The 56,526-nt window shown below is 63.7% G+C and carries 51 protein-coding genes and 1 pseudogene (1 of these 52 only partly in view); 30 read left to right on the top strand and 22 right to left on the bottom strand.

Annotated features, from left to right (window positions below):
• Positions 1–1,072, bottom strand: partial view of an NADP-dependent isocitrate dehydrogenase gene (locus ACFOKJ_RS08775; RefSeq protein WP_390278691.1) — the beginning only. The gene continues 1,166 nt to the left of window position 1, outside the view; 1,072 of the gene's 2,238 nt are visible here — the first part of the coding sequence; it begins with the start codon at positions 1,070–1,072; its stop codon lies beyond the left edge, outside the window.
• A 455-nt stretch (positions 1,073–1,527) separates the two neighbouring features.
• Between ACFOKJ_RS08775 and ACFOKJ_RS08770 the strand changes: the two are divergent.
• A pseudogene (locus tag ACFOKJ_RS08770) lies at positions 1,528–2,046 on the top strand (pseudouridine synthase); the annotation flags it as partial.
• Between the two features lie 213 nt (positions 2,047–2,259).
• The gene (aceK, locus tag ACFOKJ_RS08765; protein WP_390278690.1) at positions 2,260–4,029 is read left to right on the top strand and encodes a bifunctional isocitrate dehydrogenase kinase/phosphatase; all 1,770 of its coding nucleotides are present in this window, start codon (positions 2,260–2,262) and stop codon (positions 4,027–4,029) included.
• 43 nt (positions 4,030–4,072) lie between these two features.
• Here the strand turns inward: aceK and ACFOKJ_RS08760 are convergent, their stop codons facing one another.
• The 3 genes from ACFOKJ_RS08760 to ACFOKJ_RS08750 all read right to left on the bottom strand — a co-directional run bounded on the left by ACFOKJ_RS08760 (position 4,073) and on the right by ACFOKJ_RS08750 (position 9,067).
• Entirely contained in the window at positions 4,073–4,510 is a 438-nt protein-coding gene (locus ACFOKJ_RS08760) for a hypothetical protein (protein ID WP_390278689.1), read from the bottom strand.
• A 74-nt stretch (positions 4,511–4,584) separates the two neighbouring features.
• The gene (mutS, locus tag ACFOKJ_RS08755) at positions 4,585–7,128 is read right to left on the bottom strand and encodes a DNA mismatch repair protein MutS (protein WP_390278687.1); all 2,544 of its coding nucleotides are present in this window, start codon (positions 7,126–7,128) and stop codon (positions 4,585–4,587) included.
• Between the two features lie 94 nt (positions 7,129–7,222).
• Positions 7,223–9,067 (bottom strand): sensor domain-containing diguanylate cyclase, encoded by a 1,845-nt coding sequence (locus ACFOKJ_RS08750; protein WP_390278685.1) that lies wholly within the window; start codon positions 9,065–9,067, stop codon positions 7,223–7,225.
• A gap of 167 nt (positions 9,068–9,234) precedes the next feature.
• Between ACFOKJ_RS08750 and ACFOKJ_RS08745 the strand changes: the two genes are divergently transcribed.
• The 4 genes from ACFOKJ_RS08745 to ACFOKJ_RS08730 all read left to right on the top strand — a co-directional run bounded on the left by ACFOKJ_RS08745 (position 9,235) and on the right by ACFOKJ_RS08730 (position 12,501).
• On the top strand, positions 9,235–9,804 hold the full coding sequence (locus ACFOKJ_RS08745; RefSeq protein WP_390278684.1) for a GbsR/MarR family transcriptional regulator: 570 nt from the start codon (positions 9,235–9,237) through the stop codon (positions 9,802–9,804).
• Positions 9,805–9,807: 3 nt separating this feature from the next.
• Entirely contained in the window at positions 9,808–11,145 is a 1,338-nt protein-coding gene (locus ACFOKJ_RS08740) for a cytochrome ubiquinol oxidase subunit I (protein ID WP_390278683.1), read from the top strand.
• Positions 11,142–12,152: a cytochrome d ubiquinol oxidase subunit II gene (locus ACFOKJ_RS08735; protein ID WP_390278681.1), complete on the top strand. Its 1,011-nt coding sequence runs from the start codon at positions 11,142–11,144 to the stop codon at positions 12,150–12,152. Before ACFOKJ_RS08740 ends, ACFOKJ_RS08735 begins: the two co-directional genes overlap by 4 nt.
• Positions 12,153–12,363: 211 nt before the next feature.
• On the top strand, positions 12,364–12,501 hold the full coding sequence (locus ACFOKJ_RS08730) for a DUF3149 domain-containing protein (RefSeq protein ID WP_390278679.1): 138 nt from the start codon (positions 12,364–12,366) through the stop codon (positions 12,499–12,501).
• Positions 12,502–12,680: 179 nt separating this feature from the next.
• Here the strand turns inward: ACFOKJ_RS08730 and ACFOKJ_RS08725 are convergent, their stop codons facing one another.
• Positions 12,681–13,469, bottom strand: coding sequence for an inositol monophosphatase family protein (locus tag ACFOKJ_RS08725; protein ID WP_390278677.1), 789 nt, complete (start codon positions 13,467–13,469; stop codon positions 12,681–12,683).
• A 145-nt stretch (positions 13,470–13,614) separates the two neighbouring features.
• Here ACFOKJ_RS08725 and ACFOKJ_RS08720 point away from each other — a divergent pair, with 145 nt between their 5' ends.
• The 3 genes from ACFOKJ_RS08720 to ACFOKJ_RS08710 are packed head-to-tail and all read left to right on the top strand — an operon-like array spanning position 13,615 to position 15,771.
• Positions 13,615–14,400, top strand: a complete 786-nt coding sequence (locus ACFOKJ_RS08720) for an RNA methyltransferase (RefSeq protein WP_390278676.1) — start codon at positions 13,615–13,617, stop codon at positions 14,398–14,400.
• Positions 14,397–15,308: a DUF1853 family protein gene (locus tag ACFOKJ_RS08715; protein ID WP_390278674.1), complete on the top strand. Its 912-nt coding sequence runs from the start codon at positions 14,397–14,399 to the stop codon at positions 15,306–15,308. The genes ACFOKJ_RS08720 and ACFOKJ_RS08715 overlap by 4 nt, the downstream gene beginning before the upstream one ends.
• 7 nt (positions 15,309–15,315) lie before the next feature.
• Complete coding sequence (locus tag ACFOKJ_RS08710; RefSeq protein WP_390278672.1) at positions 15,316–15,771, top strand: NAD(P)H-dependent oxidoreductase; 456 nt, start codon at positions 15,316–15,318, stop codon at positions 15,769–15,771.
• 337 nt (positions 15,772–16,108) lie between these two features.
• Here the strand turns inward: ACFOKJ_RS08710 and fnr are convergent, their stop codons facing one another.
• Positions 16,109–16,855, bottom strand: a complete 747-nt coding sequence (fnr, locus tag ACFOKJ_RS08705) for a fumarate/nitrate reduction transcriptional regulator Fnr (protein ID WP_390278670.1) — start codon at positions 16,853–16,855, stop codon at positions 16,109–16,111.
• A 110-nt stretch (positions 16,856–16,965) separates the two neighbouring features.
• Between fnr and hemN the strand changes: the two genes are divergently transcribed.
• A complete protein-coding gene (gene hemN, locus ACFOKJ_RS08700; RefSeq protein WP_390278669.1) occupies positions 16,966–18,372 on the top strand; it encodes an oxygen-independent coproporphyrinogen III oxidase in 1,407 nt (468 codons plus the stop codon).
• A gap of 128 nt (positions 18,373–18,500) precedes the next feature.
• Here the strand turns inward: hemN and ACFOKJ_RS08695 are convergent, their stop codons facing one another.
• The 14 genes from ACFOKJ_RS08695 to iscR all read right to left on the bottom strand — a co-directional run bounded on the left by ACFOKJ_RS08695 (position 18,501) and on the right by iscR (position 30,585).
• Entirely contained in the window at positions 18,501–19,925 is a 1,425-nt protein-coding gene (locus ACFOKJ_RS08695; RefSeq protein ID WP_390278667.1) for an alanine/glycine:cation symporter family protein, read from the bottom strand.
• A gap of 345 nt (positions 19,926–20,270) precedes the next feature.
• A complete protein-coding gene (locus tag ACFOKJ_RS08690; RefSeq protein ID WP_390278665.1) occupies positions 20,271–20,717 on the bottom strand; it encodes an Rrf2 family transcriptional regulator in 447 nt (148 codons plus the stop codon).
• A gap of 57 nt (positions 20,718–20,774) precedes the next feature.
• A complete protein-coding gene (hmpA, locus tag ACFOKJ_RS08685; protein WP_390278662.1) occupies positions 20,775–22,022 on the bottom strand; it encodes an NO-inducible flavohemoprotein in 1,248 nt (415 codons plus the stop codon).
• A 142-nt stretch (positions 22,023–22,164) separates the two neighbouring features.
• Positions 22,165–22,452, bottom strand: coding sequence for a hypothetical protein (locus ACFOKJ_RS08680; RefSeq protein ID WP_390278660.1), 288 nt, complete (start codon positions 22,450–22,452; stop codon positions 22,165–22,167).
• A gap of 109 nt (positions 22,453–22,561) precedes the next feature.
• A complete protein-coding gene (udk, locus tag ACFOKJ_RS08675) occupies positions 22,562–23,176 on the bottom strand; it encodes a uridine kinase (RefSeq protein WP_390278658.1) in 615 nt (204 codons plus the stop codon).
• Between the two features lie 78 nt (positions 23,177–23,254).
• Positions 23,255–23,890, bottom strand: coding sequence for a glutathione S-transferase family protein (locus tag ACFOKJ_RS08670; RefSeq protein WP_390278657.1), 636 nt, complete (start codon positions 23,888–23,890; stop codon positions 23,255–23,257).
• A 685-nt stretch (positions 23,891–24,575) separates the two neighbouring features.
• Complete coding sequence (iscX, locus tag ACFOKJ_RS08665; protein ID WP_390278655.1) at positions 24,576–24,770, bottom strand: Fe-S cluster assembly protein IscX; 195 nt, start codon at positions 24,768–24,770, stop codon at positions 24,576–24,578.
• 10 nt (positions 24,771–24,780) lie between these two features.
• Positions 24,781–25,122, bottom strand: coding sequence for an ISC system 2Fe-2S type ferredoxin (gene fdx / locus ACFOKJ_RS08660; protein ID WP_390278654.1), 342 nt, complete (start codon positions 25,120–25,122; stop codon positions 24,781–24,783).
• A gap of 196 nt (positions 25,123–25,318) precedes the next feature.
• Complete coding sequence (gene hscA / locus ACFOKJ_RS08655) at positions 25,319–27,178, bottom strand: Fe-S protein assembly chaperone HscA (protein ID WP_390278652.1); 1,860 nt, start codon at positions 27,176–27,178, stop codon at positions 25,319–25,321.
• A 60-nt stretch (positions 27,179–27,238) separates the two neighbouring features.
• Positions 27,239–27,772, bottom strand: coding sequence for a Fe-S protein assembly co-chaperone HscB (gene hscB, locus ACFOKJ_RS08650; protein WP_390278650.1), 534 nt, complete (start codon positions 27,770–27,772; stop codon positions 27,239–27,241).
• A 122-nt stretch (positions 27,773–27,894) separates the two neighbouring features.
• Positions 27,895–28,218 carry an iron-sulfur cluster assembly protein IscA gene (iscA, locus tag ACFOKJ_RS08645; RefSeq protein WP_390278648.1) on the bottom strand — a complete coding sequence of 108 codons (324 nt, stop codon included), beginning with the start codon at positions 28,216–28,218 and terminating at the stop codon, positions 27,895–27,897.
• 196 nt (positions 28,219–28,414) lie between these two features.
• Positions 28,415–28,798 carry a Fe-S cluster assembly scaffold IscU gene (iscU, locus tag ACFOKJ_RS08640; protein WP_390278646.1) on the bottom strand — a complete coding sequence of 128 codons (384 nt, stop codon included), beginning with the start codon at positions 28,796–28,798 and terminating at the stop codon, positions 28,415–28,417.
• Between the two features lie 55 nt (positions 28,799–28,853).
• Positions 28,854–30,071, bottom strand: coding sequence for an IscS subfamily cysteine desulfurase (locus ACFOKJ_RS08635; RefSeq protein ID WP_390278644.1), 1,218 nt, complete (start codon positions 30,069–30,071; stop codon positions 28,854–28,856).
• 22 nt (positions 30,072–30,093) lie between these two features.
• Entirely contained in the window at positions 30,094–30,585 is a 492-nt protein-coding gene (gene iscR, locus ACFOKJ_RS08630) for a Fe-S cluster assembly transcriptional regulator IscR (RefSeq protein WP_390278642.1), read from the bottom strand.
• A gap of 335 nt (positions 30,586–30,920) precedes the next feature.
• Here iscR and ACFOKJ_RS08625 point away from each other — a divergent pair, with 335 nt between their 5' ends.
• The gene (locus ACFOKJ_RS08625; protein WP_390278640.1) at positions 30,921–32,042 is read left to right on the top strand and encodes a beta-ketoacyl-ACP synthase III; all 1,122 of its coding nucleotides are present in this window, start codon (positions 30,921–30,923) and stop codon (positions 32,040–32,042) included.
• Between the two features lie 58 nt (positions 32,043–32,100).
• On the opposite strand, the gene ACFOKJ_RS08620 is transcribed toward ACFOKJ_RS08625, so the two are convergent.
• Positions 32,101–33,027 (bottom strand): LysR substrate-binding domain-containing protein, encoded by a 927-nt coding sequence (locus tag ACFOKJ_RS08620; RefSeq protein WP_390278638.1) that lies wholly within the window; start codon positions 33,025–33,027, stop codon positions 32,101–32,103.
• A 406-nt stretch (positions 33,028–33,433) separates the two neighbouring features.
• Between ACFOKJ_RS08620 and ACFOKJ_RS08615 the strand changes: the two genes are divergently transcribed.
• The 12 genes from ACFOKJ_RS08615 (at position 33,434) to ACFOKJ_RS08560 (ending at position 47,937) form a co-directional block, all read left to right on the top strand.
• Positions 33,434–35,026: an ABC transporter substrate-binding protein gene (locus ACFOKJ_RS08615; protein WP_390278636.1), complete on the top strand. Its 1,593-nt coding sequence runs from the start codon at positions 33,434–33,436 to the stop codon at positions 35,024–35,026.
• 333 nt (positions 35,027–35,359) lie between these two features.
• The gene (locus ACFOKJ_RS08610; RefSeq protein WP_390278634.1) at positions 35,360–36,388 is read left to right on the top strand and encodes an ABC transporter permease subunit; all 1,029 of its coding nucleotides are present in this window, start codon (positions 35,360–35,362) and stop codon (positions 36,386–36,388) included.
• A gap of 13 nt (positions 36,389–36,401) precedes the next feature.
• Positions 36,402–37,328: an ABC transporter permease subunit gene (locus ACFOKJ_RS08605; RefSeq protein ID WP_390278631.1), complete on the top strand. Its 927-nt coding sequence runs from the start codon at positions 36,402–36,404 to the stop codon at positions 37,326–37,328.
• 9 nt (positions 37,329–37,337) lie between these two features.
• Complete coding sequence (locus tag ACFOKJ_RS08600; RefSeq protein WP_390278629.1) at positions 37,338–38,312, top strand: ABC transporter ATP-binding protein; 975 nt, start codon at positions 37,338–37,340, stop codon at positions 38,310–38,312.
• Entirely contained in the window at positions 38,309–39,283 is a 975-nt protein-coding gene (locus tag ACFOKJ_RS08595) for a peptide ABC transporter ATP-binding protein (protein WP_390278627.1), read from the top strand. The genes ACFOKJ_RS08600 and ACFOKJ_RS08595 overlap by 4 nt, the downstream gene beginning before the upstream one ends.
• Positions 39,284–39,452: 169 nt before the next feature.
• Positions 39,453–39,992 carry a pantetheine-phosphate adenylyltransferase gene (gene coaD, locus ACFOKJ_RS08590; protein ID WP_390278625.1) on the top strand — a complete coding sequence of 180 codons (540 nt, stop codon included), beginning with the start codon at positions 39,453–39,455 and terminating at the stop codon, positions 39,990–39,992.
• A gap of 175 nt (positions 39,993–40,167) precedes the next feature.
• Complete coding sequence (locus tag ACFOKJ_RS08585; RefSeq protein ID WP_390278622.1) at positions 40,168–41,118, top strand: class I SAM-dependent methyltransferase; 951 nt, start codon at positions 40,168–40,170, stop codon at positions 41,116–41,118.
• Positions 41,119–41,277: 159 nt separating this feature from the next.
• Entirely contained in the window at positions 41,278–41,640 is a 363-nt protein-coding gene (gene trxA / locus ACFOKJ_RS08580) for a thioredoxin (protein WP_390278619.1), read from the top strand.
• Between the two features lie 117 nt (positions 41,641–41,757).
• A complete protein-coding gene (locus ACFOKJ_RS08575; RefSeq protein ID WP_390278617.1) occupies positions 41,758–42,288 on the top strand; it encodes a glutathione peroxidase in 531 nt (176 codons plus the stop codon).
• Between the two features lie 118 nt (positions 42,289–42,406).
• On the top strand, positions 42,407–43,663 hold the full coding sequence (gene mltA / locus ACFOKJ_RS08570) for a murein transglycosylase A (protein ID WP_390278614.1): 1,257 nt from the start codon (positions 42,407–42,409) through the stop codon (positions 43,661–43,663).
• Positions 43,664–43,688: 25 nt separating this feature from the next.
• Positions 43,689–44,804, top strand: coding sequence for an efflux RND transporter periplasmic adaptor subunit (locus ACFOKJ_RS08565; protein ID WP_390278612.1), 1,116 nt, complete (start codon positions 43,689–43,691; stop codon positions 44,802–44,804).
• 10 nt (positions 44,805–44,814) lie between these two features.
• Complete coding sequence (locus ACFOKJ_RS08560) at positions 44,815–47,937, top strand: efflux RND transporter permease subunit (RefSeq protein WP_390278610.1); 3,123 nt, start codon at positions 44,815–44,817, stop codon at positions 47,935–47,937.
• A gap of 87 nt (positions 47,938–48,024) precedes the next feature.
• Here the strand turns inward: ACFOKJ_RS08560 and ACFOKJ_RS08555 are convergent, their stop codons facing one another.
• Positions 48,025–48,843: a mechanosensitive ion channel family protein gene (locus tag ACFOKJ_RS08555; RefSeq protein WP_390278608.1), complete on the bottom strand. Its 819-nt coding sequence runs from the start codon at positions 48,841–48,843 to the stop codon at positions 48,025–48,027.
• Between the two features lie 169 nt (positions 48,844–49,012).
• Here ACFOKJ_RS08555 and hemE point away from each other — a divergent pair, with 169 nt between their 5' ends.
• From hemE to ACFOKJ_RS08520, 7 genes are all read left to right on the top strand, one after another.
• Complete coding sequence (gene hemE / locus ACFOKJ_RS08550; protein WP_390278606.1) at positions 49,013–50,074, top strand: uroporphyrinogen decarboxylase; 1,062 nt, start codon at positions 49,013–49,015, stop codon at positions 50,072–50,074.
• Between the two features lie 362 nt (positions 50,075–50,436).
• Entirely contained in the window at positions 50,437–52,608 is a 2,172-nt protein-coding gene (locus ACFOKJ_RS08545; protein ID WP_390278604.1) for a primosomal protein N', read from the top strand.
• A complete protein-coding gene (dacB, locus tag ACFOKJ_RS08540) occupies positions 52,608–54,002 on the top strand; it encodes a D-alanyl-D-alanine carboxypeptidase/D-alanyl-D-alanine endopeptidase (RefSeq protein ID WP_390278602.1) in 1,395 nt (464 codons plus the stop codon). The genes ACFOKJ_RS08545 and dacB overlap by 1 nt, the downstream gene beginning before the upstream one ends.
• Before the next feature lie 28 nt (positions 54,003–54,030).
• On the top strand, positions 54,031–54,288 hold the full coding sequence (gene grxC, locus ACFOKJ_RS08535) for a glutaredoxin 3 (protein ID WP_390278601.1): 258 nt from the start codon (positions 54,031–54,033) through the stop codon (positions 54,286–54,288).
• 120 nt (positions 54,289–54,408) lie between these two features.
• Positions 54,409–54,861 (top strand): protein-export chaperone SecB, encoded by a 453-nt coding sequence (gene secB, locus ACFOKJ_RS08530; protein ID WP_390278599.1) that lies wholly within the window; start codon positions 54,409–54,411, stop codon positions 54,859–54,861.
• An 8-nt stretch (positions 54,862–54,869) separates the two neighbouring features.
• Positions 54,870–55,313 (top strand): SH3 domain-containing protein, encoded by a 444-nt coding sequence (locus ACFOKJ_RS08525; protein ID WP_390278597.1) that lies wholly within the window; start codon positions 54,870–54,872, stop codon positions 55,311–55,313.
• Positions 55,314–55,317: 4 nt separating this feature from the next.
• Entirely contained in the window at positions 55,318–56,313 is a 996-nt protein-coding gene (locus ACFOKJ_RS08520; RefSeq protein WP_390278594.1) for an NAD(P)H-dependent glycerol-3-phosphate dehydrogenase, read from the top strand.
• Positions 56,314–56,526 lie beyond the last annotated feature (213 nt).

The raw sequence follows: 56,526 nt of genomic DNA, 5'->3' as shown, positions 1-56,526 counted from the left end.
TGGCCGGCATGGAGGCATCCACGATCACGTCGTTCGGCGAGTGGAAGTTGGTGATGCCCTTGGCGGAGTCCACCATCGCCAGGCGCGGGCGGTGTTCCTGGCAGGCGTGCAGGTCGCGGATGATCTCTTCGCGCTTGGAGGCCGGCAGGGTTTCGATCTTCTCGTACAGGGTGGACATGCCGTTGTTGACGTTGACACCCAGTTCCTCGAACAGCTTGCCGTGCTTCTCGAAGGCTTCCTTGTAGTAGATCTTCACGCAGTGACCGAACACGATGGGGTGCGACACCTTCATCATGGTGGCCTTCACGTGCAGCGAGAACAGGATGCCGGACTGGCGGCAGTCTTCCATTTCGCGCTCGTAGAAGTCACACAGCGCTTTCTTGCTCATGAACATGGAGTCGATGATTTCGCCGTCCTGCAGCGCTACCTTCGACTTCAGCACGATCTTCTCGCCACTGTTGGTGGTCAGCTCCATCTTCACGTCACGGGCGCGGTCCAGGGTCATGGACTTTTCGCCGTGGTAGAAGTCGCCGTGGTGCATGTGGGAGACATGCGTCTGCGACCACTGCTTCCATTCACCCATGGAGTGCGGGTGCTTCTTGGCGTAGTTCTTCACTGCCAGCGGCGCGCGGCGGTCGGAGTTGCCCTCGCGCAGCACCGGGTTTACTGCCGAGCCCAGACATTTGGCGTAGCGTGCCTTGATGGCCTTTTCTTCGTCGCTGACCGGGTTTTCCGGGTAGTCGGGAATGGCATAGCCCTTGGACTGCAGTTCCTTGATGCAGGCCATCAGCTGCGATACGGAGGCGCTGATGTTCGGCAGCTTGATGATGTTGGTGTCCGGGTTCTGGGTCAGGCGGCCCAGTTCGCTCAGCGTATCCGGTACTTTCTGTGCGTCGGTCAGGTAATCCGGGAATTCAGCCAGCACGCGGGCGGCAACAGAGATGTCGGCGGTGTCGATCTTGATGCCGGCGGCGTCGGTAAAGGTGCGGATAACCGGCAGGAAGGCGCTGGTGGCCAGTGCGGGGGCTTCGTCGGTGAGGGTATAGATGATGGTCGGCTGTTCCGAAGGCATTACGCTATCTCCATGATTATCTTGTGATACAGCACGCTGCCGGGGGGCTGGCAGCGTCGGGCGACATCCCGTGTCGACGCGGGGAAAGACATTGGAAAGGCGGGTTGTCCGTCTGATGTGGCGCTTGTGGCGCCACTACCGCGAAACCCGGTGACTCTCGGACGACTTTTCAAATGCGAATTATACCCCTTTGACGGGGGGCTGTTTGCAGCAGATTCGAACTTTCCTGTCGTTTTCAAGATAGACGCTTGTTCGAATCTGAATTATGTCGCGCTGAAGCGACGTTTCATGCTGTGCATCTGAAGCGGCAGCCGCATGAGTGGGTTCGTTGTTTCGCAAGCGAACGTTTGAATATGTGCTTGTGGCAAACCCTGCGCGCCATGGCCGGGCAGTGTGACCAGCAGTGCCGTGGCTTGCTATCATGCCTGCCATCCTGATTTTTGCCGGCTCCTGTCATGCCCGAACTCATCCTGCTCAACAAGCCATACGGCGTTATCTGCCAGTTTTCCGAGCACCCGCTGCACCCCACGCTGAAATCCTGCGTGCCGCAAGGCGGCGTCTACCCGGCCGGCCGGCTGGATACCGACAGCGAAGGCCTGCTGCTGCTGACCGGCGATGGCGAACTGCAGCACCGCATCAGCGACCCGCGCTGGAAGCAGCCCAAGACCTACTGGGTGCAGGTGGAAGGCACGCCGCGCGAGGAGCAGCTGCAGGCGCTGCGCGACGGCGTGGACCTGGGCGATTTCGTTACCCAGCCGGCGGTGGTACGTCAGCTGCCGGAGCCGCCGGCGCTGTGGGAGCGCAAGCCGCCGGTGCGGTTTCGCAAGACAGTGCCGGATGCCTGGCTGGAGATCATCATCAGCGAGGGCAAGAACCGCCAGGTGCGGCGCATGACCGCCAAGGTGGGCCTGCCCACGCTGCGGCTGGTACGCGTGGCGATAGGCCCGTGGCGGCTGGACGACCTGCAGCCGGGCATGCTGCGCAGTATCGAGGTGTCGCTGGCCGACCTGCCTCGCCCGCGCTTTGCCAAGCCTGCCGGGCAGGCGCCGGCGCGCAACGAGCACAAACCGCAGGCGGCGCCGAAAGCTGCACCGGCTCCAGCGCCGCGTTTCCGCTTTGCCAAGAAAAAATAAGGTCGCCGCCGTCATTACTCTGGGCCAGGCCGCCGTCGCAAGCGAGGTATCACGATGCAGATTCCCGAGTATTACAACCCGGTAGCGCGCGAGATTGCCCAGGCGCTGGTGGCCGGCTTCGATCGCCACTACCGGCGCTTCCGGGCGGTGAGCCAGCAGGCCAAGCCACTGTTCGAGGCTGCCGATTGGCAGGGGGTGCAGAAGCTGGTGCGCGAGCGCATCCAGTTCTACGACGAGCGGGTGCACGAGACGGTGCAGCGGCTGCAGCAGGTCTACCACGCCGACCTGCTGGATGACGAGATCTGGCAGCAGGCCAAGCTGTACTTCATCGGCCTGCTCACCAACCACAAGCAGCCGGAGCTGGCCGAGACCTTCTTCAATTCGGTGTTCACCCGCATCCTGCACCGCGACTACTTCAACAACGATTTCATCTTCATCCGCCCGGCGATTTCCACCGAGTACATCGAATCCGACCCGCCGTCCTACCGCAGCTACTACCCGGCACAGGGCGGCCTGCGCCGCGTGCTGCGCCGTATCGTGGCGGATTTTGGCTGGCGGCTGCCATTCGCCAACCTGTCACGCGACCTGGCCTGGCTGATCCGCGCGGTGGACGAGCACTTTGCCAAACGTTGGCCGCAAGCCGAGGCCAACTTCCAGATCCAGGTGCTGTCCAGCGCCTTCTACCGTAACAAGAGCGCCTACATCTTCGGCAAGGTGATGAATGGAGGGCAGGTCTACCCGTTCGCGGTGCCGGTGCTGCACGACGCCGACGGCAGGCTGTACCTGGACACTATCCTGCTGGAGCCGTGGCGCATCGGCGTGCTGTTTTCCTTCAGCCGTGCCTACTTCATGGCCGATATGGAAGTGCCGTCCGGCTATGTGCAGTTCCTGCGCTCCATGCTGCCGACCAAGACCAAGGCCGAGCTGTACACCATGCTGGGGCTGCAGAAGCAGGGCAAGAACACCTTCTACCGCGACTTCATGCAGCACCTGCAGCACTCCGGCGACCAGTTCACCGTGGCGCCGGGCATCCGCGGCCTGGTGATGCTGGTGTTCACCCTGCCGTCCTACCCCTATGTGTTCAAGCTGATCAAGGACGTGTTCGGCGGCCCCAAGGAAATGGACCGCGTCACGGTGAAGGCCAAGTACCAGTTGGTGAAGCGCCACGACCGGGTTGGCCGCATGGCAGACACGCTGGAATTCTCCAACGTGGCCTTTCCCAAGGCGCGCTTCAGCGACGAGCTGCTGGAGGAGCTGCGCCGGCTGGCGACCAGCAGCATCGAGGAGGGCGAAGACAGCATCGTCATCAAGCATCTGTACATCGAGCGGCGCATGAAGCCGCTGAACCTGTACCTGATGAGCAGCGATGAGGCGGAAAAGGAGCGGGTGGTGCGCGAGTATGGCGATGCCATCAAGGATCTGGCTGCGGCCAACATCTTCCCTGGCGACATGCTGTTCAAGAACTTCGGCGTGACGCGCTACGGGCGGGTGATCTTCTACGACTACGACGAAATCGAGTACATGACCGACTGCCACTTCCGCCGCATTCCGCCGGCGCCGAACCCGGAAATGGAGATGTCCGGCGAGGTGTGGTACCCGGTGGCGCGTGGCGACGTGTTCCCGGAGGAGTTCGGCACCTTCCTGCTGGGCGACCCGCTGGTGCGGCGGGTGTTCCTCAAGTATCACCGCGACCTGCTGGACGTGGCGTTCTGGCAGCACAAGCAGCAGCGCATCCGCGATGGCTTCATCGAGGATTTCTATCCCTACCCGGTGGAGATGCGCTTCTGCAACCGCTACGGAGTCGCCAGCGACGCGCTGCAATGAAAAACGGGAGGCCAGGCCTCCCGTTGTCGCTTACTGCAGCTGACTACGCCAGGGTTGGCGAGCAGCGGTGGTCGTCAAAATACGCCACGGCGCCGGCACTGGTCAGGCCGACATGGAAACAGCTGTCTTCCGGAAACACCTCGCCGGCATTTTCTGCCGCGCGAACCACTTCAAACAGTACCTCTACCTCCTTGAAGTACTTGGCAATACGCTGATCGTCTGCCAGCAAGGCCTGGATGGCCTCGCGTTGCGGGTGATCGCCTTCCACCACCAGGTAACAGTCAGCACAACTTACCAGGCTGATGGCAGGCGGGATGGTGATACCACGGGCACCCAGTTCGTCCTTCACCAGGCGCGCCAGCAGCGACAACTCCTTGCTGGCCCGTTCACGGATGCCCGACAGCGGGAGGGCTTCGCCACCGTTGGCGGCGCCAAACAGACGCGCCAGCGCGGAAACTACGGCGTTACCTTCTGCATGCATATCTGTCTGTCTCCTTTCTTCGGGGTCGATGTCAATAAATCCATTGTAGGAAACGGCTATCAAATAACACGCCTTTATTTTGTCATCTTTTGTAATTCGTACAGCTTATCCAGTGCCTGGCGGGGTGAAAGATTGTCCACGTCCAGTTCCAGCAGTGCTTCCAGCGCCGGATGCGGCTCCGGCTCGTGCTGGATCACCACCGGGCTGCTGAACAGATCGGGCTGCGCGCGGGCGGCGGATTCGTTTTCCAGCTCGGTGAGGTAGCGCCGTGCCTCGCGGATCACCTTGGGCGGCACGCCGGCCAGCTGCGCCACCGCCAGGCCGTAGCTCTGGCTGGCCGGGCCGTCTTCCACGTGGTGCAGGAACACGATGCGGTCCTTGTGCTCCACCGCCGACAGGTGCACGTTGGCCACGCTGTTGTACTCGCCGGCCAGGCTGGTGAGCTCGAAGTAGTGGGTGGCGAACAGCGTGTAGGCGCGGTTCTTTTCGATCAGCGCACGGGCGATGGCCCAGGCCAGCGCCAGGCCGTCGAAGGTGGAGGTGCCGCGGCCAACCTCGTCCATCAGCACCAGCGATTTTTCGCTGGCGTTGTTGAGGATGTTGGCGGTTTCGGTCATCTCCACCATGAAGGTGGAACGGCCGCCGGCCAGGTCGTCGCTGGCGCCGATGCGGGTGAAGATGCGGTCGATCTGGCCGATGGTGGCACGCTCGGCCGGCACGAAGCTGCCGATGTGCGCCAGCAGGGTGATCAGCGCGTTCTGCCGCATATAGGTGGATTTACCGCCCATGTTCGGGCCGGTGATCAGCAGCAGCTTGCGCTCGGCGCCCAGCACGGTGTCGTTGGCGATGAAGCGCTCCACCTCGGCCTCCACCACCGGGTGGCGGCCGGCGATGATTTCCAGCCGGGTGTCGGCCACGAATTCCGGCTCCACGTAGTTGTGCGTCTCGGCCCGCTCGGCAAAGGCGGCCAGTACGTCCAGCCCGGCCACTGCCTGGGCGATCAGCTTCAGCTCGCTGATGTACGGCGCCAGCTGGTCCAGCAGCGCCTCGTACAGCTGCTTTTCCAGCGCCAGCGATTTGTCCTGTGCCGACAGCGCCTTGTCCTCGAAGGCTTTCAGCTCCGGGGTGATGTAGCGCTCGGCGTTCTTCAGCGTCTGGCGGCGACGGTAGTCGTCCGGCACCTTGTCGGATTGCGCCTTGCTCACCTCGATGTAGAAGCCATGCACCTTGTTGAATTCCACCTTCAGCGTGCTGATGCCGCTGCGCTCCTTCTCGCGCGCTTCCAGCGCCAGCAGGAAGTCGCCGCAGTCGGTCTGGATGGCGCGCAGCTCGTCCAGGTCGGCATGGAAGCCGTGGTTGATCACGCCGCCGTCGCGCAGGAAGGTGGACGGCTCCGGCAGGATCGCGGTGCTCAGCATGGTTTCCACTGGCGAGTTGTCCGGCAGCAGCGCGGCCAGCTCGCCCAGCAGCGGTGCCGGCAGGGATGCGGCCAACGTTTTCACCCCCGCCAGTGCCTTGAGCGAGTCGCGCAGCGCCGCCAGGTCGCGCGGCCGTGCCGAGCGCAGCGCCACGCGCGCAGTGATGCGCTCGATGTCGGCTACCTCGCGTAGCTGCGCATGCACCTCGCCGTGTGCGGCCAACAGTGCGCGCACCGCCTGCTGGCGGCGGATCAGCTTGTCGTGCAGGCGAATCGGGTGGTGCAGCCAGTGGCGCAGCAGGCGGCTGCCCATGCTGGTGGCGCAGGTGTCCAGCAGCGACGCGAGGGTGGGCGAGGGCTCGCCGCGAATGGTTTCGGTGAGCTCCAGGTTGCGGCGGGTGGCGGCATCCATGCGGATCAGCTCGCCGGCATCCTCTACCGCCAGCTGGGCGATGTGTGCCGGGTTCACCCCCTGCGTGGATTTGACGTATTCCAGCAGAGCGCCGGCGGCGCCCACCGCCACCGGCAGGGTGTCGGCGCCAAAGCCGGCCAGGTCACGGGTGCCAAAGTGGCGGGTGAGCGCCAGCTGCGACGACTCCACGTCGAACTGCCACGGCGGCAGCTTCTTGCGTGGCATGGTGATGGCGTCGAATGCCGCCAGGCCGGTGTCGTCGGGAATCACCAGCTCGGCCGGCTTCAGCCGCTCCAGTTCGCTGTGCAGCTCTTCCACGCCGGTCTGCATGATCTTGAACTCGCCGCTGGCCAGCGACAGCCAGGCCAGGCCCAGCACGCCCTTGTGCATATTGATGGCCAGCACCAGGTTGTCGCGCTTGTCGTCCAGCAGTGCGGCGTCGGTCAGCGTGCCGGGGGTAACGATGCGCACCACCTTGCGCTCCACCGGGCCCTTGGCCAGCGCCGGGTCGCCGATCTGCTCGGCAATGGCCACCGATTCGCCCATCTTCACCAGCCGCGCCAGGTAGCCTTCCGCCGCGTGGTAGGGAATGCCGGCCATCTTGATGGGCTGGCCGCCGCTGGCGCCGCGCGCGGTAAGGGTGATGTCCAGCAGGCGCGAGGCTTTCTCGGCATCCTCGTAGAACAGCTCGTAGAAGTCGCCCATGCGGTAGAACAGCAGCTTGTCGGCGTGTTCGCGTTTCAGGGCGAGGTACTGCTGCATCATCGGGGTGTGCTGGGGCGTGCTCATCGGGTGAATCCTGGGCAAAAGGTTGGCCGCAAAAATGCTGGCGCCCCGACTGGCGGGGCGCGGCGCGACATTTTACGGGATGCCAATCGGTACGTCACGGCAGTGAAACGCAGCAATCCCTGCCGGCGTGCTTGGCCTGGTACAGCGCCAGATCGGCGCGGGTCAGCAGGGCGCGGCTGTCTTCGCCAGCGCGCAGTGAGGTGGCACCGATCGACACGGTGAGAGCAACGCTTTGCTGCTGGTAGTGCAAGGGGTGCTGCCGCAGCAGTTGCTGCAGGTTTTCGGCATATTGCTGCGCGGCGGCCAGCGGGACGTCCGGCAGCAGCACGGCAAACTCTTCGCCGCCCAGCCGGCCGGCCAGGGCGCCGGCTGGCAGCTGTTGGCAGAGCAAGGAGGCAAAGTGCGCCAGCATATGGTCGCCGCAGTCATGGCCGTAGTGGTCGTTGACCTGCTTGAAGTGATCGAGGTCCAGCATCCACAGGGACATCGCACCGCCATGCTGGCACACCGCCTGCTCCAGCTGCTGCAGAAAGTGACGGCGATTGGCGATGCCGGTGAGCATGTCGGTGCAGGCCTGTTCGAGCAGCTGCCGCTCCAGCGCCTTGCGCTCGCCGATGTCGCGGGCCGAGCCCAGGACAACCGGTTTGCCGTCCAGCAGCAGGCGGCGGGCGCAGACTTCGATTTCGAGCAGGTGGCCGTCGCGGTGAAGGTTGACGCTGTCGAAGGTTTCGCCGCCTTCCAGGGTGCTGGCCAGGCGCTGGCAGATCAGCTCGGGGCTGCTGTTGGGCACTACCTGCCACAAATGCATGGTCAGCAGTTCTTCCTGGCTGTAACCCAGCATCTGGCACAGGCAGTCGCTGACTTCCAGAAAGCGACCTTCCATGTCGATGATGGAAAACGCATCGGCCGAGTTCTGCAACACGGCCTGATACCAGCTGGTGCGGCTATCCAGCGAACGGCGGATTTCGCTGTTTTCCATGATCACCGCCAGCAGGCGGGCACATTCTTCCAGCATGGTGATGGCCTGTGGCGTGGGAGTGGCCGGCTGGTGCTGGTAGACGGCAAAAGTGCCGTGCACCTTGCCCTTGCTGTCGATGATGGGTTCCGACCAGCAGCTGCCCAGCTCGAAACGGGCGGCTATCTCGCGATAGGGTTGCCAGTTGGGGTGCTGCTGCAGGTTTTCTGCGATCACGCGCTGGCCGTGCCAGGCGGCGGCGCCGCAGCTGCCCACGCTGGGGCCGATGGCCATGCCCTGCAGGATGTCGCTGTAGGCCTGCGGCAGCGATGGTGCGGCCAACGGGCGCATGCGCTGTTCGTCGTCCAGCAGCACGATGGAGCACAGCCAGCCCGGCTGTTGCCGTTCTATCTGGCTGACAACGCCCTCCAGCAGCTCGGGGATCGATTGCCGGGCATCCAGATACTGCCGTAATGCACTGCTGTGCAGCGCGTGCCAGCGCATGCGTTGCTGCTGTTCCTGCTCCTGCTGCAGGCGCTGCAGCTCGGCGCTGGCGCGCAGTGCGAATGGCGTCGTGGCCAGCAGCAGGGCAGGGGCGATGCGCTGCCGGCTGTACAGTGCCAGCACGCCCAGGCTATTGCCCTGTGCGTCGCGCAGCGGCCAGCCGGCGTAGTCCTGCCAGCCCTGACCCAGCGGGTCGCTGATGCCGCCACTGGGCGCCTGCCCCAGCAGCAGCGCTTGCTCGCCCTGGCTTACCTGCTGGCAGCTGCTGCCGGTGGCGGGGAAGGTGCATCTGGCCAGTGGCTGGCTGCTGTACAGCACATGGGCGGTAAGGCGCGGCTGGTAGGCAAGGTGCGAAATGATGGCCACGCTGTCTGGCTGCAGGGCGGCCAGCGTGTTGAGCAGGGTATGCAGGAAGTCGCCGCCAACCGCGCTGGCGGTGGCGAGCAGCAAATCACTGCTGAACCTGGAAGGGTCTGGCATGGAGCGCTCTGGAGCTGGGGGATATGTCGAGTATGGCGATTCTGCGGAGTGTGAACAATATCTAACTGGCGCAATTGACTGTTTGACACGCTGAACAGTGATGGCTGCTTGCAGGTTGTCTTTGATTTATGTCAAACTTTCAGAAATTACTGAAAATTGGAAAAGACATGAATCTGCCACCCCTGATCCAGTCCTTCGTGCTGCATTTCGGCGAGATGGGCAGCCATTGGGGCATCAACCGCACCGTGGGCCAGATCTACGCGCTGCTGTATGTCTCCGACAAACCGCTGAACGCAGACGACATCGTGGAGGCCATCGGCTGCTCGCGTTCCAATACCAGCATGGCGCTGAAAGAGCTGCAGGCCTGGCGCCTGGTGAAGCTGCAGCACCTGCCGGGCGACCGCCGCGAGTATTTCTCCACTCCCGAAGACGTGTGGGCGATGTTCAAGACCCTGGCCGAGGAGCGGCAGAAGCGCGAGGTGGAGCCAACGCTGACCATGCTGCGCGGCGCGATCCTGGAAACGCCGGGCAGCGATGCCGAGCGCCACGCGCAGGCGCGCATGAACGAGATGTACCAGCTGATCGAGCTGGTGACGCGCTGGTTTGCCGACATCCGCGACATGGACGTGGAGACGCTGCAGAAGCTGATGAAGCTGGGCAGCCAGGTGCAGAAGGTATTGCAGTTCACCCAGAGCCTGTCGCGGCTGGCTGGCCGCGATGGCGGCAAGGAGGAGTAGATCATGGAGTCACTCGACCCCGTCACCCTGGCGCGCATCCAGTTTGCGGCCAACATCAGCTTTCACATCCTGTTCCCCACCATCAGCATCGCCATGGGCTGGGTACTGCTGTATTTCAAGCGCCGCTACGATCGCAGCGGCGACGCGGCGTGGATGGACGCCTACGGCTTCTGGGTGAAGATATTCGCGCTCACCTTTGCGCTGGGCGTGGTGTCCGGCATCACCATGAGCTTCCAGTTCGGCACCAACTGGCCGGGCTATATGCAGCATGTCGGCAATGTGGCCGGGCCGCTGCTGGCCTACGAGGTGCTGACCGCGTTTTTTCTGGAGGCCACCTTCCTCGGCATCATGCTGTTCGGCCGCTCGCGGGTGAGCAACCGCGTGCACACGCTGGCCACCTTCCTGGTGGCGTTCGGCACCACGGTGTCGGCGTTCTGGATCATCGCGCTGAATTCCTGGATGCAGACCCCGGCCGGGGTGGAGGTGATCGCCGGCAAGGTGCATGTACAGAGCTGGCTGGCGGTGATCTTCAACCCGTCCATGCCCTACCGCCTTACCCACATGCTGCTGGCCTCCGGCCTGACCGTGGCCTTCCTGGTGGCCGGGGTGTCGGCCTACCGCTGGCTGCGCGGCGACCGTGCTGCCAGCGTGCATGCCGCGCTCAAGACCGGCGTAACGCTGGCCGCGGTGCTGATTCCGCTGCAGATACTGGTGGGCGATGCGCATGGGCTGAATACCTTCCACCACCAGCCGGCCAAGCTGGCCGCCATTGAAGGCGTATGGCACACCGAGCGTGGCGCTCCCTTGCTGCTGTTCGCACTGCCGGACGAAGCCAGCCGCAGCAATCACTACGCGCTGGGCATTCCCAAGCTGGCCAGCCTGATCATCACCCACAGCCCGGACGGCGAGATTCGCGGCCTGAACGAGTTTGCCGGCGCGCATCCGCCGGTGGCCAAGGTGTTCTGGAGTTTTCGCGTGATGGTGGCGGTAGGCGTGCTGATGCTGCTGGCCAGCTGGCTGGCACTGTGGCAGCTGCGCCGCCGTGGCGAGCCGGCGCCGTGGCTGAGCCGCGTGCTGGTGGCGATGACATTCTCCGGCTGGCTGGCCACGCTGGCAGGCTGGTTCGTTACCGAGATCGGTCGTCAACCGTGGCTGGTCACCGGCATCCTGCGTACCGCCGATGCTGCCTCCAGCGTGGGTGGCGGCATGATCCTGTCCACGCTGCTGATGTATCTGCTGCTGTATGTGGTGCTGTTGGCGAGCTATGTGTCGGTGGTGTTCTACCTGGCGCGCAAGGCCGGCACACCGGTTGCGGCCAACCTGGAAGGAGTGACGGCATGACTGCGGAACTGGTATTGCCGGTGATCTTTGCCGGCCTGATGGCGATCTCGCTGCTGGCCTACGTGATTCTGGATGGCTACGACCTGGGCGTGGGCGTGCTGCTGCCGCTGGGCAGCGACAGTCAGCGCGACACCATGATCGCCAGCATCGGCCCGTTCTGGGACGCCAACGAAACCTGGCTGGTGCTGGGCGTGGGCCTGCTGCTGGTGGCCTTTCCCATGGCGCACGGCATCATCCTGGGCGAGCTGTACCTGCCGGTGGCGCTGATGCTGCTGGGGCTGATACTGCGCGGCGTGGCGTTCGATTTTCGCGTCAAGGCGCAGGCGCAGCACCAGCCGGCATGGAACGCCGCCTTCGCCGCCGGCTCGCTGTTGGCCGCATTGAGCCAGGGTGTGATGCTGGGGCGCTATCTCACCGGCTTCGCGCCCGGTGCTGCTGCCTGGGGCTTTGCACTACTGGCCGGGGCCGGGCTCACCGCTGCCTATGTGTTGCTTGGCGCCGGCTGGCTGATCATGAAAACCGAGGACGAATTGCAGCAGCGCGCCACGCGCTGGGCGCAGCGCGCGTTGCTGGGCACCGGCCTCGCGGTGCTGCTGGTGTCGATTGCCACGCCACTGGCAAGTGCGCGCATCGCCGCCAAGTGGTTCGTGCTGCCGGACTTTCTGTTGCTGTTGCCGCTGCCGCTGGTGAGCCTGGCGCTGTTCGTGTTGCTGGCCGTGAGCCTGCCCCGGCTGGCTGCCCGCCAGGCGCAGGGGCGGGACAGCTTCTGCTGGCTGCCGTTTGCCGCCACGGTGGGCATCGTGTTGCTGGCATTCTGGGGGCTGGCCTACAGCGTGTTCCCGGAAATCGTCATTGGCCGGCTGGATATCTGGCAGGCGGCCAGCGATCCGGAAGCGCTGTGGGTGATCCTGGCAGGTGCTGCGGTAGTGCTGCCCACCATCATTGTCTACACGGTATTCGCCTATCGGGTGTTCTGGGGCAAGGCGCGGGGCTTAAGCTATTCCTGATGTGAAAACATTGCGTCAACGCAAAAGGGCGGAAGAAATTCTGCCCTTTTTTTCATCGGCTTACGCACGAGTGTGCGCCCTGTTGCGTTGCGGCGATACAAACGGTTACCACCATGCTGGCTGCTTGACTTGTGTCAAAGCCCCTGCTTCATGCAGGGGTATGATCGCCTCATCCAGATTGAATGCCGGGCTGCCGGGTGAGGAGTGCAACATGGAACTGTGGAAACAACTGCTGTCGGATGATGTGGGTCGTCTGAGCATCATCGTGATTACCGTGACAACCATTATCGTTGGCGTGTGCATCAGCTACTTCATCAAGAAAGCCAAGTCCCGCGACGATCAGCAGTAAGGCCGCCGGCAGCCGATGCCGGAACGAATTCCTCTTGATGTGTGTGTGTTTGGGGGTGCGGTGGTGGGCCGTATCCCCCTTTTTTTGTCTGCGCAGCACACCAGACACGGCCAGCAGATGACAAAAGCCCCCGGCGGTATCAGCGCGCGGGGGCTTTGTTTTGCGGTGAGGCTTGTCGCTTATTTCACGTGCTGCGCGATGATAGGCAGCAGCTGGCCCAGCACCTTCGGCGGCGCGGCCACGATGTCGCCGCTTTCAAACCAGGTCTGCTCGCCATGGAAGTCGGTCACCATGCCGCCGGCCTCTTGTACGATCAGGCTGCCGGCTGCGATGTCCCACGGCTTGAGGTTGAACTCGAAGAAGCCATCCACGCGGCCGCAGGCCACATTGCACAGGTCCAGCGCGGCGGAGCCTTCGCGGCGGGCGCCGGCGGTCTTCTTCAGTACGTCCTTCAGGATGTCCAGATGGGTGTCCAGCATGCTCTGGTCCACAACCGGGAAGCCGGTGGAGATCAGGCATTCGTTCATGTTGATGCGCTTGGAAACGCGGATGCGGCGGTCGTTCAGGAACGAGCCCACGCCACGGCTGGCGGTGAACAGATCGTTGCGGTTCGGGTCGTACACCACGCCCTGCTGGATCTGGCCCTTGTGTGCCAGCGCGATGGAGATGCAGTACTGCTGATGGCCGTGAATGAAGTTGGTGGTGCCGTCCAGCGGATCGATGATCCACTCGTATTCGGCGGCGCCAAGGCCGGAAGCGCCGGACTCTTCTGCTAGAATCGCGTGCTTCGGATACGCATCCAGAATCACCTCAATGATCGCCTGTTCGGCAGCACGGTCCACTTCGGACACGAAGTCGTTGTGCTTTTTGTTTTCGACGCGAATGGTATCCAGGTTCAGCGATGCGCGCTGGATCACATTGGCGGCACGGCGAGCGGCTTTTACCGCGACATTGAGCATAGGATGCATTGACGGCCTCACAATAGGAAATGGGCAATCGTTGTCCGCTTTGCGGCCAACGCCTGCCGTAAACTGTCTGGGTTAAGGAGCGACAAAACCCCGCCGCAGTGGCGGGCGTTTCGGAAAGACCCGCGATTCTACGCAAAAACACCCAATGAATAAACCCCAAGTACCTGATTTTTTGAAGAACATTCGCGTCGTGCTGGCGCGTCCCAACCACCCCGGCAATATCGGTTCGGCGGCTCGCGCCATGAAAACCATGGGCCTCACCCGGCTGTACCTGGTGGAGCCCAAGGTGTTCCCGTCCGAGGAGGCCGACACGCTGGCTTCCGGTGCGGTGGATGTGCTGCAGACCGCTACCGTGGTGCCCACGCTGGCCGCAGCGCTGGCCGACGTGACCGTGGCCTGCGCGCTGACCAGCCGCCGCCGCGAGCTCACCACGCCGCTGTCCATTCCACGTGAGACTACGCCGGAGCTGATCGCCCGCGCGCGTGAAGGTGAACAGGTGGCGCTGGTGTTCGGCAACGAGACCTTCGGCCTGTCCATCGAGGAAGTGGAGCAGTGCAACCGGCTGGTGACCATTCCCGGCAACCCGGACTACTTCTCGCTGAACCTCGCCATGGCGGTGCAGGTGATGACCTACGAGCTGTTCAGCCACACCGGGGTGAACGTCGATTACCTGAAGCCGGACGGCAACAGTGCCACCCAGGGCGAGGTGGACGGCATGGTGGACCACCTGGACGCCACGCTGGAAGACATAGGCTACTACCGTCGCCGCAACAGCGAACGCATGATCCGCCGCCTGCGCACCATGTTCCACCGCGCCGGCCTGCTGCGCGAGGAGATCGATATCCTGCGCGGCTTCTACAAGCAGGCACAGCGCCTGGCGGGCAAGGGGCAGGGCAGCACGCCCGATGTCGAGGACGACAGTACATCATGAGCTATCGCCACCGGCTGGCCGAACCCTATACGGCACTGCGCTGCCAGCCGGTGCGCGATCTGGCCTTTCTGCTTACCGCGCCACCACCGTGGCACAGCGGCGCCGAAATCGACTGCGCCCGCCTGCTGGGGCCGCAGGGTTGGCCGCAACTGCTTGCCCTGGACGCCGTGCCACAGCCGCTACTGGACTGGCTGGCGGTGCGGCCCACGCGGCGGCTGGGCGTGTACGCCGAGCAGCTGCTGGCGTTCTGGTTCATGCACGCGCCGCACATCGACTGCGTGGCGGCCAACCTGCCGCTGGCCGAGCACGGCCGCAGCGTCGGCGAATTCGACTTTCTGCTGCGTGTCGATGGCCAGCCGCTGCACCTGGAGGCTGCCAGCAAGTTCTACCTGCAGCTGGACGACGCCAGCGGCGAGCTGGTCGGCCCCAGCCTGCGCGATGCCTGGCCGTTGAAATACCGCAAGCTTGCCAGCCAGCTGGCGCTGAGTTGCCACCCGGCGGCACAGCTGCCGGACGGTTTTGCCGGCTGTCCGGCCTACAGCCGCCTCACCGGCTGGCTGTTCTATCCGCATGCGCCGCAGCCGCAATTCCCGTGTAATGCCGATGCCTGCCGTGGCTGGTGGCGGCGCTTGTCCGAGCCTTGGCCGCAGCATGGCGCCGACAGCCGCTGGCTGCTGCTGCCACGCTTGTGCTGGCTGGCGCCGGCGCGCGCCGCCGCCGATGCGGTGCTGATCCTGCCGCAACTGCAGGCCCAGCTGGCCGAGGCTGATGGTGCGCGACTGGTGGCCGAGTTGGCGCCAGGGGAGGGGGGCGACTGGCACGAGATTGCGCGTGGTTTCGTGGTGCGCGACGACTGGCCGCTGCCCGGCATGCTGGCCGAGCTGCAGCGCACGTTGGCCGCATCGTGAGCGCGGCATGAAGACCCTGCTGTTCGTCTACGCCAGCCAGAGCGGCCATACCCACGCACTGGTCACTGCTGCTGCAGCGGCGGCAGGTGGCGAGGAGAACGTGGTGGTTCGCGTGCTGCCGGCGCTGCAGGCCGGCATCGACGACCTGCTGGCCAGCCAGGCGCTGGTGCTGGCCACGCCGGAAAACTTCGGCTACATGGCCGGTGCGCTGAAGGATTTTCTCGACCGCACCTTCTACCCGGCGCAGGGAAAGGTGGAGGGGCTGCCGTACGCGGCGATCATCAGCGCCGGCAACGACGGCCAGGGCGCACTCACCGCGATTCGCCGCATCGCCAGCGGCTACCCGCTGCGCGAGGCCTTGCCACCGCTGCTGGTGAAGGGGGAGGTGACGCCGCAGTCGCTGGAGGAGGCGGCCGAGCTGGGCGCCACGCTGGCGGCGGCGCTGTCGATAGGGGTGCTGTAGGGCGGAAGCCCCAACGGGGCGTTCCGCCACTATGAGGCGCTTGCGGGGCGTTCCACCGTCATTTGCGGCCAACCTTGTGTTGGCGGATCGCCCCTGCGGGGCATCCGCCCTACACATCACACGCTTGCCCCACAAACAACAACGCCCCGCACGGGGCAGGGCGTTCGAACGGCAAGTTGGTAGCCCGGATAAGCGCAGCGCATCCGGGGAGCAGGTGCCAATGTTCCCGGATGCGCCTGTGGCTTATCCGGGCTACGTGTTTTCCACCCTGCATCCCCCCACAAACAACAACGCCCCGCACGGGGCAGGGCGTTCGAACGCTAAGGGCGGCTGGTGCTCAGCGCAGGCTGTTGGCCTGGGCGCAGCCGGCTACCAGTGCCTTCAGCTCTTCCGGCTGCAGTACCTGAATGTGCTTGTGATCCACTTTCAGCCAGCCCTGTTGCTGGAACTTGGACAGCGTGCGGCTGACGGTTTCCAGTTTCAGGCCCAGGAAGCTGCCGATTTCCTCGCGGCTCATGCGCAGGATGAAGTCGAAGGCGGCAAAGCCGCGTGCCGACAGACGCTGCGACAGGTTGAGCAGGAAGGCGGCCAGCCTCTCCTCGGCCTTCATATTGCCCAGCAGCAGCATTACCGACTGGTCGCGCACGATCTCGCGGCTCATCAGGCGGAAGAAGTGGTGCTGCAGGCTGGGGATGTCGCGGCCCAGGGTTTCCATGCGGTTGAACGGCAGCTCGCATACCTCGCTGTCTTCCAGCGCGATGGCGTCGCAGCCGTGCTGGCTGGCGGAAATGCCGTCCAGGCCCATCAGCTCGCCGGACATGTGGAAGCCGGTTACCTGCTCGCGGCCGTCCTGGCTGGAGACGCAGGTCTTGAAGAAACCGGTACGCACTGCATACAGTGAACGGAAGCCTTCGCCGGAGTGGAACAGGTACTCGCCACGCTTCAGACGGCGGCTCTGGCGGATCACCGCATCCAGCTGTGCCATCTCGTCGCGGTTGAGGCCAACCGGCAGGCAGAGTTCACGCAGACTGCAGTTGGAGCACGACACTTTCAGCGTGTGCAGGGAGGTAGTGAGCTCGGTCATGGTTTCCGGGTTTCGCAAGGCTAGAGGCTTGCTTGACACGCGTCAAAGCGCGCCAAGTGTCAATTAGCGCAAATTTACCAGCCCACCACCAGTTTTCCAAGCAAGACGATATGACACCCACCGCCCCGTTCCAGCCGACGCAATGCGTCTTCGATCGAGAACTTATCGAAAAACTTGAAGGTTCCGGCCCGCGCTACACTTCTTACCCGACGGCAGATCGCTTTCACGGCGGCTTCGGGGTGAAGGATTACGAGCACTGGCTGCAGCAGCACGCCATTGGCGCCAGCCATCGCCCGGTGTCGCTGTACGTGCATGTGCCGTTCTGTAACACCATCTGCTACTACTGCGGCTGCAACAAGATCATCACCAAAGACAAGAGCCGCGCCGACCAGTACCTGGATTACCTGGAAAAGGAAATCGCCCTGGTGGCGGCACGCCTGGGCTACCGCGAGAAGGTGATCCAGCTGCATTTTGGCGGCGGCACACCCACCTTCCTGTCCGACGAGCAACTCAGCCGGGTGATGGCGGCCATTAACAAGCATTTCGAATTGCTGCCGGATGGTGAGTTTTCCATCGAGATCGACCCGCGCAAGGTTGGCCGCGACACCGTGCTGCACCTGGGCCGGCTGGGTTTCAACCGCATGAGTGTGGGCATCCAGGATTTCGACCCGGCCGTGCAGCAGGCGGTGAACCGCATCCAGAGCGAGGAAGAAACCCTTACCGTGATCAACGCCGCGCGTGAGGCCGGTTTCAAGTCGGTGAGCGTGGACCTGATCTACGGCCTGCCGCTGCAGAATGCCGACTCGGTGCGCCGCACTGTGGACAAGGTGCTGGCAATGAACCCGGACCGCATCGCGCTGTACAACTACGCGCACCTGCCCAGCGTGTTCATGCCGCAGCGCCGCATCAACGAGGCTGATCTGCCCACGGCCGCGCACAAGCTGGACATCCTGCAGAATTCGGTACAGCAGCTCACCGACGCCGGCTATGTGTTCATCGGCATGGATCACTTTGCCAAGCCGGACGACGAGCTGACGCGTGCCCTGCAGCAGGGCCGCCTGCAGCGCAACTTCCAGGGGTATTCAACCCATGCCGACTGCGACATGATCGGTCTGGGCGTGTCGTCCATCGGCAAGGTCGGCCCCTGTTACTCGCAGAACGAAAAAGACATCGACGCCTACTACGCGGCGCTGGATGCCGGCCACCTGCCGGTACTGCGCGGCATGACGCTGACCCAGGACGATATCCTGCGCCGCAGCGTGATCCAGTCGCTGATGTGCCGCTTCTCGCTGTCGGTAGAGGCCATCGAGGAAACTTTCGGCATCAACTTTGCCGACTACTTTGCCGACGAGCTGCCACTGATCCGCGAGTTTCAGCAGGTAGGTTTGCTGACTTTCGACGGCGATTTCCTGATGGTGGCGCCCAAGGGGCGTTTCCTGATCCGCAATATCGCCATGGTGTTCGATCGTCACCTGCGCGAGCGCGAGACCAAGGCGCGTTACTCCAAGACCATCTAGCAGGCTGCAGGCCACCATCTCGGCTGGCCAGATGGCCCCTGCGACCATAAAACAAAGCCCTTCCGCATGGCGGAAGGGCTTTGGCTATCTAGCGGCGGTCAATGGTGGCCGCCATGCCGGAGGGCAGCTTACTTCCAGCTTTCCGGGTGGATGCGTGCCTGGATTTCCGGGTAACGCTTCACGTCGAATTCCGGCTGTTTGTTACCGGCCTTGAGCTGGTCCTGGTAGTCCTTCAGCAGCGTGAACACGTGCTTGGACAGCATCACGATGGCGAACAGGTTGATCAGCGCCATGATGCCCATCGACAGGTCGGCCATGTCCCATACCAGCGGCGAGCTGCCGATGGCACCAAATGCCACCATGAACAGCACCAGCAGGCGGAAGCCCAGCATGAGCAGCTTGTTGTTCTTGATGAACTCCACATTACCCTCGGCATACGCGTAGTTACCGATGATGGAGCTGAAGCAGAACAGGAACAGGGCAATGGCCAGGAAGTGGCCGCCCCAGCTGCCCAGCGTGGCAGACAGCGCCGCCTGGGTCAGTTGCACGCCTTTCAGCTCGGCGCCGGGTACATAGGCACCGGATAGCAGCACGATGAAGGCGGTGCAGGAACACACGACGATGGTGTCGATGAACACGCCGAACATCTGCACGATGCCCTGGCTGGCCGGGTGGCGAGTGGTGGCTGCCGCTGCGGCATTCGGTGCCGAGCCCATGCCGGCTTCGTTGGAGAACAGGCCTCGCTTGATGCCCAGCATCATGGCCTGGCTAACCGCGTAGCCGGCAAAGCCGCCTGCCGCCTGCTCCAGGCCGAAGGCACTTTTCACGATCAGCATGAACACCGCCGGGATATCCGCCAGGTGGGTGAAGATGACAAACAGCGTCATGCCCAGGTAGATGGCGGCCATCAGCGGCACCATCCATTCCGCAACCTGTGCCACCTTGCGCAGGCCGCCAAAAATGATCGGTGCGGTCAGCAGCACAAGGCCGATGGCTACCAGGTTCTTGTCCCAGCCCCAGGCGCCTTCGGTTGCCGCCACGATGGAGTTGGCCTGCACCGCATTGAAGACCAGGCCAAAGGCCAGGATCAGCGACAGCGAAAACGCCACCCCCAGCCAGCGCATGCCCAGGCCTTTTTCAATGTAGTAAGCCGGGCCGCCACGGAAGGTATTGTCGTGGTGGCTGACCTTGAACAGCTGCGCCAGCGTGGATTCGGCAAAGGCGCTGGCCATGCCCAGCAGGGCGGTGATCCACATCCAGAATACGGCGCCGGGGCCGCCCAGGGCGATGGCGGTAGCCACACCGGCCACGTTGCCGGTGCCTACGCGCGAGGCAAGGCCAGTGGCGAATGCCTGGAAAGACGAGATGTCGTTGCTGCCCCCGATGTGGCGACGACCGCCGAGCATTTCCTGCCAGCCACGCGGCAGCAAGCGCAGCTGCATAAAGCCCATGCGCAGGGTGAAGTAGGCGCCCACGCCTAGCAGGATGTAGATGAGCAGCTGACCCCAGATCAGGTCATTGCCTTGATTGATCAGCGCGTGGAGTGTGTCCATGAGAACTCCTAAATGGTGAAGGTGTTGTTATTGCTGGCCGGTATTCGGCTCTTGTTTTTCGTTTCTACTCGGTTGTGCGCCGAGGGCGCGCATGATAGCGCAAAAACGATTGTATATGTTCGATAGCGAACAAAAATCTCTGAAAAAGCAAGCATATAGCCAGCTAGCATGTGCGTATTGGAATAATTGCGAAGCTGTCAGGCGGGGTGGGGAGAAAGCATGCATGCCTGGCCGGCAGCATGGAACTGCTGCTGGTGCAGGCTGGTGGAGTAGGGAGGGTGGGGTAGGGTGTGTGGCCAGACAGCTGCCCGGCGCGGGGGGAGGCAGGCGGTGCTTGCGGGGCGATCAGCCCCGGCTGGCCACGCCCAGGCGATGCAGCACGGCGATGGCCTCGCCGGTGGGGCTGGCCACTACGTCGGCCAGGGTGTAGCGGTCCAGCACGGAAAAGAATGCTGCCAGTGCTTCGTCCAGTACCCCCTTGAGCCGACAGCGGCCGCGAAGGAAGCACGGCGGCTCGGCGCAGTTGATCAGGTCGCCGATGTCTTCCAGCGTGCGGATCACCTCGCCCAGCCGGTACTGGCTGGCCGCGCGTGCCAGCGCCAGGCCGCCGCCCTTGCCACGGCTGGTGGCCAGCCAGCCCTGCTGCGCCATGAAATGCACCACCTTCACCAGGTGATTGCGCGAGGCGGTAAAGCGCTCGGCGATCTCGCCGATGGTTACCGGGGTATCGCGTGGCTCGCTCAGATACATCAGTACCCGCAGGCCGAGGTCGGTGAAATGCGTTAGTTGCATGGCTGCTGTGGTCTAGGGCAAAGGCAAGAGCATACGCCGCCTGCGCCGTCCACTCAATTACACGCCGGCGCCGCCGGTACCAAAGGCCTCGGCATGGATGCGCGCGGCAGCCACACCCAGCGCCAGCAGCGCGGCCTTCTGCTGCTGCATGAAGGGCAGCGGGCCGCACAGGTAGTAGTCGGCATCGGGCAGCACGGCATCGGCGGCAACGGTGTTCAGCGCCATGCGGCCAACTTGCTGGTAGTCGCGGCCGGATACGTCCTCGGCACGCGGGAATTCGTACCAGGTATGCGCCAGCAGTTGCGGGTATTCGCGGCTCCAGTTGCCCAGCTGCAGGCGGAAAGCATGCACGCCGCCGTGACGGCAGGCATGCAGGAAGCGGATGCTGCGCGGGCTGTTCTGCTGCAGTAGCTGCTCCAGCATGGACAGCATCGGGGTGATGCCGACACCGGCGCTGATCAGCACTACCGGGCCGCGGCGTTCCTCATGCAGGAAGAAATCGCCCAGCGGCGGCGCCACGTCCAGGATATCGCCCACCTTCACCGCATCATGCAGCTGATTGGATACCATTCCGGCCGGGGTATTGCTGCCGGCTTCGCGTTTTACCGAGATGCGCAGCGCGCTGCCGCCGGGAGCTGCCGACAGGCTGTACTGGCGCGGCTGCATCATGCCCAGTTGCGGCACCAGCAGGCGTAGCGACAGGTACTGGCCCGGGCGGTACTGCGGCAGCGGGCCGCCATCGGCCGGCTGCAGGTAGAAGGAGGTGATCTCTTCGCTTTCCACTACCTTGCGGCCAACCTTGAAGCCGCGCCAGCCGCTCCAGCCGCCGGGCTGGTTGGCTGCCTGCTGGTACAGCTTGCCTTCTTCTGTAATCAGAATGTCGGCCAGCTGGCCGTAGGCTGCGGCCCAGGCGGCGATCAGCTCGTCGCTGGCAGCCTCGCCCAGCACTTCACGGATCGATGCCAGCAGGTGGCTACCCACAATCGGGTAATGCTCGGCACGAATGCCCAGGCTTGCGTGCTTGTTGGCTACCAGCGCCAGTACCGGTGCCAGTACCGATGGGTCGTCGATGTGTTCGGCGTAGGCGGCTACCGCCATGGCCAGCGCCTGCTGCTGGCTGCCGGCCTGCTGGTGGCCTTGGTTGAAGATCTGCTTCAGTTCCGGGTTGTGCTGGAACATGCGGGCGTAGAAGTGGCGGGTGAGGGTAACGCCGTGCTCTTTCAGTACCGGGGCGGTGGCTTTGACCAGTTGGCGGGTGGCTGCATCCAGCATGTGTGCTTCCTTTAAGTTGTGTAATATATACATATTTAAAAGCGCCAGTGCCCGTTACAGGCTGGCCGCTACTCCGCCGTATTATTTCGGCATGGGGCGCTGGTAGCGGCAAAAATAAACATGTGCAAACTATACATTTTTAAGAATGTGATGTCACCAGCGCGCTACAGATTGTTTAGCCAGCGGCAAAGCAAGGGGCGCCTGGTGCGGCCATCCGGCGCGGCAGGCATGAAAAAACCGGGCCGCAGCCCGGTTTGTCGTTGCTGTCCGCCTCCTGTGTGTCGTCGGCGGCGGCGCTGTGCCAGCTCTCATGGCTGCTCTCATACAGCTGCCAGTCGTTCAGTTCGGCCAGCAGTGCCTGCTTGTGGCCAAAGCGTGCGCCAGAGGCACTGCGCTGGTGGGCGCCGCCTTTTTTCATCTGCGGCGCGTGCGCAAACGGGTTGCGCGGTTTCAGGGTATGCATGGGGTCTCCTGTGGTGAATAAAGCCTGCGGCCAACCCCCTGGTTGGCCGCAGCATGTTGGCTTCGATAAGCCAGGCGGCGGAAAGTTGCCGCGGAGCGTAAAAAGCGTCTTAAGCGATCAGGCTGGCCACCTTGGTGGTGATGATATCCACCGCCGGCTCATTGGCGCCGTGCGGCAGAATCACGTCGGCAAAACGCTTGGTAGGCTCGATGAACTGGTTGTGCATCGGCCGCACGGTGGCCAGGTACTGCTCGATCACGCTGTCGGTGGTGCGGCCGCGCTCGGCGATGTCGCGCTGCAGGCGGCGGATGAAGCGCACGTCGGCATCGGTATCCACGAAGATCTTCAGCGACATCATCTCGCGCAGCGCGGCATCGTACAGCGGAAACAGCCCCTCGATCACGATCACCGGTGCCGGCTCCACGCGCACGGTCTCCTCGGCGCGGTTGTGGCGGGCAAAGTCGTATACTGGCATGTCGATGCCCAGGCCATTGCGCAGGTCGGCAATGTGCTCCACCAGCAGTGGCCAGTCGAAGGCCTGCGGGTGGTCGTAGTTGGTGCCCAGGCGCTGCTCGAAGCTCAGATGGCTCTGATCGCGGTAGTAGTAGTCCTGCACGATCACTGCCGCCTGGTCGCTGCCGATGGCCTCCAGCACCTTGCGGGTTACCGTGCTCTTGCCGCTGCCACTGCCACCGGCAATGCCGATGATGAACGGTGTTGTCATGTCTGTAGCCCCGCGAGAAAAAAACGCGCCATTCTAATGAGTTGGCGCGTGTTCGACTACCTGTCCGGCTGGCTGTTGTCAGGCTACCGTAGCCGCCTGTTCCGCCTCGGCGGCGTCATACCATTCCAGCATGGCCGGGTCGTCCAGCAGGTGGTCCACGTAGGCGGCGGCCAGTGGCGGCAGCTCGATACCGTAGCTGACGAAGCGGCAGGCTACCGGGGCGAACATGGCATCGGCAATGCTGAAGGTGCCGAACAGCCAGGGGCCGGCATCCAGATGGCGCTGGCGCAGCTGCTGCCAGATGTCGCAGATGCGGCGGATGTCGGCGGCCGCTTCCGGCGATGGCTCATGGCGGGTGCGCAGGGTAACGTTGAACGGCAGCTCGCCACGCATGGCGGTGAAGCCGCTGTGCATCTCGGCGACGATGGCGCGCGCCTCGGCACGCTCGGCCTGATCGTCCGGCCACAGTTTCGAGGCGGGGAACAGCTCGTTCAGGTATTCGCAGATCGCCAGCGAGTCGTGCACGCGCAGATTGTCGTGGAGCAGCACCGGCACCTTGCCGGCCGGGTTGGCCGCCAGCAGGTGTTGCCGGGTATCCGGCATGTACAGGCGGATATGCTGTTCGCGGAACGGCTCGCCGATGTGCTTGAGCAGCAGCCACGGCCGTAGTGACCAGGATGAGAAGTTCTTGTTGCCGATGATCAGGGTAAGCATGGCAGCCTCCAGAGGCGATGGGGGTGGCGGGATGCTCCAGCATAGCAAAGCCTGCTTGCGGCCAGCATGTCCAAACGCAAACGCCCTGCGCAGGGCAGGGCGTTTCAGGCTGCGGGTAAGGTTCGTCACCTAGACACTACCGGACCCGGCAAAGCCGGGCCGTTCCGACAAAGTTATTGAATCGGCAGCCTTGCTGTTCACATAGCAACGCCCTGCAGGGCAGCACGTAGGTTGGGTTGAGCATAGCGAAGCCCAACGTTTACCGCGTTGCTGTTGTGGCGTGGCTTGTTTGGTTAGGCGTGGAATCCGCTGCGCAGCTAATGATTGAAGTCGCCTGTTCCGCCCGGCGGACGGGATACCTTCTTTTGCGTCGCCAAAAGAAGGTATCCGAAGAAAAGGCGCCCCGGGGCTGCTCGAAACCCCGGGCAAAAAGGCACGCCCCAGGCGCCGCCGAACTCGTCCCTCGCTAACGGCTCGGGACTCAAACAGATCGGCGTCTTAATACCTGGGGCGCACCCTTTTGCCCGGCTCGCGCCAACGGGTTTGGGGCAAGTTGCTGCGGTTCTACTCTTGGGTGGATTGGGGGTGGAGAGAGTGCTTAAGTGAACACCATCACTGCACGCACCAAACGCAAACGCCCTGCGCAGGGCAGGGCGTTGCTATGGCTTGCGGCCAGCGTTGCGGCTTATTCCGCCTCGTCGATCCAGGCCTGCTGAATCGCCTCCAGCACCTTCTCGCCGCCACGCATGTGGTCGTCGTCGAAGCCGGGCAGGTCTACCACCCAGTTGTGCAGGTCGACAAAGCGCACGGTTTTCGGGTCGATGTCCGGGTGTGCTTCACACAGTTCGATGGCGATGTCGTTGATGTCGCTCCACTTCATGGCGGGCTCCTCAGTGATGTTCGCGGGCGTGGTTGATGGTGTAGCGCGGAATCTCAACCACCAGGTCCTGATCGGTAACGATGGCCTGGCACGACAGGCGCGATTGCGCTTCCAGGCCCCAGGCCTTGTCCAGCATGTCGTCTTCAAGATCGTCGGACGGGGGCAGCGAGTTGAAGCCTTCACGCACGATGACATGGCAGGTGGTGCAGGCACAGGACATCTCGCAAGCGTGTTCGATCTCGATGTCGTGGGCTAGCAGGGCCTCGCAGATGCTGGTGCCGGTTTCGATGTTGTCGAGCACGGCGCCGTCCGGGCACAGGTCGGTATTGGGCAGCACGATGATACGCGGCATGGGTAAGTCTCCGGGTTGGCCGCAGCGTGCGGCCGTCTATCTCAATAAGTTCAGGGTATCTCGAAAAACCCCGATTTCTACGCGAGACAAGGCGCGAATGAAAAACGCTGACGCCGCATACGGTTGCTATGTCAGGAGGTGTTTTTCGTGCGCAACGCAGTATCGCAACGAAAGCGGGTATTTTTCGGGGTGCCCGTTACAGGGCGCCGATGTTCTTGCCCTTGAGCGCACGCTGGATATTGCGGTCCATGCGGCGGGCGGCAAACGGCTCGCTGATCTGGTTCAGGCGCTGCGTGGCGGCGTTCACCTCGCGTGTTACCTGGCTGGCAATGGCGGTATGCAGGCCGGCCATGGCGCCATCCAGTGCGGCGCGTTCTTCGGCATCCAGCAGGTCGCCATCCACGTCCAGGGCGGCCTGGATGGCGGCGATCAGGCTTTCGGCATCCACGATCGCTTCGCGCAGCTTGCGGGCGTTGATGTCTTCCTGCACGTGGCTCAGCGATTCGGTAAGCATGCGGCTGACTTCATCGTCGGACAGGCCATAGGACGGTTTTACCTCGATATGCGCTTCCACGCCGGAAGTCAGCTCGCGGGCGGTGACCGACAGCAGGCCGTCGGCATCCACCTGGAAGGTGACGCGGATGCGTGCTGCGCCGGCCACCATCGGCGGGATGCCGCGCAGCACGAACTTGGCCAGGCTGCGGCAGTCGGCAATCAGTTCGCGCTCGCCCTGTACCACGTGGATGGACATGGCGGTCTGGCCGTCCTTGAAGGTGGTGAACTCCTGCGCGCGCGCCACCGGAATGGTGCTGTTGCGCGGGATGATCTTTTCCGCCAGCCCGCCCATGGTTTCAATGCCCAGCGACAGCGGAATCACGTCCAGCAGCAGCCAGTCCTCGCCGCCCTTGTTGCCGGCCAGCACATCGGCCTGGATGGCGGCGCCCAGCGCCACTACCTTGTCCGGGTCGAGGTTGGTCAGCGGCGGGCGGCCGAAGAAATCGCCCACGGCTTTCTGCACCTGCGGCATGCGGGTAGCGCCGCCCACCATCACCACGCCCTTGACGTCGTCAATGGTGATCTTGGCATCGCGCAGTGCCTTGCGTACCGGCAGCAGGGTCTTGTCCAGCAGGGTCTTGCTGATGTCGTGGAAGGTGGCCTGCGTCAGTTCCAGGTCGATGGTCTGGCCATCGGCCAGCACGGCGGTAATGCGGGTGCTGGCGTGCTCGCTCAGCGCTTCCTTGGCTTCGCGGGCGCGGGTCAGCAGCAGGCGGGTATCTTGCGCGGTGAGACCGTGCAGGTCTGCCTGCTCCAGAATCCAGCAGTAGATGCGGTGGTCGAAGTCGTCACCACCCAGCGAGGAATCGCCGCTGGTGGCCAGCACTTCGAACACGCCGCGCGACAGCGCCAGCACCGATACGTCAAAGGTGCCGCCGCCCAGGTCGTACACCACGTAGGTGCCTTCCGAGCCGTTATCCAGGCCGTAAGCGATGGCGGCAGCGGTGGGTTCGTTCAGCAGGCGCAGCACGTTGAGGCCGGCCAGGCGTGCGGCGTCCTTGGTGGCCTGGCGCTGTGCGTCGTCGAAATAGGCCGGCACGGTGATCACCGCGCCTACCAGATCGCCGCCCAGGCTGGCTTCGGCGCGGGTTTTCAGCGTGCGCAGGATGTCGGCGGAAACCTCCACCGGGCTCTTGTTGCCGGCGCGAGTCACCAGTTGCACCATGCCCGGCGCATCGACAAAACGGTACGGGCTGCGGCCAACGTCCTGGATATCCACCAGGCCACGGCCCATGAAGCGTTTGGCCGACACGATGGTGTTGGCCGCATCGCGGCTCTGCTCGGCCTGGGCGTCGTGGCCCACCACCACGCTGCCATCCGGTGCGTAGCGCACCACGGAAGGCAGCAGGTTGCGGCCCTGTTCGTCCGGCAACACTACGGCGCTGCCGCTGCGCACGGTGGCAACCAGCGAGTTGGTGGTACCCAGGTCGATGCCCACGGCCAGGCGATGCTGGTGCGGGGCGGCGGAGAGGCCGGGTTCGGCGATTTGCAGTAGGGCCATATCGGGTCTGCTTAACTTGATGCAAAGGTTGGCCGCAGCCAACTTGCGGTTTGTTCGGGGTCAGTACAGCAACGCTTCGATGGCGTCGCCGATTTCCTGGTCCAGTTTTTCCAGAAAGCGCAGCTTGCGTACCGACAGCGCGGCGGCAGCGTGATCCGCGGCATCGTCCAGCTGTGCGGCCAGCTCGTCTTCCAGCGACTTCACATCGCCGCGCAGCTGGCGCGACAGCGCCTCCAGCGCCGCCACATCCTTGCCGTGGCGGGCATCCTCGATGTTCTCGCGCCATTCCATCTGCGCCATCAGGAAGGCCGGTGGCATGCTGGTGTTGGTCTCTTCGGCGGTGTCCACGCCAGCCAGCTGCAGCAGGTAGCGCGCGCGCGCCAGCGGCGATTTCAGCGTCTGGTAGGCCTCGTTGATGCGGGTGGCGCGCATCAGCGCCACGCGCTTTTCGGCGTCGCCGGCGGCGGCAAAGCGGTCGGGGTGGGCAGCGGCGGCGGCGGTACGCCAGGCGCTGTCCAGCTGCGCGCCATCAATGCGGAACTGGCGCGGCAGCTGGAACAGGGCGAAGTGATCCTGCGAGAAATCGGCGGACATGCGGGCTTTCTGCAAAAACCGGGGTGAATAACGTCAAAACCGGCTCTGCCGCGCGGGGGCGGCATAGCCGGCAGGGCTCCTCGGAAAAGCTATTTTTGAGTCGCCCGTTGTTGTGGGCAGGCTTAGACGTTGAAGCTTTCGCCGCAACCGCACTCGTTCTTCACGTTCGGGTTGTTGAACTGGAAGCCTTCGTTCAGCCCTTCCTTGGCATAGTCCAGCTCGGTGCCGTCCAGGTAGGCCAGGCTCTTGGCGTCGGTAAACACGGTAACGCCGTGGCTCTGGAAGGTTACGTCCTCATCGCTGGCGACATCGACGAATTCCAGCTTGTAAGCCATGCCGGAACAGCCGGAGGTCTTCACGCCCAGGCGGATGCCCAGGCCCTTGCCGCGTTTGGCCAGGAAGTTGCTGACGTGAGTTGCTGCGCGTTCGGTAAGCGTGATTGCCATTTTGCTTCTGCCTTTACTGGCGGCGGGCTAGCTACGCCCGCCGTGGAGGACGCCTCGAAAAATCGCCTGCTTTCGTTGCGATACTGCGTTACTCACGAAAAATCCCTCCTTGCATATCAGTACATATGCGGCGTCGGGATTTTTCGTTCGCGCCTTGTCTCGCTTAAAAATCAGGGCTTTTCGAGGTGTCCTAAAATCATTTCGCGTGCTTCTGCTTGTAGTCGGCCACGGCCGCCTTGATGGCGTCTTCGGCCAGGATCGAGCAGTGGATCTTCACCGGCGGCAGTGCCAGTTCTTCGGCGATTTCGGTGTTCTTGATCGCCATTGCCTCGTCCAGCGACTTGCCTTTTACCCATTCGGTAACCAGCGAGCTGGAGGCGATGGCGGAGCCACAGCCGTAGGTCTTGAACTTGGCATCTTCGATGATGCCGTCCTCGCTCACCTTGATCTGCAGTTTCATTACGTCGCCACAGGCCGGTGCACCCACCATGCCGGTACCAACCGATTCGTCACCCTTGTCGAAAGCGCCCACGTTGCGGGGGTTTTCGTAGTGGTCCATTACCTTGTCGCTGTATGCCATGATCTTCTCCTGCGTGCGGCCAACCCTGTAACGCTGGTCGCATCATCAAAACAGTTTAGTGGGCAGCCCACTCGATGGTGTTGAGGTCGACGCCGTCCTTGAACATTTCCCACAGCGGGGACAGGTCGCGCAGCTTGCCGATCTTCTGCTGCAGCAGCTTCACGGCGTAGTCGATGTCCTGTTCGGTGGTGAAACGGCCAATGGAGAAGCGGATCGAGCTGTGCGCCAGTTCGTCGTTGCGGCCCAGGGCGCGCAGCACGTAGGAAGGCTCCAGCGAAGCAGAGGTACAGGCCGAGCCGGACGACACTGCCAGGTCCTTGATCGCCATGATCAGGCTTTCGCCCTCGACGAAGTTGAAGCTTACGTTCAGGTTGTGCGGCACGCGCTGATCGATGTCACCGTTCAGGTAGACTTCTTCGATACTCTGCAGGCCGTGCCACAGGCGGTCGCGCAGCGCGCGGATGCGGGCGTTCTCGGCCTGCATTTCTTCCTGGGCGATGCGGAACGCTTCGCCCATGCCGGCAATCTGGTGGGTGGCCAGGGTGCCGGAGCGGAAACCACGCTCGTGGCCGCCACCGTGCATCTGTGCTTCCAGGCGCACGCGCGGCTTGCGGCGGATGTACAGCGCGCCGATGCCTTTCGGGCCGTAGGTCTTGTGAGCGGAGAAGCTCATCAGGTCAACCTTGAGCTTGTCCAGGTCGATTTCCACCTTGCCGGTAGCCTGGGCGGCGTCCACGTGGAACAGCACGCCGCGGGCGCGGCACAGCTCGCCCAGTTCGGCGATCGGCTGTACCACGCCGATTTCGTTGTTCACGAACATGATGGAGGCGAGGATGGTGTCCGGGCGCAGTGCGGCTTCGAAATCGGCCAGGCTCACCAGACCGTTTTCCTGCACGTCGAGGTAAGTCACCTCGAAGCCCTGGCGCTCCAGCTCGCGCATGGTGTCCAGCACGGCCTTGTGTTCGGTCTTCTGGGTGATCAGGTGCTTGCCCTTGCTCTTGTAGAACTGGGCGGCGCCTTTCAGGGCCAGGTTGTTGGATTCGGTGGCGCCGGAGGTCCACACGATTTCCTTCGGATCACAGTTCACCAGTGCGGCTACCTGACCACGTGCCTTTTCCACGGCTTCTTCGGCTACCCAGCCGTAGCTGTGGCTGCGCGATGCCGGGTTGCCGAACTGTTCGGTGAGGTACGGGATCATCACTTCGGCCACGCGCGGATCAACCGGAGTGGTGGCGGAGTAGTCGAGGTAGATCGGGTGCTTAAGCTCGCTCATTGCGGGTCTCCACGAGGTCGCGTCAGGCAGCGTTGCTGCCGGCGATGGCGTCGCTACAGGCGGCTGTGCGGCGCAGGGTACGTTGATCTTGTACGACACTGGTGTCCTTTGCCTTCTGGTTTTCCACCAGGCTGGCCAAGCTGATCTTGGACAGGTAGTCGAAGATGGTGGCGTTAAGGCTGGTCCACAGGTCGTGGGTCATGCAGCGGTGATTATCGTGGCAGTTTTCGCGGCCGCCACACTGTGTGGCGTCCACCGGTTCGTCCACGGCGACAATAATGTCGGCTACCGAAATCTCGGCCACGGTGCGGGCCAGGGTGTAGCCGCCGCCGGGGCCGCGTACGCTTTCAACCAGCTGCGCACGACGCAGTTTGCCGAACAGCTGCTCCAGATAGGACAGGGATATGCCCTGGCGCTCGCTGATGCCGGCCAGCGTGACCGGGCCGCCGGCTTCGCGCAGCGCGAGATCCAGCATGGCGGTGACGGCAAAACGTCCTTTGGTGGTGAGGCGCATGGTATAGGCTCCCAGAGTGGTTGACGCGATTATACCCTAATTCCGAGTAATTTAGTCAACTATTGCCGGTCGGGAGTTCGCGACGAGCGTCGCCAGAATAGAAATAACCGCACTGCAGGGGAATCCGGCACAAGGTGTAGTCATTGCGAGCTAGTCAGCACCCGTTATCAGGCCGGGCTGGCATTTTACCTTTGTTTTCGCGTGCTTGGCACGGTTTTTCGCTTGCCGGTGGGACAGCTGCCGGGCGGTAACGGGCTTGGTGTATCATTGAGCAAACGTTCGTTTACCGTAAGCCGGGACTTGCTGCCCCGGGTACAGATAGGAAGGAAAACTCCATGCATCAAGTGGTGATCAGCGGCAGCGGCCTGTTTACCCCGCCCAACGCTGTCAGCAACGAGGCTCTGGTAGCCGCGTTCAATGCCTTTGTGAATGACTACAACCAGCAGCATGCCGCGGCCATTGCCAGTGGCGAGCTTGCTCCGCTGCAGGAGTCCAGTGCCGAATTCATCGAGAAAGCTTCCGGCATCAAGCAGCGCTACCTGATGGACGCCAGCGGGGTGCTGGACCCCAGCCGCATGGCGCCGTATCTGCCGGAGCGCAGCAATGACGAACTGTCGGTGCCGGCGGAAATGGCAGTGGCGGCAGCGCGCGAGGCGTTGGCCGCAGCCGGCAAGACGGCTGCCGATGTCGACATGGTGATTGCCGCCTGCTCCAACATGCCGCGCCCGTACCCGGCGCTATCCATCGAAGTGCAACAGGCGCTGGGGGTGCAGGGTTTTGCCTTCGATATGAACGTGGCCTGTTCTTCCGCCACTTTCGGCATCCAGACCGCGGTGAATGCCATCGCCGGCGGGCAGGCGCGCGCGGTGCTGATGGTGAACCCGGAAATCTGTTCGGCACACCTGAACTTCCGCGATCGCGACAGCCATTTCATTTTTGGTGATGCCTGCTCGGCGGTGCTGCTGGAGCGCGCCGACAGTGCCAATGCGGCCAACGTGTTCGAGGTGCTGGGCAGCAAGCTGGCCACGGTGTTCTCCAACAATATCCGCAACAATTTCGGCTTCCTCAATCGCTGCGACGAGCGTGGTATCGGCGCGCTGGACAAGCTGTTCGTGCAGCAGGGGCGCAAGGTGTTCAAGGAAGTGTGCCCGATGGTGGGCGAGCATATCGTGGCGCATCTGGATAGCCACGCCATTGCCCCGGCGGAGGTGAAACGCTTCTGGCTGCACCAGGCCAACCTCAGCATGAACCAGCTGATCGCCCGCCGCGTGCTGGGCCGCGATGCCGATGCGGTGGAAGCGCCGGTGATCCTGGACCGCTATGCCAATACCAGCTCGGCCGGCTCGGTGATTGCGTTCCATCTGCACCATGCCGACATGAGCAGTGGCGATATCGGCGTGCTGTCGTCGTTCGGTGCCGGTTACTCGGTGGGCAGCGTGATTCTGCGCAAGCGCTGAGTGCCATCGAGATAACAACAAGGGCGCCCCGCGGGGCGCCCTTGTTGTCTTTTTGAGCTTATTCCTGCGTCAGCGGCGTTGCCCACGGCAGCAGAGCCTTGTCGTTCACCACCCGCAAGGTGGCGCGACGGAAGTCCTGCAGGATTGCCGAGCGGCTGCCGCTGGACGGGTAGGCGATTACATAGCTGTGGCAGGTGTCGGTGACAAAGGGGCGGGTAACCACCCCCTGGTGCTGCCATAACTCGGAGGCGAACGGCTCGACGATGGATACGCCAAAGCCGTGCGCCACCATGGCATAGCGGGTGTGCGAGGTATGGGTACGGATGGTGTACTGCGGGTACACGCCGGCATGGCCGAAATACTTGTCTTCCTGGTTCTGGCTCAGTGGGTAGTTGGGCATCCAGCCGATTACCGTTTCGTTCGCCAGATCCTGTGGTGTGATCTCACTGCGTGCGGCCAACGGGTGGTCGGCAGGCATTGCGCACAGCGCCGGTGCCTCCAGCAGCGGCTCGACTTCGATGCCGGCAATGGCCGGAATGGTCAGGCTAAGGGCCACGTCCACCTTCAGATCTTGCAGCTTTACCATGACTTCGGCATTGCCGACGGTGTCGATCTTGACCGGAACATCGGGGCGTAGCTTGAAGAACTCCTTCAGGATCAGCGGCAGCAGGCTGGTAGAAAGGACAGGCATGCAGGCAATGGACAGCCCTTCGTTCTCTTCGGCGCGAATGGTGTCCGCCACCTGGCGCAGCCGTTCCAGCCCCAGAAAGTTCTCTTCCACCGCGCGTTGAAAGCGGATGGCGGCGGTAGTCGGCTCCATGCGTCCCTTGGTGCGGTTGAACAGCCGGAAGCCCAGGTCTTCCTCCAGATCGGCAATCAGGCGGCTGATTGCAGGCTGGGTGATGTGCATGCGGCGTGCTGCGGCTACGGTGGTACCGCAGCTCATCAGGCAGCGGAATGCTTCGATCTGTCGAAAACGAATCATTTTTATTTGGCTGGCGGCAGGTTTGGCGCGCGGGGAATGAGACGGTTGTGACTATAACAAAATCACATAGAACATCAATTTTCCTTAGTGGATGTAATAGCGACGCTTGTGAAATACTCAGCCGCCATCGGCCCGGAAGGGGCCGGGAAAGGTGTTTTCGGGGTTGGCAGCGTGGACTGCAACGGACTGCGCGCCAGATGGCGCCAGGATCGACGCAGAAAACGACATTCTGCACTGCGATAAATCATGGTGACGACAAAAAACGGTCAAGCCCGCCTTGTGCTTGGCCGGTGGCGTCGCATAATGCATTTGTCCGGGGCTAACAACATCCGGCACGCCGTTTGCATTGCCTTGCTGGCAATACCAGGCATCACTTCTTCAAAATAGAAATAGGGAAACGAGAAACATGCGAGTAGCCAAGCATCTGCTGATTGCTGCCGGTCTGACCGCCGCAGCTACCGCCGCCCACGCCGCCGGCACCCTGATTTACTGCTCGGAAGCCAGCCCGGAAGGCTTCGACTCCGCCCAGTACACCGGCGGTACCACTTTCGACGCCGCTGGCCACGCCATGTTCAACCGTCTGGTTGAATTCGAAAAGGGCTCCACCAAGACCATCCCGGGTCTGGCCGAATCCTGGACCGTGTCCGCTGATGGCAAGGAATACACCTTCAAGCTGCGCAAGGGCGTGAAGTTCCACACCACCGACTACTTCAAGCCGAGCCGCGACTTTGGCGCCGATGACGTGGTGTTCACCTTCAGCCGCATGGTTGACAAGAACTACCCGTTCAACAAGGCCTACCCGGCAGAATTCCCGTACGCCTCCGATACCGGCCTCGATGCCAACATCGTGAAGGTGGAAAAAGTTGACGCCAACACCGTCAAGTTCATCCTGAAAGACCCGGATGCCGACCTGCTGGCCAAGATCGCTATGCCGTTCGCTTCCATTCAGTCCGCCGAATACGCCGACAAGCTGGTGAAGGAAGGCAAGGCCTCCATGATCAACCAGCAGCCGATCGGTACCGGTCCGTTCGTGTTCGTGCGCTACCAGAAAGATGCGCAGATCCGTTACAAGGCCAACAAGCAGTACTGGAAGCCGGCTGACGTAAAAGTGGACAACCTGATTTTCGCCATCACCACCGATGCTTCCGTGCGTGCACAGAAGATGAAGGCTGGCGAGTGCCACATCATGTCCTATCCGAAGCCGCAGGACCTGGCCGGCATGAAAACCGACCCGGCACTGAAGATGATGTCCGCCCCGGGCTTCAACATTGGCTACCTGGCCTACAACGTGGAAAAGCCGCAGCTGAAGAAACTGGAAGTGCGTCAGGCGCTGGACATGGCCATCAACCGCAAGGCCATCATCGACGCGGTATACCAGGGTCAGGGTCAGGAAGCGGCCAACCCGATGCCGGGTTCGCTGTGGTCCTACAACAAGTCGCTGCGTAACCAGTCGCTGGACGTGGCAAAAGCCAAGGCCCTGCTGGCCAAGGCCGGCTACCCGAACGGCTTCGAAATCACCCTGTGGGCGATGCCGGTACAGCGTCCGTACAACCCGAACGCCAAGCTGATGGCGGAAATGATCCAGGCCGACTGGGCCAAGATCGGCGTGAAGGCCAAGATCACCACCTACGAATGGGGTGAGTACCTGAAGCGCATGAAGAATGGCGAGCACGACACCGGCCTGATCGGCTGGACCGGCGACTACGCCAGCCCGGACAACTTCCTGGGCGTGCTGCTGACTTGTGAAGCCGTGGGCGGCTCCAACTACGCCCGCTACTGCAGCAAGGATTTCGACGCTGCCGTGCTGAAGGCCCGCAAGAGCACCGACATGAAAGAGCGCACCGCGCTGTACATGAAGGCGCAGCAAATCTTCAAGAAAGATCTGCCGTGGTCGACCATTGCCCATTCGACTGTGAACCAGCCGATGCGCAAGGAAGTCAACGGCTTCAAGATCAGCCCGTTTGGCGATTACTCCTTTGCGGGTGTAAGCGTTAAATAAGCGGTATTGAAGTCGCGCGGGGCATGCCCCGCACTTAAGGACAAGGAGGGCGCCTACGGCCCCTCCTTGTTTGCTGATCGACGATCAGCTTATGCAAAAGGAAAGTCGGCGCGGCGCCCTGGTGTGCGAGCGTTGACCTGGGTCAAGGCCGGTAGTGCCGGTTGCCATTAAAGTGGCTTCTGCCGTGGCGGCCTTGCAGCTGGTATAGGTGGGTGGTTCAGATGCAAACCAGCCGCCCGGCGCCTCCCCTCCCAGTTTTTCTTCCTTTTGCGTCCCTGTTCCAGTAGCACACGTCATGTCGTCACAAGCGGCATGCACGGGAGACGTAATCACATGTTCGCATTCATTCTGCGCAGGTTGGGGGTGTTGATCCCGACCTTCTTTGGCATCACGCTGCTGACTTTTGCGCTGATCCGCATGATTCCGGGCGACCCGATCGAGGTGATGGTGGGCGAACGCTCGCTCGATCCGGTGATGCACGCTGCCGCCATGAAGCGCCTGGGCCTGGACCAGCCGCTCTACGTGCAGTACTTCGACTACATCGGCAAGCTGTTCCACGGCGATCTTGGCACCTCGCTCAAGACCCAGGAAAGCGTGTGGAAAGAGTTCACCACCCTGTTCCCGGCCACGCTGGAGCTGGCGCTGTGCGCGCTGGTGTTCGCCGCCGTCATCGGCCTGTTGGCCGGGGTGATCGCCGCCATCAAGCGCGGCTCGATCTTCGACCACGGCGTGATGGGCATTTCGCTCACCGGCTTCTCCATGCCCATCTTCGTATGGGGCCTGCTGGCGGTGATGTTCTTCTCCGTCTTCCTTGGCTGGACCCCGGTGTCCGGTCGTATCGACCTGCAATATGACGTGCAGCCCACTACCGGCTTCATGCTGATCGACGCCTGGCGCGCCGAGGCCATGGACCCGGAACTGAACGCCGGTGCGTTCAAGGATGCGCTGATGCACCTGATTCTGCCGGCCATCGTGCTGGGTACCATTCCGCTGGCGGTGATCGCGCGGATGACCCGCTCCTCGATGCTGGAAGTGCTGCGTGAAGACTACGTGCGTACCGCCCGTGCCAAGGGCCTGTCGCCGGCACGCGTGATCTTCATCCACACCCTGCGCAATGCGCTGATTCCGGTGCTGACCGTGATCGGCCTGCAGGTGGGCACGCTGATGGGCGGCGCGGTACTGACCGAAACCATCTTCTCCTGGCCGGGCATCGGCAAGTGGCTGATCGAAGCCATCGGCCGCCGCGACTACCCGGTAGTCCAGAACGGCATCCTGATCGTGGCGACGCTGGTGATTGTCACCAACTTCGTCGTCGACATCCTGTACGGCATCGCCAACCCGCGTATCCGTCACGCCAAGTAAGCAGGAACTCAACATGGCAAATGTGAATACTTCGCCGCAAACCGTTGCGGCCAACGATGATCCGGCACTGAGCTACCCGTCGCCGCTGAAGGAATTCTGGGCGAGCTTCAAGCAGAACAAGGGCGCGGTTGCCGGCCTGATCTTCATGTCGGTGGTGGTGTTCTGTGCGCTGTTCGCCGGCATCATCTCCCCCTACGACCCGCTGGAGCAGTACCGTGACCACCTGCTGACCCCGCCGTCGTGGGCCGAGGGTGGCAACAGCCAGTTCCTGCTGGGTACTGACGAGCTGGGCCGTGACATCCTCACCCGCCTGTTCCACGGCGCGCAGATGTCGCTGCTGATCAGCCTGGTGTCGGTGCTGCTGTCGCTGCTGCCGGGGGTGATCCTCGGCCTGCTGGCGGCGTTCTTTCCCAAGGTGATCGGCAACCTGATCATGCGGCTGATGGACATCATGATGGCGCTGCCGTCGCTGCTGCTGGCCATCGCCATCATGGCGATCCTCGGCCCCGGCCTGATCAACGCCATGATCGCCATCGCCGTGGTGGGCCTGCCGGGCTATGTGCGCCTCACCCGCGCCTCGGCCATTACCGAGCTGAACCGCGACTACGTGACCGCCGCCCGTGTTTCCGGCGCCGGCCTGCTGCGGCTGATGTTCGTGACCGTGCTGCCCAACTGCATGGCACCGCTGATCGTGCATGCCACCATGAGTTTCTCCTCCGCCATCCTGGAAATCTCCGCCCTGGGCTTCCTGGGCATGGGTGTGCAGCCGCCTACTCCGGAGTGGGGCACCATGCTGTCCGGCGCGCGCGACTACATGACCAGCGCCTGGTGGGTGGTATTGATGCCGGGCCTGACCATTCTGCTGGCGGTGCTGTCGATCAACCTGATGGGTGATGGCCTGCGCGACGCGCTGGACCCGAAGATGAAGCGCGTGGCGTAAGGGGAAATCATGAGTCTGTTGCAAATCAAGAATCTGTCGGTGGAGTTCGGCAATGCGGCCAACCCCTTCCGCGCCGTGGAAGGTCTGGACCTCAGCGTCAACCAGGGCGAGATCGTCGGCATCGTTGGCGAATCCGGCTCCGGCAAATCCGTCACCATGATGGCGATGATGGGCCTGTTGGAAGGCCAGGGCCGCATCGTGGCCGACCAACTGGAGTTCGACGGCAAGAACCTGCTCACCATCAGCGCCAAAGAGCGCCGCAAGATCGTGGGCAAGGATATCGCCATGATCTTCCAGGACCCGATGACCTCACTCAACCCCAGCTACACCGTGGGCTACCAGATCATGGAAGTGCTCAAGGTGCATCAGGGCCTGCGTGGTGCCGAGCTGAAGGCGCGCGCGCTGGAGCTGATGGAGCTGGTGGAGATTCCGGCGGCCAAGACCCGGCTGGAGGCCTACCCGCACCAGCTGTCCGGCGGCATGAGCCAGCGCGTGATGATCGCGGTGGCCCTGGCCTGCAACCCCAAGCTGCTGATTGCCGATGAACCCACCACCGCGCTGGACGTCACCATCCAGGCGCAGATCATGGAACTGCTGGTCAACCTGCAGAAAGAGCGCAATATGGCGCTGATCATGATCACCCACGATCTGGCGGTGATCGCCGAAGTGGCGCACCGCGTGGCGGTGATGTACGCCGGCCAGGTGGCGGAAGAGGGCACCGTACCGCGCCTGTTCCAGCACCCGGTGCACCCGTACACCGAGGCGCTGCTGGCATCGATTCCCGAGCACAGCAAGGGCGCGCGCCGGCTGAACACCCTGCCGGGCATCGTGCCGGGCCAGTACGACCGCCCGAAAGGCTGTCTGCTGTCGCCGCGTTGCCCCTACGTGCAGGATCGCTGCCGTGCCGAGCGCCCGGCCATCACGCCGAATGCGCATGGCGCCGCCCGCTGCTTCTACCCGCTGATCGACAAGGAGGCCCAATGAGCCAGACCGTACTGCAGGCTCGCGACCTGACCCGTCACTACGAGGTGTCGCAGGGCTTCCTCAAGCCGAAGGCCATGGTAAAGGCGCTCAACGGCGTCTCGTTCGAACTCAAGGCCGGCAAGACCCTGGCCGTGGTTGGTGAATCCGGCTGTGGCAAGTCCACCCTGGCGCGCCAGCTCACCCTGATCGAAGCGCCTACCGCCGGCTCGCTGCAGCTGGCTGGCGTGGAGGTGGGCAAGGCTAGCACCGCCGAACTGAAGGCGCTGCGCAGCAAGGTGCAGATGGTGTTCCAGAACCCGTACGCCTCGCTCAACCCGCGGCAGAAGATCGGCGACCAGCTGGGCGAGCCGCTGCTGATCAACACCAAGCTAAGTGCCAGCGAGCGCGAAGCCAAGGTGCGCGCCATGATGCAGCGCGTCGGCCTGCGCCCGGAGCACTACTACCGCTACCCGCACATGTTCTCCGGCGGCCAGCGCCAGCGTATCGCCATCGCCCGCGCCATGATGCTGCAGCCGCAGATCGTGGTGGCCGACGAACCGACCTCGGCACTGGACGTGTCGATCCAGGCGCAGGTGCTGAACCTGTTCATGGATCTGCAGGAAGAGTTCAACACCGCCTACGTGTTCATCTCGCACAATCTGGCGGTGGTGGAGCACGTGGCCGACGATGTGATGGTGATGTACCTGGGCCGCGCAGTGGAAGTGGGCAGCAAGGAAGCGATCTACGCCAAGCCGCTGCACCCGTACACCAAGGCCCTGCTGTCGGCCACGCCGTCGGTACGCGAAGAAGACCGCCGCGCCAAGATCAAGATCAGCGGCGAGCTGCCAAGCCCCTTGAACCCGCCCACCGGCTGCGCCTTCCACAAGCGCTGCCCGTTTGCCACCGAGCGCTGCAGCCAGGACGTACCGCAGCTGCGCGAGCTGGCCGGGCACCAGGTGGCGTGCCACCACGCGGAAAGCATCAACGCCTGAGTGTGCTCGGCAGACTCGGGTGATTCTGCTTGCACCTGATCGCCTGGCTGGCTAGGCATGCACTACAGTACAAGCACCGGAGTGGTGAATCGCACCGCTCCGGTGCTTTTTATTCTGCATTGCAGCAAAAAGGCCTTGTCCCACCTGCCCACCACCAGTACAGTCCGCCATGACACATAGTAATAAAGGAAAGCGTCAATTGAAGCGAGCCGTCTACGCCGGAAGCTTTGACCCGGTGACCAACGGGCACTTGTGGATGATCCGTGAAGCCGTCGAGCTGTTCGACGAGCTGGTGGTGGCCATTGGTGTCAACCCGGACAAGCGTTGCACCTTCAGCGTGGATGAGCGCCTGGAGATGCTGCGGGCGGTGACGCGCGGCTTTTCCAAGCTCAAGGTCGAGGTGTTCGAGAACCAGTTCCTGGTGAACTACGCGCAGAGCATCGGTGCCAACTACATCATTCGCGGCATCCGCACCGCCAGCGATTACGAGTACGAGCGCACCATGCGCTACATCAACTCCGACCTGCACACCGACATCACCACCATCTTCCTGCTGCCGCCGCGCGAGTATGCCGAGGTGTCGTCCACCATGGTGAAGGGGCTGATGGGGCCGCAGGGCTGGGAACAGATGATCCGCCACTATGTGCCGGAGCCGGTGTATCGCAAGCTGGTAAACTACTACCAGCAACAGGTGCTGCAGCTGGACTAGCATTGTTGTCATCGTAGGGTGGGCAAAGGCCTTGGGCCGTGCCCACCGCAAGATGTTACTGGTGGGCACGCTACGCTTTGCCCACCCTACTGGCTTCATGCGGCCAACGTTGGCCGCACACTGAACACAATACGCGCCGGACACGCTCCGGCGCTTCGCATTTCCGAGGTAAATCATGGCAGACGTATCCGCCTTTGCTGGCCGTCTCTCCAAGAACTACAAGCATTACGCCAAATGGGCGAAGCGTAACGGGCTGGAAGCCTGGCGCGTGTACGACCGCGACGTGCCGCAGTTCCCGTTGATCATCGATATCTACGGCGAGCGCGTGCACCTGCAGGAATACGATACCGGCTGGCAGATTGGCGATGACGAATACGCCGACTGGATGCAGGCGGTGCAGCAGGTCATCAGCGAGATCACCGGCGTGGCAGCGGACAAGATCGCGCTGAAGGCGCGGCGCCGGCAGAAGGGCGACAGCCAGTACGAGAAAACCGGCCGCGAGGGCGAGGATTTCGTGGTGGCAGAGCAGGGGCAGCGTTTCTGGGTGAATCTGGATGCCTACCTGGACACCGGCCTGTTCCTCGACCACCGTAACACCCGTAAACGGGTGCGCGAAGAGGCTGCCGGCAAACGCTTTCTCAACCTGTTTGCCTACACCGGTAGCTTCACCGTGTATGCCGCCGCCGGTGGCGCGGTGAGCAGCGAGACGGTGGACTTGTCCAACACTTACCAGGCGTGGAGCCGCCGCAACTTCGAGCTCAACGGCCTGGATCTTGGCAAGCACGCGCTGATCCGCGACGACGTGTTCCAGTACCTGGAAGACGCCGCCTTTGCCGGCAAACAGTTCGACCTGATCGTGATGGACCCGCCCAGCTTCTCCAACAGCAAGAAGATGCAGGACGAGCTGGACGTGCAGCGCGACCACGTCAAGCTGGTGGACGGCGCCATGCGCCTGCTGGCGCCGGGCGGGGTGCTGTACTTCTCCAACAACCTGCGCAGCTTCGAGCTGAGCCCGTTGCTGGTGCAGGACTACGACGTGCGCGACATCAGCAAGCAATCGGTGCCGGAGGACTTCCGCAACAAGAAGATCCACCAGTGCTGGCGCATTGGCCATCGCGCAGGCTGAGAACCGCTTGCGCTGTGTTGCGCGCTGGCGATAGCGGCAGGCAATCGGCTAGAAAATAAAATCAATCGCGTGCCGGCTTGCGTTTTGACCGCCTCGCGCCAATTGTTCAGCCATCGGCACCCGCCGCTCATGGCGGTGCCATTGCACAAGGAATACAGCATGTCTTACGTCAACATCACCGCCGATACCTTCAACGACTACGCCGAGCGTGAAGGCATCCTGTTTCTGGATTTCTGGGCGGACTGGTGTGGCCCGTGCAAGATGTTCGGCCCGGTGTTCGAGGCAGCTGCCGCCAAGCACCCGGACATCGTGTTCGGCAAGATCGATACCGAGGCCGAGCAGGAGCTGGCGGCGCATTTCCAGATTCGTTCCATCCCCACGCTGATGGCGCTGCGGGACGGCATCGTGGTATTCCACCAGGCCGGCGCCATGATGGCCGGCCAGTTCGAGCAGCTGATCCAGGCTGTGCGCGATCTGGACATGGACAAGGTGCGGGCGGATATCGCCAGCGAACAGCAGTAAGCTAGACCTGTATGCCACCGCAACGCCGCCGCAACTCCTTGCGGCGGCGTTGGTCTTTATCTGGTTGGCCGCAGCCGCAGGCTGTCGCCGTGACTGGATGCTTACCGGAGTTTCACCATGCGCAAGCTGCTTTCTTCACTTTATTTACTGCCGGCGCTGGCCTCTGCCGCCTGTCCCGCACTGCTCAACCATCGCGTGCCGGGGCTGACCGGTGGCAGCATCGACATGTGCGCCTACCAGGGCAAGGCGGTGGTGGTGGTCAATACCGCAAGCCAGTGCGGCTTCACGCCACAGTTCAAGGGCCTGCAGACGCTGTGGCAGGACTACCGCGACAAGGGGCTGGTGGTGATCGGCTTCCCCAGCGACGATTTCTTCCAGGAGCTGGAGCAGGACAAGCAGGTGGCCAGCTTTTGCCAGGTGAACTACGGCGTGAACTTCCCGCTGGCCAGCCGCGTGCATGTGCGCGGCGATGCCGCCCACCCGCTGTACCAGGCTCTGGCCAAGGCCAGTGGCGATACGCCGAAGTGGAACTTCTACAAGTACGTGATTGCCGCCGATGGCAAGACCGTCACCGCCTTCAGCCCGCTGACCAAGCCGGATTCGCCCACCTTCATCCAGGCGGTGGAGGCGGCGCTGCCCAAGCCCTGATGCTGCCGCCGCCATGACAACAGGCTGATTGCCATTTGCCTTGCATGGCGGCAGTTCATTACCATCGCCTATCGCCGCCCCGCGGCCAACCCTTGCGCCCGAGTTTGCCCCCATTGCCATGTTCAAGCGCCTGATTACCCTGGCCGGCAGCCTGCTGCTGGCCGCCTGTGCCTCCTACCCGCCACTCACCACCAGTACCGCCCAGGTGCAGTACCGGAGCGTGCGCTTTGCCGACCTGCCCGGCTGGAGTGCCGCACTGGCTGGCGAAAGCCTGACCACGCTGCAGGACAGCTGCCGCAGCCTGCAGGGCCGGCCGCAGTGGCAGGGCATCTGCACGGACAGCCGCGCCATCGATGCGGCCAACCCGCAGGCGGTGCGCAGCTTCTACGAGAGCCGCTTCACGCCGTGGCAGCTGTCGGATAGCGGCAAGGACAGCGGGCTGATTACCGGCTACTACGAACCGCTGCTGGCCGGCAGCCGCAGCCAGTCACCGCAAACGCCCTACCCGGTGTACGGCGTGCCGACCGATCTGTATGTGCTGGACATCAGCCAGGAACAGCGTGCGCAGCCGCAGCTGGTGGCACGCCGTGGCAGCGGCAACCGCCTGCAACTGGTGCCGGGCAAAGCCGTGGCCGGTGAGGGGGAGGTCCAGATCACGCTGGCGGACTTCGTTACCGACAACCGTACCCGCGCGCTGAAGGGCCGTATCGACGGCAACCGGCTACTGCCGTACTACACCCGCGCCGAGATCGACGCGGGCAAGGGCCGCGACAAGATGCCGGTACTGGCCTGGGCGGAAGACGAAACCGAACTGTTCTTCCTGCAGGTACAGGGCTCCGGCCGCATCCAGCTGGAAGACGGCAGTTTTATCCGCGTCGGCTATGCCGACCAGAATGGCCACGGCTACAAGTCGATAGGGCGCTGGCTGGTGGATCAGGGTCAGATGCGCATCGAAGAGGTATCGATGCAGAGCATCAAGGCGTGGATTGCGGCCAACCCGCAGCGCCGCGCCGAGCTGTTTGCCGCCAACCCGAGCTATGTATTCTTCCGCCAGCTGCCGAGCAACGACCACGGCCCGCTGGGCGCGCTGGGCGTGCCGCTTACCGGCGGTTACAGCGTGGCGGTGGACCCGCGCTACATCCCGCTGGGCGCGCCGGTGTACCTGGCCACCACCTGGCCGCTGGACGGCAGCCCGGAGCCGCTTACCCGCCTGGTGCACGCGCAGGATACCGGCGGCGCCATTCGTGGCGGCGTACGTGCCGACTTCTTTTTCGGCTTTGGCGCCGAGGCCGGGATGTACGCCGGCCGCATGAAACAAAGCGGCAAGCTGTGGCTGCTGCTGCCCAATGGCATGACGCCTGCGGCCAACCCCTGAACCCGCTGTTCGCAAGGATTTCCCCATGCTTCGCCCCCGCATTATCCGCCATACCCTGCTGCTGACGCTGGCAACCCTGGTGCTGGCTGGCTGTGGCCAGCCGGAGGCACCTGTCGCCACGGCGGCCAGCGCGCCGGCGACTGCCGCGCCACGCCAGCTGTCCGCTGCCGATGTGCTCACTACCAAGGTGGCGCCGGTGGCGCAGCTGCTGCCGTTTACCGCCACCCTCAATCCGCTGCACAGCGCGGAAGTGGCGGCGCAGGCGGAAGGAACCGTGCAGCAGGTGCTGGTGCGCGAAGGCGAGCAGGTGACGCGCAACCAACTGCTGGCACGCATCGACAGCGAGGCGCTGCAGCAGCAGCTCAACGAGCAGCAGGCGCAACTGGCCAATGACGAGGCGCGGCTGAAACTGGCGCGGCTCAAGCTGGACAAGCAGCGCGAGCTGCTGCAACAGGGTTTCATTTCCAAGCTGGCTTTCGACGAAACGGAAAGCGACTACCAGGTGCGTGCCGGCGAGCTGGCGGCGCGGCGCAGCCAGCTGGCGCGCGCCCGCAAGAGCCTCAGCGAGAGCGAAGTGCGTGCGCCGATGGCCGGCACCGTGTATGCCCGCCTTACCCAGCCTGGCGAGCAGGCGTCGCGCAACCAGAAGCTGTTCGCCATTGCCGATCTGGCAGTGCTGGAAGGCGTGGCCAGCGTGCCGGCGCGGCTGGTGGGGCAGCTGAAGCCAGGCCAGCAGGCACGCTTCAGCGTGGAAGGCGTGGATGGCGAATTTCAGGCCGTGCTGGTGCGTATCAACCCGGTGGCCAATGCCGCCACCCGTACCTTCAATGTCTATCTGCGGGTGGAAAACCGCGATGGTCGCCTGAAGGCCGGTCAGTTCGCCAAGGGCGGCGTAGTGCTGGCCGAGGTGAACGATGCCATCCGCCTGCCGCTGGCGGCGGTGCACGACTTGGATGGCGCCAGCCCGTGGCTGCTGGCGGTGCGAAATGGCCGTCTGCAGCGCCAGCCGCTGCAGCTGCTGTTGCGTGCCGATAACGAACGCCAGGTAGCGGTGCGTGGCATCGCCGCCGGTGAAACGGTGTTGGCCGCACCGCTGCTGGGCCTGAAGGCCGGGGACACTGTGTCCCTGCCGTCACGCTGAGGACGTCGCCATGTGGCTAACCCGCGTCAGCGTGCAGAACCCGTATTTTGCCGCCGTGATGATGCTGCTGCTCACCGTGCTGGGGTTGTTTGCCTGGCGTAACCTGCCGGTGGAGGAGTTTCCGGACATCCGCTTTCCGGTAGCGGTGGTCATGACCAGCTACCCCGGCGCCTCGCCGGAGGTGGTGGAAAGCGATGTCACCCGCCCCATCGAGGAGGCGGTAAACACCATCAACGGCATCAAGCACATTCGTTCCTATTCTTTCGAAGGCAGCTCCACCGTGGTGGTCGAATTCGAGCTGTCCACCGATGCAACGCAGGGGCTGCAAGAGGTGCGCGACAAGGTGGGGGCGGTGCAGGGGCGGCTGCGGCGCGAGGTGAACACCCCCACCATCTCGCAGATGAACCCGAATGACGAAGCGCTGATGTCTTACACCCTCAGCGCCGCCGACAGCAGCCTGCGCGAACTCACCACCTGGGTCGACAAGGTGCTGAAAAAGCGCCTGCAAACCGTGTCCGGCGTGGGGGAAGTCAAACTGGTAGGCGAGAGCAGGCGCGAAATCCATATCGATATCGACCCTTACCGGCTGGAGGCGCTGGGCCTGTCGGTGGCCGAGGTGTCGGACGCGGTGGCCGCGGCCAACCGTGACTACCCGGCCGGGCAGGTGAGCAGCCAGCGCAACGAGCTGTCGGTGCGCGTGGCCGGCAAGCTCAAGAGCGTGGACGATTTTGCCGCGCTGGTGATCGCCAGCCGTGGCGGCAGCGACATCCGCCTGGCCGATGTGGCCAATGTGCGCGATAGCGAGGCGGAAAAGAACAGCCTGACGCTGATCGACGGCAAGCCGGGCATCGGCATCGACATCCGCGCCGCGCGTGGCGCCAACGTGGTGCAGGTGGCGGAAGGGGTGAAGCGGGTACTGGACGAATACCGGCCGCAGGCGCCGGCCGGCACGGTGGTGAACCTTACCTACGATAAGTCGCAGGAGGTAAAGAACTCGCTGCACGAGGTGCAGAAAACCCTGCTGGAAGGCGCCTTGCTTACCGTGCTGATCGTGTTCCTGTTCCTGGGCAGCTGGCGCAGCACGGTGATTACCGGCCTGACGCTGCCGATCTCGATGATAGGCACGCTGTTCGCGCTGCAGGCGATGGGCTTTTCGCTGAACCTGATGACGCTGATGGCGCTGTCGCTGTCGGTGGGGCTGCTGATCGACGACGCCATCGTGGTGCGCGAGAACATCGTGCGCCACGCCAACCTGGGCAAGGGCCACTTCCAGGCGGCGCTGGACGGCACCAACGAGATCGGCCTGGCGGTGCTGGCCACCACGCTTACCATCGTGGCGGTGTTCCTGCCGGTAGGCTTCATGGGCGGCATCATCGGCAAGTTCTTTCACCAGTTCGGCCTGGCGGTAACGGTGGCGGTGCTGATCTCGCTGTTCGTATCGTTCACGCTGGACCCGATGCTGTCGTCGATCTGGCATGACCCGCACCGCCACGGCGACCATCACAAGGGGCCGGTGGGGCGGCTGCTGGACTGGTTCGAAACCTCGCTGGATCGCCTGGCGCAGGGGTATGTGGCGGTAATCCGCTGGGCGCTGGCGCATCGCAAGACCGTGTTGGCCGCAGCCATCGCGCTGACGGTGGGCAGCTTCCTGCTGGTGCCCATTGTGGGCGGGGAATTCCTGCCGCGTGCCGACAAGGGCGAGTTCCGGCTCAGCTTCAAGACCGCTGCCGGCTCCACGCTGGAATACACCGAGCAGAAGGCGCGCGAGGTGGAGACGCGGCTGCGCACGCTGCCGGAGGTGCGCAGCGTGGATACCAAGATTGGTGGTGGCAGCTTTGGCGCCGGTCGCAACCAGGCCAACCTCACCGTGAATGTGGGCGACAAGCAGCAGCGCGAGCGCGACCTGTTCCAGCTGATGGCGGCAGCGCGGCAGCAGGTGGCGCAGGTTGCCGGCATCGAACTGGATTCGGTGGAAGAAACCGGCAAGCATGGCCCGCCGGGCAAGCCGGTGAATCTCGGCATCCGCGGCAGCGATCTGGCGGCGCTGGAGCGCGCCAGCGGTGACATCATGGCGCGGTTGCGGCAGATCAAGGGTGTCAGCGATGTGCAGTCCAGCCTCAACGATGCCGACCCGGCGCTGAACCTGCAGGTGGAGCGCGATGCCGCCGCCACGCTGGGCGTGGACCTGGCGCGGGTGGGCAATACTGTGTCGGCGCTGCTGGGCGGCAGTACCGTCACGCAGTGGGAGGCGCCGGATGGCGAAAACTACGATGTACGGCTGCAGGTGCCGCGCGACGCGCGGGTGGAAGAGCTGCTGGACGTGCTGACGGTGCCGGGCAAGCGCGCCGACAGCGGCGAGGCGCAGATGGTGCCGCTGTCGCAAGTCACTCGCATGCTGCCGGCCAGTAGCCCGCGCCAGATCGAGCGTACCGACCTGATGCGCGAGATCGGCATCAGCGCCAACATCAGCGGCCGTGGCAGCAGCGAAGTGTTTGCCGACATCGACCGCATGCTGCAAGGGGTGCAGCTGCCGGCCGGCGTGCTGCTGGCGCAGCAGGGCGAGCGCCAGGACATGCAGGAATCGCTGAGCTACGCGGTGCAGGCGCTGGCCATGGGCGTGGTGTTCATCTACCTGATCCTGGCGGCGCAGTTCCGCAGCTTCACGCTGCCGGTCACCATCATGGTGGCGCTGCCGCTATCGTTTGTCGGCGTGTTCGTGGCGCTGCTGCTGTTCGGCTCCACGCTGAACATGTTCTCGGTGATCGGCATCATCATGCTGATGGGGCTGGCCTCCAAGAACGGCATCCTGCTGGTGGACTTCATCAACCACAGCCGCCGCGAGGGCATGGCACGCGAGGAGGCCATCATCGAGGCCGGCCGCGTGCGGCTGCGTCCGATCATGATGACCAGCCTGGCGATGATCTTCGGCATGCTGCCGCTGGCGCTGGCCAGCGGTGCCGGCTCCGAAACGCAGCGGCCGATGGCGCATGCCATCATCGGCGGCATGGTGACCTCCACCGTGCTGACGCTGATCGTACTGCCGGTGGTGTACACCTACCTGGATGGCCTGCGCATGCGTATCCGCCGCCTGCTGGCGCGGCTGTCCGGCCAGAAGGTGGCGGCGCCGCATTGAGCTGGCGCCGCGCCAAAGCACAAGGCCGCTGCATGGCAGCGGCCTTGTGCTTTGCGGGTGGACTGGCAGCGGCCCTTGCGGCCAGCCTTACTGCTTCACGTACACCACCTGTGCCGGCATCGGCGCCGGGAAGGCCTCGCTGCCCAGGGCATCGCGCAGCAACTGGTTGCTGTCGAAATACACCTGCCAGTAGTGGTCGTTGTGGCAGTACGGGCGTACCGCCAGTACCGGCCCCACCAGGTTGAACTCCAGTATCGCCACTTCCACTGCCGGCTCGGCCAGCACATTGGGAATGCTTGCCAGCCGCTGGCGTAGCAGGGCGATGGCGGCGTCCACATCGGCGGCGCCGGCCAGCTGGGCTTTCAGTTCCACGCGGCGGTGCGGGTTGCTGCTGAAGTTCTGGATGGTGTCGCCCAGTATCTTGCCGTTGCCCACCATGGTCAGCACGTTGTCCGGGGTGTTGAAGGCAGTGGTGAACAGGCCGATTTCCTTCACCGTGCCGGTAACGCCGCCCGCGGTAACGAAATCCCCCACCTTGAACGGCCGCAGCACAATCAGGAACACCCCGGCGGCGAAGTTGGACAGCAGGCCGGACCAGGCCATGCCGATGGCCACGCCGGCGGCGGCGAACAGTGCGGCGAAGGTGGTGGTCTGGATGCCGAAGTAGCCGAGGATGCCGACGATCAGCATCACGTTCAGCGTTACGTTGATGGTGGTGCCAAGGTAGCGCATCACCGTGGCGTCCACGTGCTGACGCTCCAGTGCGCGCTGGATCAGGTTGCCGACCTTGGCGATCAGCCAGCGGCCGATGATCCAGAACGCCAGTGCCGACAGCAGCGTGCCGCCGATACTGAAGGCGTAGTCGGTGGCCACTTGCTGCCAGTGCGAGAAGTTGAGCTCGTTCATGATGCTTCCTTGCGGTGAGTGACTCCTGCAGTCAAGCACATGGCATGCCGCGGCTCAAGGCTGTTGTCATGGATACTGGCAGTAAAAAGTGTGCAGCTGTTGTGCTCACATCAAGGCAGGCGGCAGGGGGCGGGGTATAATGCGGCCAACTTTTTTGCCGAAAACCGCCATGACCACCCTGCAAAACGATACTTTCCTGCGTGCGCTGCTGAAGCAGCCGGTTGAATACACCCCGATCTGGATGATGCGCCAGGCTGGTCGCTACCTGCCGGAATATCGCGCTACCCGCGCGCGCGCCGGCAGCTTCATGGGCCTGTGCACCAGCCCGGACTACGCTACCGAAGTCACCCTGCAGCCGCTGGAGCGCTTCCCGCTGGATGCGGCGATTCTGTTCTCCGACATCCTCACCGTACCGGACGCCATGGGCCTGGGTCTGTACTTTGCCGAAGGCGAAGGCCCCAAGTTCGAGCGCAACCTGCGTGAGGAAACCGCCGTGCTGGCGCTGCAGCCGGCACCGCTGGAAAAGCTGCAGTACGTGTTCGACGCGGTGAGCAGCATCCGCAAGGCGCTGAACGGTCGCGTGCCGCTGATCGGTTTTTCCGGCAGCCCGTTCACCCTGGCCTGCTACATGGTGGAAGGTGGCGGTTCGGATGACTTCCGTCACATCAAGGGCATGCTGTACAGCCGCCCGGATCTGCTGCACCGCATCCTGGACGTGACCGCGACTTCGGTAACCGCTTACCTGAACGCGCAGATCGATGCCGGCGCGCAGGCGGTGCAGATTTTCGATACCTGGGGCGGCGCGCTCAGCCATGCGGCGTACAAGGAGTTCTCGCTGGCCTACATGCAGCGCATCATCGCCGGCCTCAAGCGCGAGGCCGACGGCCGCCGCGTGCCGGTGATCGTGTTCACCAAGAATGGCGGCCAGTGGCTGGAAGACATCGCCGCCATCGGCGCCGACTGCGTGGGCCTGGACTGGACTACCGATATCGGCCAGGCGCGTGCGCGCGTTGGCGACAAGGTGGCACTGCAGGGCAACTTCGATCCCAATGCGCTGTTCGGCAGCCCGGCGGCGATCGAGGCCGAGGCTGGTCGCATCCTGGCCGCCTACGGCCACGGCTCCGGCCATGTGTTCAACCTGGGGCACGGCATCTCGCAGCATGCCAACCCGGAACACGCAGCCGCGCTGGTGGCTGCGGTACACAAACTGTCGCGCCAATACCACGTGTAAAACCGGGCTTTCGGACAGGGCGGCCACCCGCAAGGGGTGGCCGTTTTGCTTGCGGCCGGAGTGCCTTGATCTGGGGGCTTGACAGTGCTGCCGGCTGTTGATCCTGCAGTTATGCACACCAAAACCGGGCAAAGCACCAATCTGTCAAGCTTTGACGCCAGAAAAATGTGCATTCTGCTAAATTGCTGATTTTAAAAGAATTATTTTTCAGATTAATTTTTGAGCAATCTAACGGCAAAGCCGCGCCGATGCGCTTTTTGCCAGTTTGCATACAGCTTGTGCACAAAGTTATCCACAGCATTTGTGCACAGATTGCGCCAAGCCGCGCCAGTGCTGGCTTGGCGGCCAGATAGGGGAAAGACGTGCCTTCGACGGTGATCTGCGTATGGCTGGATGTGCCCCTGCGTGGGGCATTTTCCTACCTGCACGATGCGCCTCTGCCAAGCGGCCAGCGGGTGCTGGTGCCGTTCGGCAATCGCCAGATGTGCGGGGTGGTGGACAACAGTGTGACGCCGGATACCATTGCCCCGGAAAAGCTCAAGCCAGTGCTGCAGGTATTCGACGCGCTGCCGCCCTTGCCGGAAAGCCTGCTGGCCCAGGTACGCTTTGCCGCCCGCTACTACCTGCATCCGCAGGGGCAGGCGCTGTTCACCGCGCTGCCCACCATGCTGCGCGAGCCGCGCGATGTGCGCTTGCCGGATCGCGCCTGTTACCAGCTCAGCGCCCAGGGCCTGGCGCAGCCGCCGGCGGCGCGCAGCACGGCGAAGCTGGCGCTGTGGCAGGCGCTGCACGAGCCGCAGGATCGCGACGCGTTGCGCAAGGTGCATGCGCAGGCTGCTGCCTATCTCAAGGCCGGTCTTGCCAGCGGCGACATTGCCGAGGTGCCGTGGCAGGCGCCGGAACTGCAAGTGGCTGGCGAGCTGGCGCTCAACGCCGAGCAGCAACTGGCGGTGGACAGCGTGGCGGCCAGCCTGGACGGCTTTGCCCCCTTCCTGCTGCACGGCATCACCGGCAGCGGCAAGACCGAGGTCTACCTGCAACTGATCGCCAGGGTGCTGGCCGCCGGCCGCCAGGTACTGGTGGTGATTCCGGAAATCAACCTTACCCCGCAGCTGATCGACCGCTTCGCACGCCGCTTCCCGGCCACGAAGATCGTTTGCCTGCACAGCAACCTGGCCGACGGCGAGCGGCTGGAAGGCTGGTGTGACGGCTGGCTGGGCCGCGCCGGCATCGTCATCGGCACCCGGCTGGCGGTGTTCACCCCGCTGCCGCGGCTGGGGCTGGTGATCGTGGACGAGGAGCATGACGGCTCGTTCAAGCAGCAGGACGGCCTGCGCTATCACGCGCGGGATCTGGCGGTGTGGCGTGCCCACACTGCCGGTGTGCCGGTGCTGCTGGGCAGCGCCACGCCCAGCCTGGAAACCGTGGCCAATGCCGAGGCCGGGCGCTATCGCAAGCTTGTCCTTAACCAGCGTGCGCACGGCAGTGCCAGCCTGCCGCAGGTGGGGCTGGTGGATATCCGCCGCCAGAAACTGGTGGAAGGGTTGGCCGCACCGGTGCTGGAAGTGCTGCAGCAGACGCTGGAGCGGCGCGAACTGAGCCTGGTGTTCATCAACCGCCGTGGCTATTCGCCGGTGCTGGCTTGTACCGGCTGCGGCTGGACCTCGGTGTGCAAGCACTGCAGCGCGCGCATGGTGCTGCACCTGAGCGCCCGCCAGCTGCGTTGCCACCACTGCGGCGCCTGCGAACGCATACCGCTGCAGTGCCCGTCCTGCGGCAACCCGGACGTGCAACCGCTGGGCGAGGGCACGCAGCGGCTGGAGTCCGCGCTGCAGCGCATGCTGCCAGAGGCGCGCATCCTGCGCATCGACCGCGACAGCACCAGTAGCAAGGCGGCGTGGGATGCCATCTACCAGCGGGTGCATGCCGGCGAGGTGGATATCCTGGTGGGAACGCAGATGCTGGCCAAGGGTCATGATTTTGGTGCGCTGTCGCTGGTAACGGTACTCGGCAGCGATGGCGGGCTGTATTCGGCGGACTTCCGCGCCGGCGAGCGGCTGTTCGCGCAGCTGATGCAGGTGGCCGGACGCGCCGGACGCGCCGGTGTGCCGGGGCGGGTGCTGGTGCAGACGCAGTGGCCGGAGCATCCGCTGTACCAGGCGTTGCAGCGCCACGATTTCGACGGCTACGCCGCCGCCATGCTGCAGGAGCGGCGCGAGGCGGGTTTCCCGCCGGCCGGCTTCCAGGTGCTGTTGCGTGCCGACGCGCCGGCCTATGCCGATGCCGAGACTTTTCTGAATTCCCTGCTGGCGCAGCTGGGCGAGCTGCCGGCCGGTCTTAATATGTTCGGCCCGGCGCCGGCGCTGATGGTGCGCCTCGCCGGGCGCGAACGCGCGCAACTTACCTTCGAGGCCGAACAACGCGCCGTGCTGCATGGCTGGCTGCGTGCGCAGCTACCCTTGATTGAGCAGCTGGCGCGCAAGGCCGCACGCGGCATGCGCTGGTCGCTGGATGTCGATCCGCTGGAGATGTAATGAAACGACTTTTACTGCTGTTGGCCGTGTTGGCCGCACCGCTGTACGCGGCGGCACCGGCTGGTTTCAACAATGACGAGATCGCGCTGTGGGCGGCGCCGGTGGAAGGCGCCGGCGTGTTCGACGCACATCGCGCCGACGAGGCGGTGAACCCGGCCTCCACCATGAAGCTGCTCACCAGCTGGGCGGCGCTCAGCCGGCTGGGGCCAAACTTCCGCTGGCAGACCGAATTCAAGACCACCGCGCCGCTGCAGGATGGCGTGCTGCAGGGAGATCTGTACTGGCAGGCCAGTGGCGACCCGCGGCTGGACAGCGCGCGGCTTACCGAAATGCTGCGCCAGCTGCGCCTACGCGGGGTGCGGGATATTGCCGGCAAGCTGGTGCTGGACCAGAGCGCCTGGCAGGGCCTGGGTACAGCGGACGGCTTTGGCGGCGATGCCGACCGGGTGTTCACCGTGGCACCGCATACCCACCAGCTGAACCTGAAAGTGGCCTGGCTGCGTTACTACTTCGAGAACGGCCAGCCGCAGGTGGTGCTCGACCCACCGCTGCCGGGCATCAGCATCGATAACCGGCTGCAGGCCGGCAGCGGCAGCAGCTGCGGCGATGTGCGCCGCTATGCCGCCATCACGCAACAAGGCGGCGACCGGCTGCGTGTCAGCGGCAGCTTGCCACCCGGCTGCGACGGTGCGGCCAACTTCGTGAACCTGCTGGACAGCAACGAGTTTGCGCAGCAGGCGTTTGCCGCGCTGTGGCAGCAGCTGGGCGGCAGCGGCCCGCGCGGCATGCGCATTGCCAGCACCCCGGCACAGGCACGCAGCCTGCTGCGGCTGCCGTCTGCCGACACCCTGGCCGGCGTGCTGGTGGATGTGAACAAGTACAGCAACAACACTATGGCGCGCAGCGTGCTGCTGACACTGGGCGCGCAGTACCCGGCCAGCGGCAACACCTTTGCCGATGGCGAGCGCGTACTGCGCGGCCTGCTGGCCGAGCGTGGCCTGCCGCAGCAGCCGCTGCTGCTGGAAAACGGCGCCGGCCTGTCGCGGCGCGAGCGGGTGAGCGCCCACTTGCTGGGCGAGGTGCTGCGCGATGCGCTGCGCGGCCCCTACGGGCCGGAGCTGGCGGCCAGCCTGCCGCTGGCCGGCGAGGACGGCACGCTGAAGAAACGCCTCGGCGAGATAGGCGGCAATCTGCGGCTGAAGACCGGTTCGCTGGACAAGGTGCGCGCGCTGGCCGGCTACTGGCAGGCGCCATCCGGCCAGCGGCTGGTGATCGTCGCCATCGTCAATTCCGCGCGCGCCGAGCAACTGACGCCGCAACTGGATGCCGCAGTGGCGGCGGTGGTGGCGCGCTATCAGGCAAGGTTGGCCGCAAGCCCGGCTGGCGGCTTATAATCGACCCACTTTTTTGCAGGAAAACAGCATGCAACCCGTCACCATGTACACTACCGCGGTTTGCCCGTACTGCATCCGCGCCAAGCAATTGCTGAGCAGCAAGGGCGTCAGCGGCATCAATGAGATCCGCATCGATCTGGACCCGACCGAGCGTGAAAAGATGATGAGCATCACCGGCCGTCGCACCGTGCCGCAAATCTTCATCGGCGATACCCACGTTGGTGGCTTCGACGATCTGGCCGCGCTGAACAGCGCCGGCAAGCTGGACCCGCTGCTGGCCGGCTGAGCGGTACGACCGGCATATTTTCATGCGATGATGCATGTCAGGCTGGCAGGCCCATATGACACGGCTGGCCGCCAAGCACTTCAACCCCGCACCTGCCAGGTGCATTCGAGATAGCAGAACATGAGCGAACAACAACAGCTGGAACCGGTTTTCTCCATCGAAAAGATCTACGTGAAGGACCTGTCCTTCGAAATCCCGCATGCCCCGCAAATCTTCCTGGAACAGGAACAGCCGGAAATCGACATGCAGCTGGCCAACAGCGGTCAGCAACTGGATGACGGCATTTTCGAATCCGGTATCACCATCACCGTTACCGCCAAGCTGGGCGACAAGACCATGTTCCTGTGCGAAGTGACCCAGGCCGGCATTTTCCAGATCCGCAACGTACCGGCAGAAGACATCGACCCGATCCTGGGCGTGGCCTGCCCGAACATCCTGTTCCCGTACGCCCGCGAAGCGGTATCCAACCTGGTAAGCCGTGCCGGCTTCCCGCCGGTGCTGCTGTCGCCGATCAACTTCGAAGCCCTGTACATGCAGCAGCGTGCAGCCCAGGCTGAAGCCGGCAACGCCTGATTGCCGCCATGAAGCGACATCTGCTTGTTGCTGCCGCCGTACTGTCCAGCCTGGCCAGTACGGCGTTTGCGCTGGAATTCCGCTCGGTGAAGGAAACCGGCGTCGCGCTGTACGAGGCGCCGACGCTGACCGCGAAAAAACTGTTCGTGGTAAGCCGCTACTACCCGGTGGAAGTGTTGTCCACGCAAAAGGACTGGTCGCGGGTGCGTGACGCCACCGGCGGTATCGCCTGGATTCCCGGCGCCGCGCTGTCCAGCCGCCGCACCCTGCTGGTGGTGGCCGACCGTCTGCCGGTGCGCGCTGCCGCCGACGACAAGGCCGGGGTAGTGTTCTGGGCCGAGAAGGACCTGGTGCTGGACATGGCCGACGCGCCGCAGAGCAGCTGGGTCAAGGTCAAGCACCGCGACGGTACGACTGGCTACGCCAAAATTGGCGGCCTGTGGGGGCTGTAAACACATGCGTATAACCGTAGTGGGCGCCGGCGCCTGGGGCACGGCACTGGCCATCGCCTTCAGCCGCCAGCATGAAGTCACGCTGTGGGGGCGCGATGCCGCGCAGATGGTGGACATGCAGGCCAACCGCCTGAATCGTCGCTACCTGCCGGATTGCCCGTTGCCGGAGCGCTTGCATCTGTCCGCCGACCTTTCCGAGGCGGTGGTGGGCGTAGAGCTGGTGCTGGTGGTGACGCCGATTGCCGGCTTGCGGCCAACCCTGAAGGAGCTGGCGCGCCTGCGCGTGGATGCTCCGCTGCTGTGGGCGTGCAAGGGTTTCGAGGCGGGCTCCAGCCTGCTGCCGCACCAGGTGGTGGCCGAGGAGTTTCCGCGCCTGAAAACCATCGGCGTGCTGTCCGGGCCGAGTTTTGCCAAGGAAGTGGCGCAGGGGCTGCCGGCGGCGGTATCGCTGGCATCGGAAAACTACGCCTTTGCCCGCGACTTTGCCCGCGAGCTGCACAGCCCGCTGCTGCGCATCTACGCCAACGACGACCTGGTAGGCGTCGAGGTGGGCGGGGCGGTGAAGAACGTGATGGCGATTGCCACCGGCGTGGCCGACGGCCTGGGCTTCGGCATGAATGCCCGCGCCGCGCTGATCACCCGTGGTCTGGCCGAAATCACCCGGCTGGCCATGGCGCTGGGCGGCAGCCAGCAGAGCATGCTGGGGCTGTCCGGCGTGGGCGACCTGATCCTGACCTGCACCGGTGCGCTGTCGCGCAACCGCCAGGTTGGCCTCAAGCTGGCGGAGGGCAAGTCGCTGCAGACCATCCTGCAGGAGCTGGGGCATGTGGCCGAAGGCGTGCCAACCGCGCGCGAGGTGCTGAAGATGGCCGAGCGGCTGCAGGTGGACATGCCGATCACCGCCGCGGTGTGCGAGCTGCTGTATCACCAGGCTACGCCGCAAAGCGTGGTGGAAAGCCTGCTGGGGCGCACGCCCAAGCCGGAGTTCGGCAACGGCTGATGCTGCTGGGCACCCTGCTGGTAAAGAAAAAAGGCACCCTCGGGTGCCTAATGCCGTTCACTTAAGCAAGTGGACGGCATTTTTCATGGTGCGAATCTTGCTCATATTCCGGCCAAGTTAACTCTGACACTCTGGCTCCAATGGTTGGCAAGGCCCACAAACACCCTGATTTCACTGCACTTTCTCAACAGATTGATCCCGAATGGATCACTC

Source organism: Vogesella amnigena (assembly GCF_042648905.1).
In the GTDB taxonomy this organism is placed as follows: Bacteria; Pseudomonadota; Gammaproteobacteria; order Burkholderiales; family Chromobacteriaceae; genus Vogesella; species Vogesella amnigena.
Note: the sequence above shows the minus strand (reverse complement) of the source record. Positions and strands in the feature narration are given on the sequence as shown.

Bases quoted from the DNA above. Each gene is read 5' to 3' on its own strand.
- aceK (WP_390278690.1), top strand. From the start codon at position 2,260: ATGCAGATTCCCGAGTATTACAACCCGGTAGCGCGCGAGATTGCCCAG.
- ACFOKJ_RS08760 (WP_390278689.1), bottom strand. From the start codon at position 4,510: ATGCATGCAGAAGGTAACGCCGTAGTTTCCGCGCTGGCGCGTCTGTTT.
- mutS (WP_390278687.1), bottom strand. From the start codon at position 7,128: ATGAGCACGCCCCAGCACACCCCGATGATGCAGCAGTACCTCGCCCTG.
- ACFOKJ_RS08750 (WP_390278685.1), bottom strand. From the start codon at position 9,067: ATGCCAGACCCTTCCAGGTTCAGCAGTGATTTGCTGCTCGCCACCGCC.
- ACFOKJ_RS08745 (WP_390278684.1), top strand. From the start codon at position 9,235: ATGAATCTGCCACCCCTGATCCAGTCCTTCGTGCTGCATTTCGGCGAG.
- ACFOKJ_RS08740 (WP_390278683.1), top strand. From the start codon at position 9,808: ATGGAGTCACTCGACCCCGTCACCCTGGCGCGCATCCAGTTTGCGGCC.
- ACFOKJ_RS08735 (WP_390278681.1), top strand. From the start codon at position 11,142: ATGACTGCGGAACTGGTATTGCCGGTGATCTTTGCCGGCCTGATGGCG.
- ACFOKJ_RS08730 (WP_390278679.1), top strand. From the start codon at position 12,364: ATGGAACTGTGGAAACAACTGCTGTCGGATGATGTGGGTCGTCTGAGC.
- ACFOKJ_RS08725 (WP_390278677.1), bottom strand. From the start codon at position 13,469: ATGCATCCTATGCTCAATGTCGCGGTAAAAGCCGCTCGCCGTGCCGCC.
- ACFOKJ_RS08720 (WP_390278676.1), top strand. From the start codon at position 13,615: ATGAATAAACCCCAAGTACCTGATTTTTTGAAGAACATTCGCGTCGTG.
- ACFOKJ_RS08715 (WP_390278674.1), top strand. From the start codon at position 14,397: ATGAGCTATCGCCACCGGCTGGCCGAACCCTATACGGCACTGCGCTGC.
- ACFOKJ_RS08710 (WP_390278672.1), top strand. From the start codon at position 15,316: ATGAAGACCCTGCTGTTCGTCTACGCCAGCCAGAGCGGCCATACCCAC.
- fnr (WP_390278670.1), bottom strand. From the start codon at position 16,855: ATGACCGAGCTCACTACCTCCCTGCACACGCTGAAAGTGTCGTGCTCC.
- hemN (WP_390278669.1), top strand. From the start codon at position 16,966: ATGACACCCACCGCCCCGTTCCAGCCGACGCAATGCGTCTTCGATCGA.
- ACFOKJ_RS08695 (WP_390278667.1), bottom strand. From the start codon at position 19,925: ATGGACACACTCCACGCGCTGATCAATCAAGGCAATGACCTGATCTGG.
- ACFOKJ_RS08690 (WP_390278665.1), bottom strand. From the start codon at position 20,717: ATGCAACTAACGCATTTCACCGACCTCGGCCTGCGGGTACTGATGTAT.
- hmpA (WP_390278662.1), bottom strand. From the start codon at position 22,022: ATGTATATATTACACAACTTAAAGGAAGCACACATGCTGGATGCAGCC.
- ACFOKJ_RS08680 (WP_390278660.1), bottom strand. From the start codon at position 22,452: ATGCATACCCTGAAACCGCGCAACCCGTTTGCGCACGCGCCGCAGATG.
- udk (WP_390278658.1), bottom strand. From the start codon at position 23,176: ATGACAACACCGTTCATCATCGGCATTGCCGGTGGCAGTGGCAGCGGC.
- ACFOKJ_RS08670 (WP_390278657.1), bottom strand. From the start codon at position 23,890: ATGCTTACCCTGATCATCGGCAACAAGAACTTCTCATCCTGGTCACTA.
- iscX (WP_390278655.1), bottom strand. From the start codon at position 24,770: ATGAAGTGGAGCGACATCAACGACATCGCCATCGAACTGTGTGAAGCA.
- fdx (WP_390278654.1), bottom strand. From the start codon at position 25,122: ATGCCGCGTATCATCGTGCTGCCCAATACCGACCTGTGCCCGGACGGC.
- hscA (WP_390278652.1), bottom strand. From the start codon at position 27,178: ATGGCCCTACTGCAAATCGCCGAACCCGGCCTCTCCGCCGCCCCGCAC.
- hscB (WP_390278650.1), bottom strand. From the start codon at position 27,772: ATGTCCGCCGATTTCTCGCAGGATCACTTCGCCCTGTTCCAGCTGCCG.
- iscA (WP_390278648.1), bottom strand. From the start codon at position 28,218: ATGGCAATCACGCTTACCGAACGCGCAGCAACTCACGTCAGCAACTTC.
- iscU (WP_390278646.1), bottom strand. From the start codon at position 28,798: ATGGCATACAGCGACAAGGTAATGGACCACTACGAAAACCCCCGCAAC.
- ACFOKJ_RS08635 (WP_390278644.1), bottom strand. From the start codon at position 30,071: ATGAGCGAGCTTAAGCACCCGATCTACCTCGACTACTCCGCCACCACT.
- iscR (WP_390278642.1), bottom strand. From the start codon at position 30,585: ATGCGCCTCACCACCAAAGGACGTTTTGCCGTCACCGCCATGCTGGAT.
- ACFOKJ_RS08625 (WP_390278640.1), top strand. From the start codon at position 30,921: ATGCATCAAGTGGTGATCAGCGGCAGCGGCCTGTTTACCCCGCCCAAC.
- ACFOKJ_RS08620 (WP_390278638.1), bottom strand. From the start codon at position 33,027: ATGATTCGTTTTCGACAGATCGAAGCATTCCGCTGCCTGATGAGCTGC.
- ACFOKJ_RS08615 (WP_390278636.1), top strand. From the start codon at position 33,434: ATGCGAGTAGCCAAGCATCTGCTGATTGCTGCCGGTCTGACCGCCGCA.
- ACFOKJ_RS08610 (WP_390278634.1), top strand. From the start codon at position 35,360: ATGTTCGCATTCATTCTGCGCAGGTTGGGGGTGTTGATCCCGACCTTC.
- ACFOKJ_RS08605 (WP_390278631.1), top strand. From the start codon at position 36,402: ATGGCAAATGTGAATACTTCGCCGCAAACCGTTGCGGCCAACGATGAT.
- ACFOKJ_RS08600 (WP_390278629.1), top strand. From the start codon at position 37,338: ATGAGTCTGTTGCAAATCAAGAATCTGTCGGTGGAGTTCGGCAATGCG.
- ACFOKJ_RS08595 (WP_390278627.1), top strand. From the start codon at position 38,309: ATGAGCCAGACCGTACTGCAGGCTCGCGACCTGACCCGTCACTACGAG.
- coaD (WP_390278625.1), top strand. From the start codon at position 39,453: ATGACACATAGTAATAAAGGAAAGCGTCAATTGAAGCGAGCCGTCTAC.
- ACFOKJ_RS08585 (WP_390278622.1), top strand. From the start codon at position 40,168: ATGGCAGACGTATCCGCCTTTGCTGGCCGTCTCTCCAAGAACTACAAG.
- trxA (WP_390278619.1), top strand. From the start codon at position 41,278: ATGTCTTACGTCAACATCACCGCCGATACCTTCAACGACTACGCCGAG.
- ACFOKJ_RS08575 (WP_390278617.1), top strand. From the start codon at position 41,758: ATGCGCAAGCTGCTTTCTTCACTTTATTTACTGCCGGCGCTGGCCTCT.
- mltA (WP_390278614.1), top strand. From the start codon at position 42,407: ATGTTCAAGCGCCTGATTACCCTGGCCGGCAGCCTGCTGCTGGCCGCC.
- ACFOKJ_RS08565 (WP_390278612.1), top strand. From the start codon at position 43,689: ATGCTTCGCCCCCGCATTATCCGCCATACCCTGCTGCTGACGCTGGCA.
- ACFOKJ_RS08560 (WP_390278610.1), top strand. From the start codon at position 44,815: ATGTGGCTAACCCGCGTCAGCGTGCAGAACCCGTATTTTGCCGCCGTG.
- ACFOKJ_RS08555 (WP_390278608.1), bottom strand. From the start codon at position 48,843: ATGAACGAGCTCAACTTCTCGCACTGGCAGCAAGTGGCCACCGACTAC.
- hemE (WP_390278606.1), top strand. From the start codon at position 49,013: ATGACCACCCTGCAAAACGATACTTTCCTGCGTGCGCTGCTGAAGCAG.
- dacB (WP_390278602.1), top strand. From the start codon at position 52,608: ATGAAACGACTTTTACTGCTGTTGGCCGTGTTGGCCGCACCGCTGTAC.
- grxC (WP_390278601.1), top strand. From the start codon at position 54,031: ATGCAACCCGTCACCATGTACACTACCGCGGTTTGCCCGTACTGCATC.
- secB (WP_390278599.1), top strand. From the start codon at position 54,409: ATGAGCGAACAACAACAGCTGGAACCGGTTTTCTCCATCGAAAAGATC.
- ACFOKJ_RS08525 (WP_390278597.1), top strand. From the start codon at position 54,870: ATGAAGCGACATCTGCTTGTTGCTGCCGCCGTACTGTCCAGCCTGGCC.
- ACFOKJ_RS08520 (WP_390278594.1), top strand. From the start codon at position 55,318: ATGCGTATAACCGTAGTGGGCGCCGGCGCCTGGGGCACGGCACTGGCC.